Source organism: Ectobacillus funiculus, from assembly GCF_004138295.1.
In the GTDB taxonomy this organism is placed as follows: Bacteria; Bacillota; Bacilli; order Bacillales; family Bacillaceae_G; genus Ectobacillus; species Ectobacillus funiculus.
Genome location: NZ_SCFM01000009.1, coordinates 1 through 57,671 on the forward strand (window position 1 = coordinate 1; position 57,671 = coordinate 57,671).

The 57,671-nt window shown below is 43.4% G+C and carries 62 protein-coding genes (1 of these 62 running past the window's edge); 49 read left to right on the forward strand and 13 right to left on the reverse strand.

Annotation, left to right across the window (positions count from 1 at the left end):
- Positions 1-1,041, reverse strand: a 1,041-nt coding sequence (locus EP737_RS08240) for a transposase (protein WP_129727494.1), incomplete at its 3' end; no start/stop codon positions are given.
- Between the two features lie 213 nt (positions 1,042-1,254).
- On the opposite strand from EP737_RS08240, the gene EP737_RS08245 reads away from it, so the two are divergent.
- The 3 genes from EP737_RS08245 (at position 1,255) to EP737_RS08255 (ending at position 3,801) form a co-directional block, all read left to right on the forward strand.
- Complete coding sequence (locus EP737_RS08245; RefSeq protein WP_129727495.1) at positions 1,255-1,926, forward strand: response regulator transcription factor; 672 nt, start codon at positions 1,255-1,257, stop codon at positions 1,924-1,926.
- On the forward strand, positions 1,923-3,269 hold the full coding sequence (locus EP737_RS08250; RefSeq protein WP_129727496.1) for a HAMP domain-containing sensor histidine kinase: 1,347 nt from the start codon (positions 1,923-1,925) through the stop codon (positions 3,267-3,269). Before EP737_RS08245 ends, EP737_RS08250 begins: the two co-directional genes overlap by 4 nt.
- 199 nt (positions 3,270-3,468) lie before the next feature.
- Entirely contained in the window at positions 3,469-3,801 is a 333-nt protein-coding gene (locus tag EP737_RS08255; RefSeq protein WP_129727497.1) for a hypothetical protein, read from the forward strand.
- A gap of 685 nt (positions 3,802-4,486) precedes the next feature.
- On the opposite strand, the gene EP737_RS08260 is transcribed toward EP737_RS08255, so the two are convergent.
- Positions 4,487-4,690, reverse strand: a complete 204-nt coding sequence (locus EP737_RS08260; RefSeq protein WP_129727498.1) for a hypothetical protein — start codon at positions 4,688-4,690, stop codon at positions 4,487-4,489.
- Between the two features lie 335 nt (positions 4,691-5,025).
- Here EP737_RS08260 and EP737_RS08265 point away from each other — a divergent pair, with 335 nt between their 5' ends.
- The 4 genes from EP737_RS08265 to EP737_RS08280 all read left to right on the forward strand — a co-directional run bounded on the left by EP737_RS08265 (position 5,026) and on the right by EP737_RS08280 (position 8,898).
- Positions 5,026-6,366, forward strand: a complete 1,341-nt coding sequence (locus EP737_RS08265; RefSeq protein WP_129727499.1) for a TrkH family potassium uptake protein — start codon at positions 5,026-5,028, stop codon at positions 6,364-6,366.
- Between the two features lie 159 nt (positions 6,367-6,525).
- Positions 6,526-7,488 (forward strand): ABC transporter ATP-binding protein, encoded by a 963-nt coding sequence (locus tag EP737_RS08270; protein ID WP_246040203.1) that lies wholly within the window; start codon positions 6,526-6,528, stop codon positions 7,486-7,488.
- The gene (locus EP737_RS08275; RefSeq protein WP_129727500.1) at positions 7,466-8,170 is read left to right on the forward strand and encodes an ABC transporter permease; all 705 of its coding nucleotides are present in this window, start codon (positions 7,466-7,468) and stop codon (positions 8,168-8,170) included. The genes EP737_RS08270 and EP737_RS08275 overlap by 23 nt, the downstream gene beginning before the upstream one ends.
- A complete protein-coding gene (locus EP737_RS08280; RefSeq protein ID WP_129727501.1) occupies positions 8,170-8,898 on the forward strand; it encodes an ABC transporter permease in 729 nt (242 codons plus the stop codon). Before EP737_RS08275 ends, EP737_RS08280 begins: the two co-directional genes overlap by 1 nt.
- 153 nt (positions 8,899-9,051) lie before the next feature.
- Here EP737_RS08280 and EP737_RS08285 read toward each other — a convergent pair whose 3' ends face one another.
- Together EP737_RS08285 and EP737_RS08290 are read right to left on the reverse strand one after the other, a co-directional pair.
- Positions 9,052-9,651 (reverse strand): alpha/beta hydrolase, encoded by a 600-nt coding sequence (locus EP737_RS08285; protein ID WP_129727502.1) that lies wholly within the window; start codon positions 9,649-9,651, stop codon positions 9,052-9,054.
- Between the two features lie 28 nt (positions 9,652-9,679).
- Positions 9,680-10,066 (reverse strand): DoxX family protein, encoded by a 387-nt coding sequence (locus tag EP737_RS08290; protein ID WP_129727503.1) that lies wholly within the window; start codon positions 10,064-10,066, stop codon positions 9,680-9,682.
- Between the two features lie 365 nt (positions 10,067-10,431).
- Between EP737_RS08290 and EP737_RS08295 the strand changes: the two genes are divergently transcribed.
- From EP737_RS08295 to EP737_RS08370, 16 genes are all read left to right on the forward strand, one after another.
- A complete protein-coding gene (locus EP737_RS08295) occupies positions 10,432-10,887 on the forward strand; it encodes a low molecular weight protein arginine phosphatase (RefSeq protein ID WP_129727504.1) in 456 nt (151 codons plus the stop codon).
- Between the two features lie 37 nt (positions 10,888-10,924).
- A complete protein-coding gene (gene rpiB / locus EP737_RS08300; protein WP_129727505.1) occupies positions 10,925-11,371 on the forward strand; it encodes a ribose 5-phosphate isomerase B in 447 nt (148 codons plus the stop codon).
- A 108-nt stretch (positions 11,372-11,479) separates the two neighbouring features.
- Entirely contained in the window at positions 11,480-12,055 is a 576-nt protein-coding gene (locus tag EP737_RS08305) for a TIGR01440 family protein (protein WP_129727506.1), read from the forward strand.
- Between the two features lie 448 nt (positions 12,056-12,503).
- Positions 12,504-13,745 (forward strand): serine hydroxymethyltransferase, encoded by a 1,242-nt coding sequence (gene glyA / locus EP737_RS08310; RefSeq protein ID WP_129727507.1) that lies wholly within the window; start codon positions 12,504-12,506, stop codon positions 13,743-13,745.
- A gap of 335 nt (positions 13,746-14,080) precedes the next feature.
- Positions 14,081-14,710, forward strand: coding sequence for a uracil phosphoribosyltransferase (gene upp, locus EP737_RS08315; RefSeq protein WP_129727508.1), 630 nt, complete (start codon positions 14,081-14,083; stop codon positions 14,708-14,710).
- A 396-nt stretch (positions 14,711-15,106) separates the two neighbouring features.
- Complete coding sequence (locus tag EP737_RS08320) at positions 15,107-17,284, forward strand: S8 family serine peptidase (protein ID WP_129727509.1); 2,178 nt, start codon at positions 15,107-15,109, stop codon at positions 17,282-17,284.
- Positions 17,285-17,565: 281 nt separating this feature from the next.
- A complete protein-coding gene (locus tag EP737_RS08325; RefSeq protein WP_129727510.1) occupies positions 17,566-17,793 on the forward strand; it encodes an AtpZ/AtpI family protein in 228 nt (75 codons plus the stop codon).
- Positions 17,790-18,185, forward strand: a complete 396-nt coding sequence (locus EP737_RS08330; RefSeq protein ID WP_129727511.1) for an ATP synthase subunit I — start codon at positions 17,790-17,792, stop codon at positions 18,183-18,185. Before EP737_RS08325 ends, EP737_RS08330 begins: the two co-directional genes overlap by 4 nt.
- Positions 18,175-18,912, forward strand: coding sequence for a F0F1 ATP synthase subunit A (gene atpB / locus EP737_RS08335; RefSeq protein WP_129727512.1), 738 nt, complete (start codon positions 18,175-18,177; stop codon positions 18,910-18,912). The genes EP737_RS08330 and atpB overlap by 11 nt, the downstream gene beginning before the upstream one ends.
- Before the next feature lie 52 nt (positions 18,913-18,964).
- Positions 18,965-19,183 carry a F0F1 ATP synthase subunit C gene (gene atpE, locus EP737_RS08340; RefSeq protein WP_129727513.1) on the forward strand — a complete coding sequence of 73 codons (219 nt, stop codon included), beginning with the start codon at positions 18,965-18,967 and terminating at the stop codon, positions 19,181-19,183.
- 144 nt (positions 19,184-19,327) lie between these two features.
- Positions 19,328-19,834 carry a F0F1 ATP synthase subunit B gene (gene atpF, locus EP737_RS08345; RefSeq protein ID WP_129727640.1) on the forward strand — a complete coding sequence of 169 codons (507 nt, stop codon included), beginning with the start codon at positions 19,328-19,330 and terminating at the stop codon, positions 19,832-19,834.
- Positions 19,831-20,373 (forward strand): F0F1 ATP synthase subunit delta, encoded by a 543-nt coding sequence (locus tag EP737_RS08350; RefSeq protein ID WP_129727514.1) that lies wholly within the window; start codon positions 19,831-19,833, stop codon positions 20,371-20,373. The genes atpF and EP737_RS08350 overlap by 4 nt, the downstream gene beginning before the upstream one ends.
- A gap of 11 nt (positions 20,374-20,384) precedes the next feature.
- Positions 20,385-21,893: a F0F1 ATP synthase subunit alpha gene (gene atpA, locus EP737_RS08355; protein ID WP_129727515.1), complete on the forward strand. Its 1,509-nt coding sequence runs from the start codon at positions 20,385-20,387 to the stop codon at positions 21,891-21,893.
- Between the two features lie 105 nt (positions 21,894-21,998).
- Positions 21,999-22,859, forward strand: a complete 861-nt coding sequence (gene atpG / locus EP737_RS08360; RefSeq protein ID WP_129727516.1) for an ATP synthase F1 subunit gamma — start codon at positions 21,999-22,001, stop codon at positions 22,857-22,859.
- A gap of 95 nt (positions 22,860-22,954) precedes the next feature.
- Complete coding sequence (gene atpD, locus EP737_RS08365) at positions 22,955-24,367, forward strand: F0F1 ATP synthase subunit beta (RefSeq protein ID WP_129727517.1); 1,413 nt, start codon at positions 22,955-22,957, stop codon at positions 24,365-24,367.
- 23 nt (positions 24,368-24,390) lie between these two features.
- A complete protein-coding gene (locus tag EP737_RS08370; protein ID WP_129727518.1) occupies positions 24,391-24,789 on the forward strand; it encodes a F0F1 ATP synthase subunit epsilon in 399 nt (132 codons plus the stop codon).
- A gap of 64 nt (positions 24,790-24,853) precedes the next feature.
- Here the strand turns inward: EP737_RS08370 and EP737_RS08375 are convergent, their stop codons facing one another.
- Together EP737_RS08375 and EP737_RS08380 are read right to left on the reverse strand one after the other, a co-directional pair.
- Positions 24,854-25,531, reverse strand: coding sequence for a DUF1796 family putative cysteine peptidase (locus EP737_RS08375; protein ID WP_342772896.1), 678 nt, complete (start codon positions 25,529-25,531; stop codon positions 24,854-24,856).
- Between the two features lie 338 nt (positions 25,532-25,869).
- Positions 25,870-26,067: a hypothetical protein gene (locus EP737_RS08380; protein ID WP_129727520.1), complete on the reverse strand. Its 198-nt coding sequence runs from the start codon at positions 26,065-26,067 to the stop codon at positions 25,870-25,872.
- Positions 26,068-26,218: 151 nt separating this feature from the next.
- Between EP737_RS08380 and EP737_RS08385 the strand changes: the two genes are divergently transcribed.
- The 17 genes from EP737_RS08385 to EP737_RS08465 all read left to right on the forward strand — a co-directional run bounded on the left by EP737_RS08385 (position 26,219) and on the right by EP737_RS08465 (position 44,312).
- Complete coding sequence (locus EP737_RS08385) at positions 26,219-26,902, forward strand: DUF975 family protein (RefSeq protein ID WP_165350725.1); 684 nt, start codon at positions 26,219-26,221, stop codon at positions 26,900-26,902.
- Between the two features lie 306 nt (positions 26,903-27,208).
- The gene (locus EP737_RS08390; protein ID WP_129727522.1) at positions 27,209-27,577 is read left to right on the forward strand and encodes an NADH-quinone oxidoreductase subunit A; all 369 of its coding nucleotides are present in this window, start codon (positions 27,209-27,211) and stop codon (positions 27,575-27,577) included.
- Positions 27,568-28,086 carry an NADH-quinone oxidoreductase subunit NuoB gene (gene nuoB / locus EP737_RS08395; RefSeq protein ID WP_129727523.1) on the forward strand — a complete coding sequence of 173 codons (519 nt, stop codon included), beginning with the start codon at positions 27,568-27,570 and terminating at the stop codon, positions 28,084-28,086. The genes EP737_RS08390 and nuoB overlap by 10 nt, the downstream gene beginning before the upstream one ends.
- Complete coding sequence (locus tag EP737_RS08400; protein ID WP_129727524.1) at positions 28,083-29,756, forward strand: NADH-quinone oxidoreductase subunit C; 1,674 nt, start codon at positions 28,083-28,085, stop codon at positions 29,754-29,756. The genes nuoB and EP737_RS08400 overlap by 4 nt, the downstream gene beginning before the upstream one ends.
- Positions 29,757-29,761: 5 nt before the next feature.
- Positions 29,762-30,862, forward strand: a complete 1,101-nt coding sequence (locus EP737_RS08405) for an NADH-quinone oxidoreductase subunit D (RefSeq protein ID WP_129727525.1) — start codon at positions 29,762-29,764, stop codon at positions 30,860-30,862.
- Positions 30,862-31,863, forward strand: coding sequence for an NADH-quinone oxidoreductase subunit NuoH (nuoH, locus tag EP737_RS08410; protein ID WP_129727526.1), 1,002 nt, complete (start codon positions 30,862-30,864; stop codon positions 31,861-31,863). The genes EP737_RS08405 and nuoH overlap by 1 nt, the downstream gene beginning before the upstream one ends.
- 135 nt (positions 31,864-31,998) lie before the next feature.
- Positions 31,999-32,418 (forward strand): NADH-quinone oxidoreductase subunit NuoI, encoded by a 420-nt coding sequence (gene nuoI / locus EP737_RS08415; RefSeq protein WP_129727527.1) that lies wholly within the window; start codon positions 31,999-32,001, stop codon positions 32,416-32,418.
- Entirely contained in the window at positions 32,415-32,936 is a 522-nt protein-coding gene (locus tag EP737_RS08420) for an NADH-quinone oxidoreductase subunit J (protein ID WP_129727528.1), read from the forward strand. Before nuoI ends, EP737_RS08420 begins: the two co-directional genes overlap by 4 nt.
- The gene (gene nuoK, locus EP737_RS08425; RefSeq protein ID WP_129727529.1) at positions 32,929-33,243 is read left to right on the forward strand and encodes an NADH-quinone oxidoreductase subunit NuoK; all 315 of its coding nucleotides are present in this window, start codon (positions 32,929-32,931) and stop codon (positions 33,241-33,243) included. Before EP737_RS08420 ends, nuoK begins: the two co-directional genes overlap by 8 nt.
- Before the next feature lie 21 nt (positions 33,244-33,264).
- Entirely contained in the window at positions 33,265-35,124 is a 1,860-nt protein-coding gene (gene nuoL, locus EP737_RS08430; protein WP_129727530.1) for an NADH-quinone oxidoreductase subunit L, read from the forward strand.
- Positions 35,124-36,626 carry an NADH-quinone oxidoreductase subunit M gene (locus tag EP737_RS08435; protein WP_129727531.1) on the forward strand — a complete coding sequence of 501 codons (1,503 nt, stop codon included), beginning with the start codon at positions 35,124-35,126 and terminating at the stop codon, positions 36,624-36,626. The genes nuoL and EP737_RS08435 overlap by 1 nt, the downstream gene beginning before the upstream one ends.
- A gap of 12 nt (positions 36,627-36,638) precedes the next feature.
- A complete protein-coding gene (nuoN, locus tag EP737_RS08440) occupies positions 36,639-38,153 on the forward strand; it encodes an NADH-quinone oxidoreductase subunit NuoN (protein WP_281278883.1) in 1,515 nt (504 codons plus the stop codon).
- Between the two features lie 321 nt (positions 38,154-38,474).
- Positions 38,475-38,711 (forward strand): DUF1146 family protein, encoded by a 237-nt coding sequence (locus EP737_RS08445; RefSeq protein ID WP_129727641.1) that lies wholly within the window; start codon positions 38,475-38,477, stop codon positions 38,709-38,711.
- Positions 38,712-38,809: 98 nt separating this feature from the next.
- Positions 38,810-39,523 carry a YwmB family TATA-box binding protein gene (locus EP737_RS08450; protein ID WP_129727533.1) on the forward strand — a complete coding sequence of 238 codons (714 nt, stop codon included), beginning with the start codon at positions 38,810-38,812 and terminating at the stop codon, positions 39,521-39,523.
- A 41-nt stretch (positions 39,524-39,564) separates the two neighbouring features.
- On the forward strand, positions 39,565-40,872 hold the full coding sequence (murA, locus tag EP737_RS08455) for a UDP-N-acetylglucosamine 1-carboxyvinyltransferase (protein WP_129727534.1): 1,308 nt from the start codon (positions 39,565-39,567) through the stop codon (positions 40,870-40,872).
- Positions 40,873-41,316: 444 nt separating this feature from the next.
- Positions 41,317-42,342, forward strand: a complete 1,026-nt coding sequence (gene spoIID / locus EP737_RS08460) for a stage II sporulation protein D (RefSeq protein WP_129727535.1) — start codon at positions 41,317-41,319, stop codon at positions 42,340-42,342.
- A gap of 383 nt (positions 42,343-42,725) precedes the next feature.
- Positions 42,726-44,312: a sensor domain-containing diguanylate cyclase gene (locus EP737_RS08465; RefSeq protein ID WP_129727536.1), complete on the forward strand. Its 1,587-nt coding sequence runs from the start codon at positions 42,726-42,728 to the stop codon at positions 44,310-44,312.
- 519 nt (positions 44,313-44,831) lie between these two features.
- Here the strand turns inward: EP737_RS08465 and modB are convergent.
- The 5 genes from modB to EP737_RS08490 all read right to left on the reverse strand — a co-directional run bounded on the left by modB (position 44,832) and on the right by EP737_RS08490 (position 48,297).
- Positions 44,832-45,488, reverse strand: coding sequence for a molybdate ABC transporter permease subunit (modB, locus tag EP737_RS08470; protein ID WP_129727537.1), 657 nt, complete (start codon positions 45,486-45,488; stop codon positions 44,832-44,834).
- Between the two features lie 9 nt (positions 45,489-45,497).
- Positions 45,498-46,304 carry a molybdate ABC transporter substrate-binding protein gene (gene modA / locus EP737_RS08475; protein ID WP_129727538.1) on the reverse strand — a complete coding sequence of 269 codons (807 nt, stop codon included), beginning with the start codon at positions 46,302-46,304 and terminating at the stop codon, positions 45,498-45,500.
- A gap of 235 nt (positions 46,305-46,539) precedes the next feature.
- Entirely contained in the window at positions 46,540-47,088 is a 549-nt protein-coding gene (locus EP737_RS08480) for a flavodoxin domain-containing protein (RefSeq protein WP_425455872.1), read from the reverse strand.
- Between the two features lie 19 nt (positions 47,089-47,107).
- Positions 47,108-47,518, reverse strand: a complete 411-nt coding sequence (locus EP737_RS25975) for a flavodoxin domain-containing protein (protein WP_205650902.1) — start codon at positions 47,516-47,518, stop codon at positions 47,108-47,110.
- Positions 47,519-47,670: 152 nt separating this feature from the next.
- On the reverse strand, positions 47,671-48,297 hold the full coding sequence (locus EP737_RS08490; RefSeq protein WP_205650903.1) for a molybdopterin-dependent oxidoreductase: 627 nt from the start codon (positions 48,295-48,297) through the stop codon (positions 47,671-47,673).
- Positions 48,298-48,522: 225 nt separating this feature from the next.
- On the opposite strand from EP737_RS08490, the gene EP737_RS08495 reads away from it, so the two are divergent.
- From EP737_RS08495 to EP737_RS08505, 3 genes are all read left to right on the forward strand, one after another.
- A complete protein-coding gene (locus EP737_RS08495; protein WP_129727539.1) occupies positions 48,523-48,909 on the forward strand; it encodes a MarR family winged helix-turn-helix transcriptional regulator in 387 nt (128 codons plus the stop codon).
- Positions 48,910-48,968: 59 nt separating this feature from the next.
- Positions 48,969-49,394, forward strand: a complete 426-nt coding sequence (locus EP737_RS08500; RefSeq protein ID WP_129727540.1) for a GNAT family N-acetyltransferase — start codon at positions 48,969-48,971, stop codon at positions 49,392-49,394.
- A 232-nt stretch (positions 49,395-49,626) separates the two neighbouring features.
- Positions 49,627-50,586 carry a substrate-binding domain-containing protein gene (locus EP737_RS08505; RefSeq protein ID WP_205650912.1) on the forward strand — a complete coding sequence of 320 codons (960 nt, stop codon included), beginning with the start codon at positions 49,627-49,629 and terminating at the stop codon, positions 50,584-50,586.
- A 254-nt stretch (positions 50,587-50,840) separates the two neighbouring features.
- Here the strand turns inward: EP737_RS08505 and EP737_RS08510 are convergent, their stop codons facing one another.
- On the reverse strand, positions 50,841-51,554 hold the full coding sequence (locus tag EP737_RS08510) for an SIR2 family NAD-dependent protein deacylase (protein ID WP_246040205.1): 714 nt from the start codon (positions 51,552-51,554) through the stop codon (positions 50,841-50,843).
- A 337-nt stretch (positions 51,555-51,891) separates the two neighbouring features.
- Here EP737_RS08510 and spoIIQ point away from each other — a divergent pair, with 337 nt between their 5' ends.
- The 5 genes from spoIIQ (at position 51,892) to mreB (ending at position 55,807) form a co-directional block, all read left to right on the forward strand.
- A complete protein-coding gene (gene spoIIQ / locus EP737_RS08515) occupies positions 51,892-52,755 on the forward strand; it encodes a stage II sporulation protein SpoIIQ (protein WP_129727542.1) in 864 nt (287 codons plus the stop codon).
- Between the two features lie 251 nt (positions 52,756-53,006).
- Positions 53,007-53,162: an ABC transporter ATP-binding protein gene (locus EP737_RS08520; RefSeq protein WP_129727543.1), complete on the forward strand. Its 156-nt coding sequence runs from the start codon at positions 53,007-53,009 to the stop codon at positions 53,160-53,162.
- 152 nt (positions 53,163-53,314) lie between these two features.
- The gene (locus tag EP737_RS08525) at positions 53,315-53,803 is read left to right on the forward strand and encodes a hypothetical protein (protein ID WP_129727544.1); all 489 of its coding nucleotides are present in this window, start codon (positions 53,315-53,317) and stop codon (positions 53,801-53,803) included.
- A 569-nt stretch (positions 53,804-54,372) separates the two neighbouring features.
- Positions 54,373-54,645: a sporulation transcriptional regulator SpoIIID gene (gene spoIIID, locus EP737_RS08530; RefSeq protein ID WP_129727545.1), complete on the forward strand. Its 273-nt coding sequence runs from the start codon at positions 54,373-54,375 to the stop codon at positions 54,643-54,645.
- A 160-nt stretch (positions 54,646-54,805) separates the two neighbouring features.
- Positions 54,806-55,807 (forward strand): rod shape-determining protein, encoded by a 1,002-nt coding sequence (gene mreB, locus EP737_RS08535; protein WP_129727546.1) that lies wholly within the window; start codon positions 54,806-54,808, stop codon positions 55,805-55,807.
- Positions 55,808-55,905: 98 nt separating this feature from the next.
- Here the strand turns inward: mreB and EP737_RS08540 are convergent, their stop codons facing one another.
- Positions 55,906-56,985: a phosphodiester glycosidase family protein gene (locus EP737_RS08540; RefSeq protein ID WP_129727547.1), complete on the reverse strand. Its 1,080-nt coding sequence runs from the start codon at positions 56,983-56,985 to the stop codon at positions 55,906-55,908.
- A 343-nt stretch (positions 56,986-57,328) separates the two neighbouring features.
- Between EP737_RS08540 and EP737_RS08545 the strand changes: the two genes are divergently transcribed.
- Positions 57,329-57,671, forward strand: partial view of a serine O-acetyltransferase gene (locus tag EP737_RS08545; RefSeq protein ID WP_246040206.1) — the 5' portion only. 269 nt of this gene lie beyond the right edge of the window; only the first 343 of its 612 coding nucleotides appear in the window; the start codon lies at positions 57,329-57,331; the stop codon falls past the right edge of the window.

The window sequence follows — 57,671 nt, forward strand, 5'->3', positions numbered from 1 at the left end:
GAGATCTACACCAATGACACCGTCTGCTTTTGAATAATTGATATGAGGATGTTCTGGCTCTTCTACGATACATTTGATGATGTAGTACGTACCATGGTCTTCAATCGACCAACCGATTGGCTTGCCATACTTCTTTTTGTTCCGACAGGAAAGCTGTGTAGCAATAGATTCTTGCACCTGATCTTGTCCATAAGTAAAATACACATAGGGAAGTATAAGCGCTTGTCCCGTAATACTTCTGATATGTAAGGTTTGGCTTTGGGTATCATATTGGAACACAAAGTTGCCATACTTCGCATCCTTCCGTCCAGAGATGGTCAGCTTGGCATTTCTTTTGTAACGGAATGCATGTCTCCACGCTGCATGACTCTTTTGATCCTTACACATTGTATACTGCTTACGAAAGAAGGAACGGGAGCCGAACAAAGCCGAAGGAAACTCTCGCCGGAGTTTCTCCTTTTTCTGCTCCTGCCGAAAAAGACGATGCTGGAGCTGTCCGATTTTTGCCTTGAGGTGTTTGATTTCTTTATCTATATGCCGATGTTCAAACAGATAGAGGGAGAACCAAACCTGTGTCTCGTTCTTACGATGAAACGCATATACCGCACCGGAAGAGGTTTGATGCACCCGATACCTCATTCTTTTGTGCAATTTCGGTTTTCCCGTTACAACTGATTGCTTCATCTTCCGTAATGCTGTGAGCTTGCTGCGTTCATTTTTTAGTTTCTTTTGAATCGAATGAATGGTACCATCTACCTGTTTCATATATAGTGCTTGTAGTTCCTTTTGAGATGTACGAAGAGTATTTGCTTGTTGGACTGCGCTATTCGCATAATAGTCATCCAGTTGAAATCGTTTCTTGATTGCTAGATGAAGACTGCCTTCATACGGTTTGTTCCCCGTGCGTAGATGTTTTGTCTGCCAAGCATAAGCCGTGCGAATTGCCTTATTATAGAGACGGAGAGAATGAAAGAGTTCCTGATTCAAATCGTGGGGGATCGTTTGTTTATAGATTCGATTGGAAAAATAGCACTTCTTCATTCTCTCCCTCTCCCTTTTGGTTCATTTTGGTAATTTTATATTATCAAAAGAACGTATGTTTGTCCAGTGGAGTTTTCCTATTCGCCAAACATGCTAGGCGAATCGCCTAGCCGACATTCATCCCCCACTTACCACTGTGCTACGCCCATCACGGGCTTGAAGTGGAGGTCTTCTGTCGGAAAATGATAAAGGAAAAAACGAAGGGGTGTTGTTATCATGAATATTCTATATTTAGAGGACGATACGGAAATAGGGAGATGGGTAAAGAGTGATTTGGAGTCTAGAGGCTATACGATCGAGTGGTACACCTCAGGCTTAGAACTTCCCCATCATTTGGAACAGTATGATTTAATGATTTTGGACATAATGCTGCCGGGCTTGGATGGTTTTTCCTTGGGCAGGCGACTAAAAAGTAAATATCCTCAAGTTCCAATTCTTATGCTATCAGCAAGAGGGTCTATTGAAGATAAGTTAGAAGGCTTGGAATTTGCTGATGATTATTTGACAAAACCATTTCACCCAGATGAACTGGCAAAGCGCGTTGAAGTACAGTTGCGAAGATATGATAGGTTATTATCACCAGTACTGCAATTGCGTCACTTAGAGGTAGATCAAACAAAGAATAGTATTATCAATACGTTAACGAATGAAGAGGTTATGTTGACCGGCAAGCAATTTCAAATTTTTAATTATTTCTTGCGCCATTTGAATCAAATTTTAACGAAGGAACAGCTATTTGAAGGGGTATGGGGAGAACCGTATATCGAAGGCGATAAAACTTTAATGGTACATATTCGTTTTTTGCGTGAAAAGATTGAAAAGGATCCTTCAAAGCCTGAGATTATTGAAACAATTCGCGGGATTGGTTATCGGGTAAAGCAATGAAATGGTATAATTCACTGCTCTTTAAATTCAGTTTAATTGTACTAGCAGCTATTTTGTTTATGCCGATTGCAATCCCATTTGCGTCCATTATTACATATGTCCCTACTATTCTATTGAAAAGTAAGGATGAGCAGACACCCTACAAAGGCTACAATGAACTGGAAAGCATGTGGCATGCTGAGGCTAAAAAGCTGGCGGGAAAAACAGATGAGGAAATACGCGGTAAGCTAGAGAGCCTGCATGAAACGTATCGTGATTCGCAAGTATTTTGGGTTGACCGTACGGGAAAAACACGTGACACATTTTCGTATAAGGATAAGCTTCCTGCAGAGTGGTCTGTCCCTTATACCATTCAATTTATGAAGGATAGTGTAGATGCAGATCCATTTACTGTACTCGCATTTTTAGGGGAGGACCCATCTGCTGGTTTTATGGTTATTAAAGTAGATCGTATTTTGCTGGATCCGCCGATTCAGCGTCTTTCAAATGGGTATAACTATCTGTTTGTTTCCTTTGTCTGTATCATTTTCATTTTATTTATTTTGTTTTCATCGCTATTTTTCAATAACCTCCGTAAACGGTTAATCCGTTTGCGGAATGCGATGCAGAACAGGCATCAATCAGGCATTCCGCTGCCAATTGCAATTTCAAAATATGATGAGATCGGCCAGCTTGAAGAGAGCTTTAACCTGATGGTAAAAGAATTGGGAGAAAGCCGCGAACGTGAGAAGCAGGAAGAAAAGTTGCGGCGGGAATTGATTTCTAACTTATCTCATGACCTGAGAACGCCGCTTACGATTATTCGCGGGCACCTGGCTTCTATGAGACAGGAAGCTCTGACGGCCAGGGGTAAAGAAGCCTTGGCGAGCATTGACCAAAGGATTGATTTCTTGAGCAGCCTTATTGAAAATTTATTGTCATATACGCTGTTATCTAGCGGCAAATATCCTTTCCGGCCTGCCGATACGGAGATAAATCGTTTCATTCGAAGCAGCATTGCCAGTTGGTATCCGGCCCTCGAACAACACGGGATAGAGGTAGTGGCAGATATAACAGCTGAAGTGTTTCACTGGTCAATTGACCGCAGCTGGATGGAGCGAATTATCGATAATCTGCTTCAAAATGTAATTCGTCACGCAGGCGAAGGGAAATATGTTAAGATAACCGTCAGAAAAAATCAAATTACCATTCAGGACAAAGGAAAAGGCTTCTCCGCAGAGAGCTCCCAAAAAGGCATTGGAATAGGTATGGTTATTGTTGATGTAATGGTACGTGAGATGGGATTATCTTTAGAGGTTGATTCTAATAGTGCAGGAACAAGTATTACGATAAAAAGCAGTTAAAAAGTTGTGATCTTAATCCCATCCCCTGTGAAATCTGATGATGCACCTATAAACATTAATCTCATCAGATAGACCTAAGGATTTAGTATGAATTGGCTTATCAACAGGGAAGACTTAACAGCCTTCACTGTAATGAGATTGCTTATAGTTTCTTTTTCTTATCACATACTAAAGTAAAATAATCTGGGGGATGGGTAGTATGCATAATCGTATTCAAAATTTAAAAAATCGGTTACCCGAAGAACATCAAGATATGGCGATTTTAACCCAACATATTTTTGACGCTTTAGATCAATTAAGAGAAAAACATAGAAAACTTGTCGGTACTAGTGCTAGTGTTAAAATTAAGCCAAGTGGACAGTATGAAAAATGCTTTTATGAGACGATTACCGAAATTCAACAACTCATTATGACTACATTAGAACATACAACCGAAGACGTTGAACATAGAGGAGATAAATATTGGGACAAGTGGTATCCGCAAGGAGTTGATGCAACAACTGAATATCTTCATGAAAGGGGTAAATATTGATATTTATGATTGTTGCCTTATCATTTTTTACACTTTAAGAAAGGATAAATTTCTAGCTGGATGCCAATTCGACGTAGCGAGAAATTTTAGGAATAAAGTATAAGTAGGGCTACGCCTCTGTCTTCGCCCAAGAACGGGGCTCGCCAATCGGCGAGTTTTCTTTAAAAGTAAGTAATAAACGAAATTTCTCAAAACATCTCTAAAATATACAAATCATTTAGGGGTGTTTTGAGTTTTTTTGCACTTTAAGAAAGTATAAATTTCTAGCTGGAGGCCAACTCGACGTAGTGAGAAATTTTAGGAATACAGTATAAGTAGGGCTATGCCTCTGTCTTCGCCTAAAGGAGGGCCTCGCCAATCGGCGAATTTTCTTTTTCATAAAAACCAATCTTTTCATGAAGTCATGTTGCTGCCCTTCTTTTTATGAACCACAACACGAGAAAAGTAGCGATAAGGAAAGCTGGTAAGCAGTTCAAAAAATAGCTTGTATACAAGGTGACCTGATATTCAGTTAGGTAAGAGGCCACTTTCAAACTAATCAGCCAGAACACAACAACAAACAGATAGGGCGTAAGGTTACGCTCTTTCCATTTGAACCGTTCCAACCAAATCATCTTTTTTAAGAGCTCGATCACTACATGCCAATGAATTAAAATGCTTAAGAATGAAACAGCTAGATATAACACTAGAAAAATGAATAAAACGCGTTCAACAAAGCCGAACTCCAGCCGCAGGGAATCACTCGTGAAAACCCAAGGGTAAACGATTCTATCGAGATGATAAAATCCAATATATCCAATGTTCTAGCTTCTAATAAAATTCTCGGAACGCATGCCACAATATTTGCTACCATGTTTACGATGATCAAATAATAAAAATACCGATTCATTTCTACATCCCTCTATTTTCATTAGCCTTTTCTGAACAGCCAGTTTGCGATATATGCTTCCTCCAACCTATTAAGATGTGTAATATACACAATGAAAAAGATTTTATTCTTACTTTAATCGGGTCATACAGTAATTTTTTAATCTTCCCGTCCGTGTCTATACTTATTTTTAAGTCATTAATTAAATTTAGTATTTCCTAAAATTAGTAATTGAATGTATCTTTAATAGATAAGAAGGGTAAGTATGTTGAATGTTTTGATGGAGTGAGGAGACCATTAGAGTAAACGGTTCGTTTGTTTGAGATGAAGCTTATCTTAAGTAAGGAGGAATTAGAATGAAAAAAAGATCGATATATTCTCTAGATCCTCCCAAGGTATTGGTGGCTGGGTTTGCCCTCATTATTATATTAGGTGCGTTTCTTCTAACCCTTCCTATAGCCACTACGAGTGGGAAGGGTCTGCTATGGTTAGATGCATTATTTACCTCTACATCTGCTACATGTGTGACAGGGCTTGTGGTGGTGGATACAGGAACGACATTCACGATGTTCGGACAATTGGTAATTTTGTCTCTCATTCAAATAGGTGGTTTAGGATTTATGACATTTGCGACTTTGTTTGCGTTTCTTTTAGGGAAGAGGATTTCTCTGAAAGAACGGTTATTATTACAAGAAGCCCTAAACAATTTATCTGTTGAAGGTATTGTCCGCTTAGTAAAAAGAATTCTTATTTTTACGATTGTAATTGAATTGATTGGCGCGATTTTATTGGCAACTCGTTTCGCATTTGATATGCCACTCCCAAGAGCTATTTATTATGGAATATTCCATTCCGTTTCAAATTTTAATAACGCAGGATTTGATTTAATGGGGGAATTTAGAAGTTTGACCGGTTATGTAGAAGATCCCCTTGTTACATTAGTAGTATGTATGCTAATCACACTAGGGGGAATTGGATTTATCGTGATGAATGAGGTATATGAATACAGACAAACCCGCCGTTTCTCTTTACATACGAAGGTTGTTTTTCTTACCAGCTCCCTGTTAGTGGTGTTAGGAACGGTGCTTATTTTCTTGTTTGAATTTAATAATCCAAAAACGTTACAACCGTTATCGATGTCTGGTAAATTTCTAGGGTCTTTGTTCCAAGCTGTTACGCCGAGAACAGCAGGGGCCAACACTCTCAATATCCCTGACTTAACACAGCCAACCCTGTTCCTTATTATTATTCTTATGTTTATTGGAGCTTCTTCCGGATCTACAGGCGGGGGAATTAAAACAACAACATTGGCCACTTTATTAGGAGCAGTATGGTCACAGATAAAAGGGAAAGAAGATGTAGTGCTTTTCAAAAGAAGAATTCCATATGATACGATTTATAAGGCACTTACTGTTACATTAAGCGGTCTTCTCCTTGTTATGACGGTTACCATGCTATTAACGATCACAGAACCAGGAAAAGAGTTTTTAATGATTCTGTTTGAAGCAACTTCCGCTTTCGCAACGGTCGGGCTCTCTATGGGGCTAACACCTGAATTATCTCCATTTGGAAAAATTCTGATTATATTAACGATGTTTGCGGGAAGGGTAGGTCCATTGACCATTGCTTTTGCTGTTACACTTCGAAGAAAGCCAGATCCGTTCAAGCATCCAAAAGGAAAAATCATGATTGGGTAATCGCCCCGTCATACAATCTTAGAGGAGCGATGTACATATGAACAAGCAATACGCAGTGATTGGGTTGGGAAGATTCGGTTCGGGCATTGTGAGGTCAGTCCCATTGTTTTTAAACTATTTTTAAACAAACGAGTACCTTTGTTTTAACTGTAGCGCTCTATGATAACTATAGAGGTGATTGAAATGAAGGAACACATGATTATTCAAACGACCGATTTAGTAAAAAGCTTTAAAGGAAAAGCAGCTGTGAATGGAATCAACTTATCTATTCAAAAAGGTGAGATTTATGGGTTTTTAGGACCGAATGGATCAGGCAAAACAACAACAATCCGCATGCTGCTTGGTTTGATGAAGCCAACCTCTGGAGCCATTGAATTGTTTGGCAATGATGTGAAGAGGAATCATTTGCATGCGTTGCAGAGGATTGGTTCCTTGGTTGAATCCCCCTCTTACTATGCCCATTTGACGGGGCGGGAGAATTTAGAAGCCATCCGGAAAATTGTTAGAGTTCAAAAAAGCAGGATTGATGAAGTGCTTAGCATTGTAGGATTAACAGCAGATGCGAATCGAGGGGTAAAGGAGTATTCTCTCGGAATGAAGCAGCGGCTTGGGATTGCAGCTGCATTGTTAGGGAATCCTGAACTGCTGATCCTTGATGAGCCGACAAATGGCTTAGATCCTTCTGGAATTCATGAAATTCGCGATTTAATTAAAAATATGCCTGCTCGCTATGGAATAACGGTTTTAGTTTCAAGTCATTTGCTCTCAGAAATTGATCAAATGGCTTCGAAGGTTGGTATCATTTTAAAAGGAAATCTTATTTTTCAGGATAAGATTGAAATCCTGAGAAATAGGGCGAAATCTCAAATCAAGCTTCGTGTACAAGATACTGACAGAGCAAAAGCGCTTCTCTTAACAAAAGGGATTGCTGTTAGCCAAGAAAATGGGGCACTTTACCTGGAAGAAAACAAGGATGAGCATGTTACGAATGTAATCCGTATGCTCATTCATAACGATATTTCTGTCTATCGTGTAGAAGAGGAACGAAAATCATTAGAAGAGATTTTCCTTGAATTGACGAGTGGAGGGGATCTGCACCATGTTGGACATTCTGCAAGCTGATTTGCTGAAGCTGAAGCGAAAATGGTTTTGGCTGCTTGTTTTTCTAGGTCCCTTCGGTGTCGTTTCGCTGCAAATAGTAAATTACGGGGTAAGGTATGACTGGTTGATTCAGCAGCAGCCAGATGTTTGGCTAGGACTCATCCAAAATATCAATATGTTTGTCGCACCTGCTTTATTGCTGGGCATGACGATTCTTGCCTCACAAATTGCAAATATTGAACATCAACAAAGTTCCTGGAAACAGCTGTTGAGTTTGCCGGTTAGACGAAGAGATGTATTTTCATCCAAATTTGTTATTGTATTTTTCATGCTGCTGCTATCTTGTGCTCTATTATTTGTCGGAACGATTATCTTAGGCGTTTATTTGCATTTTGGTGATAATATTCCGCTGCTTCTCATTTTTAAAAACAGCTTCTATCCCCTGCTAGCGGGAATCCCAATCCTTGCAATCCAGCTCTGGCTTTCAATTACGATTCAAAACCAAGCATATTCGCTTTCCGTCGGCATTCTGGGCAGCGTCTGCTCGATGTACGCCTATTCTGCACCAGATTGGTTCATTTGGAAATGGCCGCTATTGCAAGCGGGGCAAGGTCAGGAAAAATTTCTTTTAGCTGGAGTTTTGGCAGGAAGCGTTATTCTTCTGGGCGGCATCATTGATTTTCAAAGGAAGGACGTGAAGTAATGCTTTGGGCTCTTATTACGACAGAGTATTTTAAAATTAGAAAAACAAGGATTTTATCGCTTCTTTTTATCAGTCCTGTCTTTGCCGGAGTTGTTGGCTTTGCGACGAGTGATTTGTTATCAGGCCCGAAGTGGCTTGCGTCTTTATTAGCTATGTCGGTAACACATTCTCTTTTACTGCTGCCGCTCATTATCGGAGTGCTAGCGAGCTTTATTTGCAGATATGAGCATCTTCACGGCGGCTGGAAACAGCTGCTGAGTCTTCCTGTCCGTCGCGAGCATGTCTATTTAGCCAAATTTATTATGATTGCTGTGCTAATTGCTGTTAATCAGCTGCTTTTCGGAATCAGCTGGATCCTAGTTGGAGCAGTGAAAGGATTTACCGACCCCATTCCGCTGGAAGCCCTGTGGAAGAGCTTGGCTGGAGGATGGATTTCCACACTTCCTCTCGCTGCCCTCTTGCTTTTCGTATCTATGGCATGGTCGAGCTTTGCCGCACCGCTTGCTTTAAATGTAGTGTTTACGCTTCCTAATATCCTAGTAGCTAACTCGAAGCAATATGCTCCATATTATCCGTGGGTACAGCCGTTTTTAACGATGCTTCCTAATGGGGATGGGCCGTGGGGAGGCTTTTTTACATCATTTGAGTCACTTATCTTTGCAATTTGCGGGAGCCTTCTTCTTTTCTTCGCTGCCGGGTTATTGTACATTCGTCAAAAAGCAATTTGAAGAACATAAAAAAGTCCGGCCTGCACCGGACTTTTCTCCATTTGGATAAGTTACGAATTTCCAGCTAAGAGCGAATTTGCGTAGCGAGAAATTTTAGGAATAAAGTATAAGAGCAACGATGCCGCTGTCTTCGCCCAAGGGCGGGCTCGCTAATCACAGCTTTTCTTCAAACCAAGTCTTTGCCGCAGCTACTTCGTCGCGTGTTAGCTGATGGCCAAAGGAGTGCCAATATAGCTGTACATCTGCACCGGCATCCTGCAGCAATGCTGCTAAATCATTGGTCTCCTGCGGCGGGCAAATTGGGTCATTGTTTCCTGCCCCGATGAAAACCGGTATTTCAGTTAAAGAAGGAAGGGCAACGCCGCGTCTTGGCACCATCGGATGAAATAAGATAGCTGCCTGCAGAGCATTCTTATAATGGAATAATAAACTGCCGGCAAGGTTAGCGCCATTTGAGTAACCAATGGCGATAACCTTGCTTCGGTCAAATTTATAGTTTCTCGCTGCCTCATCTAGAAACTCCTGTAATTCCTTCGTGCGAAATACTAAATCCTCTATATCAAAGATGCCCTCCGCCATTCTGCGGAAAAAGCGGGGCATCCCATTTTCCAATACATTTCCGCGTACGCTTAAGACGTTAGCGGAAGGGGAAATCATTTCAGCGAGTGGAAGCAAATCCTCTTCTGTTCCTCCGGTGCCGTGAAGTAAAAGTAAGGTTGTATCTGTCGTTCCCTTTTGAAAAATATGCTGCATGATTGATCTCCCTTCAAAAGATAATTACTTAAAACAAAGTATAAGCGCCTGGACCGCTAAGTGCTACTCCGATGGCTGCGGCAATTAGCACGAGATTATATTCAAAGCCGTTTTGTGTGCTCCATAATCCATTTTTCCCATGAACTGTAAATATTGCAACTAGCATTGTAATCGTAATCAGAGCAGCACCCGCCCATGTAAAGACACCAGCCGCAAATAATAAACCACCGACAAGCTCGCCTGCCCCTGCTAAAAATGCCATGAACACGCCTGGCTTCACTCCGATTGATTCCAGCCAGCCGCCTGTTCCTTTTAAGCCATAGCCGCCAAACCAGCCGAACAGCTTTTGGGCGCCGTGCCCGATAAATAGAATTCCCACAACTAAACGAATAATTAAAAGACCTGTGTCCATCATGTTGTAAACCTCCTGAAAGTTATTAACTTACATTACGTAAGTATAATACGATATCTCACTTACTTTTGTCAATTAACTTCTTTAAAGTATATTTGTTATCTTCTTGTCTCATGCAAAAAAATATAGAAATAGAACGAGTTTGTTGTGGGGTGAAAAATGCTGAAGGGAAATAAGAAAACCGTATGGGTACAAAAAATCTTTCAAACAAGCTGTTCGAGCAAATAGATAGCTTTCTGCTTAACAACATACCTTTCTGTACTGTATGATGAAGATAACAAGAACTATATGGCCAATTTTATCGGCAGGAAAAGATTATAATGATTGAGACAAAGGGAAACAACGAAACCTAGGAAAGGGGAAACGGGATGAAACGCATATTGTTTGTATGTACGGGAAATACATGCCGTAGTCCGATGGCAGAAGCGGTGCTTCGTCATCATGGCAAAGAGGTCTTTGAAGTGAAGTCGGCTGGTGTATTTGCAGATGCAGGAAGCGATGCCTCTGCGCATGCCAAAACGGCACTTCAGGAACAAGGGATAGAAATCAATCATACTTCCCAGCAGTTAACAGAGGAATTGCTGCAATGGGCAGATGTTGTGTTGACGATGACGAGAGGCCATAAGCAGACGATTGCCCAATATTATCCGGGGTTAGGGGATAAGGTGCATACGTTGTACGGATATACAGAGCGTATCGATCGTGATATTTCTGATCCGTACGGCGGCTCACTCGAAGTGTATAGAAGGACTTTACATGAATTAAATGCACTGCTGCAGCGCTTTGCGAAAAATCAAGCCGCTGAAGGCGGCGGACATGTATAATTAGGCTGTAGGGAGATTATATTTGGAGGGACCGAACATGAAGGTAGTAGTAGCATCTGATCACGGCGGCGTGAATATCCGTAAAGAAATTATACATTTATTAGAAGAACTTGGAATGGAATATGTAGATCTTGGCTGTGAATGTGCAGTTGGGTCGTCTGTCGATTATCCTGATTTTGCATTTCCGGCAGCTGAAATGGTTGCAAAAGGGGAGGCTGACAGAGGTATTTTAATTTGTGGTACAGGCATTGGGATGTCTATTGCCGCTAATAAGGTAAAAGGCATTCGTTGTGCACTTATACACGATACCTTTAGTGCGAAGGCAACGCGTGAGCATAATGATTCCAATATGATGGCAATGGGAGAGCGCGTGATTGGACCAGGTTTGGCACGAGATGTTGCTGAAATTTGGCTAACAACTGAGTTTCTAGGCGGACGCCATGCAAATCGTGTAGGCAAAATTAACACGTACGAAGCAGAATAAACAGCAGGTTTCCTTAGCATAAAAGAAATGAAGACGCTTCTTTCTTCTATGTATCCAACAAGCATAACGTAATTTTGGGAACCAATTTCCACGAAAGGAAGAGTCGCGATGGATGACTTAGAACAATTACGACAGCAAATGCACGCGGTGCTTTCCGATTTTCAAGAGCAAGCTTCCCTAGAGGCTGGACAATTGTTTGTTATCGGCTGCAGTACGAGTGAAGTAATCGGATCGAGGATTGGGACATCAGGTACAATAGAGGTCGCGCAAATCCTGTTTGAAGAGCTGAGAGCGTTTCAAGACAAAACTGGAATCTCCCTTGTGTTTCAATGCTGTGAGCATCTAAATCGCGCACTTGTTGTAGAACGAGAAGTTGCGCAGAAGTATAACCTAGAGATGGTTACAGTAATTCCAGTTCGTTCCGCAGGAGGGGCGCTGCCGACATATGCCTACCACAATATGAAGGATCCAGTTGTAGTAGAGTTTATCAAGGCAGATGCTGGTATAGATATCGGTGATACATTTATTGGCATGCACATCAAGCATGTGGCAGTTCCGGTACGTACCGCGTTAAAGCAAATCGGCAGTGCACATATTACGCTGGCGAAAACCCGTCCGAAACTTATCGGCGGCGCCCGCGCAGTCTACCCGGCAGCACAAAGGGAAAGTGTAAGCTGTCACTAATAGGCCATCCCTAGGGATGGCCTTTCCTGTTTTTGGCGGAGAGTCTTTTCTGTGAGAATGGAAAACTAAAAAGGCGGTGTTCCTTGAAGTGGGCGTCTGCAGAGGAACTTTTGCGTCCGATTAAGAAAAGACAGAATAAATTCATAAAGTGATGCAAAATACGCAGTTGGAAACGATATCATTTTTAAATCGACAAGAAACGCCAGGATATTTTATTTTTTCTTTTGACGCCACCTAAAATCATGGTAGAATGAAATTGAAAATGTGAATGTTAAAAATGAATTACGCGTATAATTTTCGTATTTTTTCAAGAAAATCCGAAAATACATTGCCTTTGCTGCTTATTGCCGTCCGTTTTGGCTACAAATGCTTCAGAGAACAATGAAGATATACTACAAGCAGCAAGATGGCATTGTAATTCGTTTGAGGGAAAAAAAGGGGGATTCTTATGGAGCATTTAAAGCAGCAGGATCAAAAAGTATTTCAAGCGATTCAAGCGGAATTAGGAAGACAACGTTCTAACATCGAGTTGATTGCTTCAGAAAACTTTGTTAGCCAAGCAGTAATGGAGGCACAAGGCTCTGTTTTAACAAACAAGTACGCAGAAGGCTATCCTGGGAAACGTTACTACGGTGGTTGTGAGCATGTAGACGTAGCAGAAGATATCGCAAGAGACCGCGCGAAGGAAATCTTCGGAGCAGAGCATGTAAACGTACAGCCTCACTCTGGTGCGCAAGCAAACATGGCTGTATACTTTACGATTCTTCAGCACGGCGATACAGTTCTTGGTATGAACCTAGCGCACGGCGGTCACTTAACGCACGGAAGCCCAGTTAACTTCAGTGGTGTGCAATACAACTTCGTAGACTACGGTGTAGATCCAGAAACTCAATACATTGATTACAACGATGTTCTTGAGAAAGCACGTACACATAAGCCAAAGCTTATCGTTGCAGGTGCAAGTGCATATCCACGTGTAATTGACTTCGCAAAGTTCCGTGAAATCGCGGATGAAGTTGGCGCATATTTAATGGTAGATATGGCTCATATCGCAGGATTGGTTGCAGCAGGACTACATCCAAATCCAGTTCCTTATTGTGATTTCGTAACAACAACAACTCACAAAACATTGCGCGGACCTCGCGGCGGTATGATTTTATGTAAAGAAGAGTTCGCAAAGCAAATCGATAAATCAATTTTCCCTGGCATTCAAGGCGGACCATTAATGCACGTAATCGCTGCAAAAGCAGTAGCATTTGGCGAAGCATTGCAAGATAGCTTCAAAACATATGCACAAAATGTTGTTAATAACGCGCAGCGTTTAGCAGAAGGATTACAAAAAGACGGTTTGACGCTTATCTCTGGCGGTACGGACAACCACTTAATTCTAGTTGATGTTCGTAACCTAGATATTACAGGAAAAGTGGCCGAGCACGTTCTAGATGAAGTTGGTATTACTGTAAACAAAAATGCTATCCCATTCGATCCTGCAAGCCCGTTTGTAACAAGCGGTATTCGACTTGGTACAGCGGCAGCAACTTCCCGTGGCTTCGGCTTAGAGGAAATGGATGAGATTGCATCTGTTATTGCTTACACATTGAAAAACCATGACAATGAGCAAGCATTAGAGGAAGCAAGAAAACGCGTTAACGCACTTACTGCAAAATTCCCAATGTATCCAGAATTGTAATTCTATACATCAATTATTCAAGACACCTTGTATCAATACGCAAGGTGTCTTTTTGCCTCTTTAAGTATAAATTTCTAGCTGGATGCTAATTCGACATGGCGAGAAATTTTAGGAATAAAGTATAAGTAGGGCTATGCCGCTGTCTTCGCCCAAAGGCAGGGCTCGCCAATCAGCGAGTTTTCTTTACCTATATGGTTACATGGTCCTTTCCACAAATATGTAAAGAAAAGGAGATAAGCTATACTTGAATATTGAACAGGTTTTTTATACAATCGTAAATAGTGTTCAAAAGGGCAGACCAACGAACGCCACATCCCAAAAAAGGAGAGATGCAAATGGGAAAGCTATATGTTTTCGATCATCCACTTATTCAACACAAGCTTACATATATTCGTGATAAAAAAACAGGTACGAAGGAATTTCGTGAGCTAGTCGATGAAGTAGCCAGCTTAATGGCCTTCGAGGCAACGCGCGATCTTCCATTACAGGAAATAGAAATTGAGACGCCGGTAAGCGTAACGAAGACAAAGGTGCTCGCAGGGAAGAAGCTTGGCCTAATACCAATTTTGCGTGCGGGGCTTGGAATGGTAGATGGTATTTTAAAAATGATTCCAGCGGCAAAGGTAGGGCATGTTGGTTTATACCGCGACCCGAAAACATTGCAGCCAGTTGAGTACTATGTGAAGCTCCCAAGTGATGTGGAGGAGCGTGACTTTATCGTGCTTGATCCAATGCTTGCGACAGGCGGTTCAGCTGCTGAAGCGATCAATTCCTTGAAAAAGCGCGGTGCGAAGAGCATTAAGCTGATGTGCATCATCGCTGCCCCAGAGGGAGTAAAGATTGTACAGGAAGCGCATCCGGATGTAGATATTTATATTGCGGCTTTGGATGAAAAATTGAACGACCATGGTTATATCGTCCCTGGCTTAGGGGATGCGGGAGACCGTTTATTTGGTACAAAATAAGATAAAAGACGAGAAGGCATGCCCTTCTCGTCTTTTTTACATTTTGGGAAAGTATAAATTTTCAGCTGGAAGACCATACCTTGTAGTAGATTACTTTTTGGAAGTATCTTCACTAGCAGACCATTTTCAGTTGATAAAAAGAACCGTTTTTGAAATAGTCCGTAGTGCAATCCCGATAAATGTTGACCTGTCAGCCACACTTAATGGTGATGAACTGCGAATTTGATACATTCGAAAAGCTTAGGAATACAGGATAAGGGCAGCTATGCCGCTGTCTTCGCCTAACGGCTCGTCAATCAGCGCGAGTTCTTTATTATAGGAGTAAAATTATTTCCCTCTTTCTTATACATGGAATAGCTGGAAAAGGAGAAGCATATAGGAAAAGGGAGGTTCGTTATGCTTCGGGTTTTACTTCTAGGATGTCTTCTTTTGTTTGCGACAAAAGCAGAGGCGACTGTGTTTCCGAATCGTCCGCCTGTGCCGTCTTCTTATGAAAATGAGCAGGAAATTGCCATTGTTGAGACTGCGCCTGAACGAATGGAGAAGGTGCAGCAAATGCTTCGGCGTGAATACCCGAATATACGGGTACGCTGTGTGTATCAAACAGCACTGTCCGGCTTAAGTGTACAAGGAAGCAGGAAGGAGCTGCGCAATCTGGCCAAGATCCCGGGCATCGCTCGCGTTACCCCTGTATCTGTGTATAAAGCTGATATAACAGAGAGCGTCCCGTTTATTGGCGGGGCTAAGGTGCGCGGCTATTTTGATGCATCGGGCAGGCGTTTAAGCGGGGCTGGGGTCCGCGTCGGGGTTATTGACACAGGATTAGATTACCGCCACCCAGATTTGCGGCGCAGCTATGCAGGCGGCTATGACACGGTAGATAACGATTCTGACCCGATGGAATCGAAAACGAAGGAGCCAACGCAGCACGGCTCCCATGTAGCGGGTATCATTGCAGCAAATGGGAAGCTCAGGGGCATCGCACCGGATGCAAAAATCTTCGCGTACCGCGCACTTGGGCCTGGCGGTGTTGGCTCGACCGAAACGGTACTCAACGCAATTGAGAGAGCAATCAAGGATCGGGTGGATGTTCTTAATCTTTCGCTCGGCAATGATGTCAACGGCCCAGATTGGCCGACGAGCATTGCCTTAAACTATGCTGCTAGAGCAGGGATTATTGCTGTAACGGCATCAGGTAACTCAGGTCCCTCTATTTGGACGATCGGATCCCCGGGAACGGCGGCGCAGGCTATTACGGTCGGGGCATCCACACCGCGTCTTCGCATTCCTTACCTGCGTGTTGCAGGGAGGGAGTTTCGGCTGGCGCAGCTTGGCGGGGCAAAGGAGTGGAATCTAGAGCGTACATATGAATGGGTGGATGCCGGTCTTGGGAAGACTGCTGATATGAAGAATGCTCGGAACAAAATCGTTCTTGTAAAGCGAGGCGAGCTTTCGTTTGCGGAAAAGGTGCAGAATGCACAGAGGGCAGGGGCAAAGGCCATTATTATTTATAACAATATGCCGGGCTCCTTTGCCGGGATGGCTGAAGGAGCGGCTATTCCCGCTGCTGCTATGTCCGGCCGTGACGGTGCATGGCTTAGAAAGCAGAGGGGCTCGCTTGCCGGTACGGTGTTTCATACAGAGCAAGATCGTCTCGCTGGTTTTAGCTCGCGCGGTCCTGTTACGGTAACATGGGGGATTAAGCCCGATGTCGTTGCTCCAGGCGTGGGTATTACCAGCACGGTTCCCAAAGGGTATATGTCGCTGCAGGGCACGAGTATGGCGGCGCCCCATGTGGCGGGCGCCGCTGCGCTGCTGAAGCAGGCGCACCCGAACTGGACACCGGAGCAGGTGAAGGCAGCGCTCATGAATACAGCGAAGCTACTATATAAAGGAAAGCAGCCATATCATGTGTATGAGCAGGGAGCTGGGCGCGTTCAGCTCGAACAAGCGCTGCATCCGCCTTTTCTTATTTATCCTTCTTCTCTATCATTCGGGCTCATTCGGTCATCGCAGGGACATACGATACGTAAGGTTGCTGTGACGCTCGACAATCAAACGGAGAAGGTGCAAAAATATGTTTTCGAGACGCCGCAGGCTAGGCCTGGTATACAATGGAGGCTACCGCATACAGTATATGTAAAGCCGCATGAAAAACAGCGTGTTGTCATTGGTACAGAATTAAGCGCTTTCACCTTGCGGGAAGGGGTACATGAAGGCTATTTGCGCGTCCGAAGCGGTAGTACCGCTGCCGAGCTTCCTTATTTATTCTTCGTAGAGGAGCCCGATTATCCGCGAATTATGGGGTTTCGATTTGTGAAAGGGGACGCTCCTGAATTGTACCGTTATGAAATGTATCTGCCTGGGGGAGCAGATGAACTAGGAATTGTTTTGTATGATCCAGCCACATTTCGATATGTAGATTACATTATGTATCGTCAAAATGTGACAAGCGGAAGAGTGAGGGAAGTTATATCAGTAAAACAATCTATCAAAGGGACATATAAGGCGCTTATATTTGCAAAGAAAGGAAAAAAGGAGGATATCATAGAAAAAACTCTTCAATTCCAATAGGAAAATGCTTAAAATGTGAACATTTATTGACAAATTCAAGATTGAGTTGGAATTTTTCGATTTTTTTCGATTTGGCATTGACACTATTTAACACACTATTGTATGCTAACAAAGTGAGTGGATGATAAGGTTTTCAGCGATAGTTTTCGTCTATCTTTTGACAAAATACTCGCTTTTCAACAACTCAAAAAATGATTCTCGTATAAAAAAGGGTAATCATAAAAACATCTCACACCTCATTTTGCACCAAACTCCTTATACCCATTTGGAGGGATGAACGCTTGCATGGGAATAAACGAAATCCAATGAAAGCTGCGGCTTTGATGACGACAATTACGTCCCAATTAGTAGGCTTTATTCTTATAGGAATTTTTGGAGGAATGTGGCTAGATGAAAGATCACATCTTTCCCCTTTATTTTTAGTTATCGGGCTGCTATTAGGGTTATTTGTTGGGGTATATACTACCATTTCTCTTATTAAACGTTATTTCAAGGAGAATCAGCTATGATGGAAATAGCAGTTAAAAGTTTCAAAAAACAAATGTTATATTTGTTAGCTTTACTAGTCTTAGGCTGGGGATTTACTTCGTATTCTTCACAATTTTTAGGTTTGATAATGGGAATATCCTTTAGCCTTTTCTCCATTAACTACTTAGCAAAAAAAGTAACCAATTTTGGAGAAAAGGTAGTTAAGAATATTCGTGTGAAATCCTTAGGGATGCTCTCGCGTTTTTCAGGAGCAGCCTTGATTGCGCTTGTCGCCGCTAAGTATGAAACCCACATTTCATCTATGGCATTATTATTGGGTATAGTGATAGGCTATTCTATCATTGTCATAAATTTGTTTTATTATAATTTTATTCATAGCAGTGAAAGCGAGGTGAATAAAGATGGAACATAACTTTTATATGTTTAAGTTTTTAGGACTGACGTTCAATCTATCCAACATTATCATGATTCCCGTCGTAATGGCGATTGTGCTATTAATAGTGACACTTGGCACCCGTAAGCTAGCCATGAAGCCAACTGGTATGCAAAACTTCGTGGAGTGGATACTAGATTTTGTTAAAGGAATCATTGGTAGTACAATGGATTGGGAGACAGGAAAGAAGTTCTGGTCATTGGGTACTACATTAATCTTATTCCTTTTCGTATCAAATATGTTAGGGTTATTCTTCTCCCTTTCATATCATGAGAATTTAATCTGGAGATCGCCAACATCTGATCCTATTGTTACATTAACGTTGGCTGTTATGATTGTAGTGCTAACGCATTTCTATGGAGTAAAGCAAAAAGGCAGCAAAAACTACATAAAAGAAAGTTTTTTCGCGCCTCTTTGGTGGTTGTTCCCTATTAAGATCATTGAGGAATTTGCTAATACTTTAACGTTAGGCTTACGTCTATACGGAAACATCTTTGCAGGTGAAATTTTATTAAGCATGTTAGCAAAATTGGCTACACATGGACCTGCATCGAGTGCAGCTGGGAATGTAGTTATTACGATCCTTACGTTCATTCCGACAGTTGTATGGCAAGGATTCAGTGTGTTTATCGGAAGCATCCAATCGTTTGTTTTCGTTATGTTAACAATGGTTTATATGTCTCACAAAGTGAGCAGCGACCATTAATTTATTTCATAAAAAATTAATTAAGGAAACATTTAAAGGAGGATATATCATTATGAGTTTAGGAATTATTGCAGCTGCTATCGCAACTGGTTTAGCAGCAGTTGGCGCTGGTATTGGTAACGGTCTTGTTGCATCTCGTACAGTTGAAGGAATTGCTCGTCAACCAGAATTAAGAGGTTTATTACAAACTCAAATGTTCATCGGTATTGCGTTAGTAGAAGCACTTCCAATTATCGCAGTCGTTATTGGTTTCTTAACATTAAACCGCTAAGAACACAATATGATGTATACAATGGCGAAGTTAGCTCTGAATGGAGGGCCTTCGCCATTCCTTTAGTTAAGTAATTTTGACATTAAACAGTTTCATAAATATAAGCTGAATAACCCTTGAAGGGAGTGAATCGTTGTGTTTCAAGTGAATACGTTCGTGTTAGGGTCAGCTATGGCTAACGGAGATGTGCTCTTTACTCTAGTAAGTTTTATTATCCTTTTGTTCTTAGTGCGAAAGGTTGCATTTGGCCCCTTAATGAACATGATGAAGCAGCGTGAACAACACATTGCAGGTGAAATTGAGGCTGCTGAAAAGAACAATGCAGAAACTAAGAAATTATTAGAAGAGCAACGTGCAGCTGTAAAGCAATCCCGTGTAGAAGCGCAAGAATTGATTGAGAGAGCGAAAAAGCAAGCAGAAGAGCAAAAAGATGGTATTTTAGTTGCTGCGAAGGCAGAAGCAGAGTCCATTAAAGAAGCTGCGGTGAAAGAAATCCAGCGTGAGAAAGATCAAGCGATTGCTGCATTACAAGCACAAGTTGCTGTTTTATCTGTTCAAATCGCTTCCAAAGTCATTCAAAAGGAATTGAAGGAAGAGGATCAAGCATCGCTTATCCGCGACTACATTAAAGAGGTAGGCGAAGTGCGATGAGTAAGGACATTGTAGCAAAGCGTTACGCAGTTGCTCTTTTCAAGCTTGCCAAAGAAAAGCATATGCTCGAAACTTTTGAAGAAGAGCTGCGCACTGTAAAGGAAGTATTCCTTACAAGCAAAGAATTAAGCACATTCTTAACTCAACCAAACATTTCCGCTGAAAAGAAGAAAGAAGTAATTCGCCAAGCGTTTTCTTCTTTGTCTTCCTATGTACTAAATACGCTTTTTCTTTTAATTGACAAGCATCGTGAGGACATCATTGCAAACATCGCAGACGTATATTTTACTTTAGCGAATGAAGAGCGCAATGTAGCGGATGCTATCGTCTACTCTGTTCGCCCGCTTACTGAGGACGAGCAAGTGGGAATTGCTGAAGTGTTTGCCAAGAAGATAGAAAAAGATGCGGTCCGCATTAAAAATATTGTAGATACTGATTTATTAGGCGGCATTAAAGTCCGTATCGGCAACCGTATTTATGACGGAAGCCTACAAGGAAAATTAGCACGTATTCAGCGTGAACTTTTGAACAATAGATAGGGGTGAAACGCATGAGCATCAGAGCTGAAGAAATTAGCGCACTGTTAAAGCAACAAATCGAAAACTATCAGTCCGAAATCGAAGTTAGCGATGTTGGTACAGTTATCCGTGTTGGTGACGGTATCGCACTTGTTCATGGTCTTGATAATGTAATGGCCGGAGAACTTGTAGAATTTGCTAACGGAGTTATGGGACTAGCGCAAAACTTAGAAGAAAACAATGTAGGTATCATTATTTTAGGACCTTACACAGGTATCCGTGAAGGTGACGAAGTGCGTCGTACAGGACGTATCATGCAGGTACCAGTAGGTCCGGAACTTGTTGGTCGTGTCGTAAACTCTCTTGGACAACCTGTAGATGGATTAGGTCCAATCAATACAACTAAAACTCGTCCAATCGAAAGCCCGGCTCCTGGCGTAATGGATCGTAAATCTGTTCATGAGCCGCTTCAAACGGGTATTAAAGCGATTGATGCGCTTGTACCAATCGGCCGTGGACAACGTGAGTTAATCATCGGTGACCGCCAAACTGGTAAAACATCAGTAGCGATCGATACAATTCTTAACCAAAAAGATCAAGATATGATCTGTATTTACGTTGCAATCGGACAAAAGGAGTCCACTGTACGTAACGTAGTTGAAACATTGCGTAAATTCGGCGCATTAGATTATACAATCGTTGTAACGGCGTCTGCTTCCCAGCCGGCTCCATTACTATACTTGGCTCCTTACACAGGCGTAACGATGGGTGAAGAGTTCATGTACAACGGCAAGCACGTTCTTGTTGTATACGATGATCTTACTAAGCAAGCAGCAGCATACCGCGAGCTTTCCTTGTTGCTTCGCCGTCCTCCAGGTCGTGAAGCGTATCCAGGGGATGTATTCTACTTGCACTCCCGTTTATTAGAGCGCGCTGCGAAATTAAGCGATGCAAAGGGCGCAGGTTCCTTAACGGCACTTCCGTTCATTGAAACACAAGCAGGGGACGTTTCTGCTTACATTCCGACAAACGTAATTTCGATTACAGACGGACAAATTTTCTTACAATCTGACTTATTCTTCTCCGGTGTACGTCCTGCGATTGATGCAGGTACATCCGTATCCCGCGTAGGGGGAGCTGCTCAGATTAAAGCAATGAGCAAGGTTTCTGGTACACTTCGTCTGGATTTAGCATCCTTCCGTGAGCTAGAAGCATTCGCAGCATTCGGTTCTGACCTTGATAAAGCGACACAAGCGAAACTAAATCGTGGTTCGCGTACAGTAGAAGTATTGAAACAAGGCTTGCACAAACCTCTTAAGGTAGAAAAGCAAGTTATGATTCTTTATGCACTAACACGCGGATTCCTTGATGATATTCCAGTTGTGGACGTTCAACGCTTTGAAGAAGAGCTGCTTGCATGGATGGATTCCAACCGTGCAGAAGTACTTGAACAAATCCGTACAACTCGTCAGCTTCAACCTGACGATGTAATGGGCGGCGCAATCGAGGAGTTCAAAAAGACGTTTGTTGTTTCTGAATAATAACGAAAAGCGGAGCCGGCTTGGCTCCTTATAAATAGTAATAAGAGAGTAGGCTTGTCCTATTCTCTTTCCATGCCTACTTTCGACAAAAGGTGGTGAAACCCTGTGGCATCTTTACGCGAGATTAAAACGAAAATTACGTCCACGAAGAAAACGAGTCAAATTACGAAGGCGATGGAGATGGTGTCTGCATCCAAATTGAACCGTGCGGAGCAAAATGCGAAAGCATTCGTTCCATACATGGAGAAAATTCAGGAGGTAGTAGCTAGCATCGCAGGCGGTGGTAGAAAGTTTAATCACCCAATGATGACGGCTCGTCCTGTGAAACGCACAGGATATATCGTAATTACATCCGACCGTGGACTTGCAGGTGCATATAACAGTAACGTACTACGTGCTCTAAGTAAGGAAATTCAAGATCGTCACAAGTTGGATTCCAGCCAGTATGCTATCGTTGTAATTGGTCGTACAGGCCGTGACTACTTAAAACGCCGCGGCTTTAACATTATTGATCAAATTACAGGATTATCTGACCAACCGGTATTTTCTGACATTAGAGACATCGCATCTCGTGCGGTTTCCATGTTTGCAGATGAAGCATACGACGAGCTATATATTTACTACAATCATTACGTAAGCAAAATACAGCAAGAGGTAGCAGCTACAAAAGTATTGCCTCTTACGGATATTCAATCCAATAAGCCGAGCAGATACTATGAGTTCGAGCCTTCTGAAGAAGACATTTTGAAGGTACTATTGCCGCAATACGCAGAAAGCTTAATTTACGGTGCCTTGCTGGACGGTAAAGCAAGTGAGCATGCAGCGCGTATGACAGCAATGAAAAATGCAACTGACAATGCAAAAGACGTTATCGATACGCTTACACTTTCCTACAACCGTGCACGTCAAGCAGCGATTACGCAAGAAATTACGGAAATCGTCGGCGGTGCGGCTGCACTGGAATAGAAAGCTTTCATTAACATGTCTATTAGCCTTTCATCAGAGAGAATTTGCTCTGCTGATGTAAGCTGGACGGCAACAAACAATTAGGAGGGAAACCGATGAATAAAGGACGCGTTACAGCGATAATGGGTCCGGTTGTAGACGTGAAGTTTGAAGACGGCAAGCTTCCTGCTCTCTACAACGCCCTTAAAGTCACAAACGAAGCAAGCGGTAAAGGCGAAGCTTCCATTAACCTTACATTAGAGGTTGCTCTTCACCTTGGCGACGATACAGTTCGTACAGTTGCGATGGCTTCTACAGACGGACTTGTTCGTGGCATGAATGTAACAGACACTGGCAGCCCGATTTCCGTTCCAGTAGGGGACGCAACTCTTGGCCGCGTATTTAACGTACTTGGCGATGCAATCGACTTAGACGGCGAGGTTTCTGCAGATGTTCGCCGCGACCCGATTCACCGTCAAGCTCCTGCGTTTGAAGAGCTTTCTACAAAAGTAGAAATTCTTGAAACTGGTATTAAAGTAGTAGACTTGCTTGCTCCTTACATCAAGGGTGGTAAAATCGGTCTATTCGGTGGTGCCGGCGTAGGTAAAACGGTATTAATTCAGGAATTGATCAACAACATCGCACAAGAGCACGGCGGTATTTCCGTATTCGCAGGTGTAGGTGAGCGTACTCGTGAAGGTAATGACCTATACCATGAGATGAGCGATTCCGGCGTTATTAAGAAAACAGCAATGGTATTCGGACAAATGAATGAGCCGCCTGGAGCACGTCAACGCGTAGCCCTAACTGGTTTGACAATGGCTGAATATTTCCGTGATGAGCAAGGACAAGACGTACTATTGTTCATCGATAATATCTTCCGTTTCACGCAAGCAGGTTCTGAGGTATCCGCGCTTCTTGGCCGTATGCCATCTGCCGTAGGTTACCAACCAACGCTAGCTACAGAAATGGGTCAATTGCAAGAGCGTATCACATCCACTAACAAAGGTTCTATCACTTCCATTCAGGCAGTATACGTACCAGCGGATGACTACACTGACCCGGCTCCTGCAACAACGTTCGCTCACTTAGATGCAACAACAAACCTTGAGCGTCGTTTAACACAGATTGGTATTTACCCAGCGGTAGATCCATTGGCGTCTACATCTCGTGCATTATCTCCTGAAATCGTAGGAGAAGAGCATTATGGAGTAGCTCGTCAAGTACAGCAAACATTGCAACGCTACAAAGAGCTTCAAGATATCATTGCGATCCTTGGTATGGACGAGTTGTCTGAAGATGACAAGCTAGTTGTACAACGTGCGCGCCGCATTCAGTTCTTCTTGTCTCAAAACTTCCACGTAGCAGAGCAATTTACAGGCCAACCTGGTTCTTACGTACCTGTAAAAGAAACTGTACGCGGATTTAAAGAAATTCTAGAAGGCAAATATGACGATCTTCCAGAGGAATCTTTCCGTCTTGTAGGTCGTATTGAAGAAGCTATCGAGAAAGCTGCAACGTTAGCATAATAAGGCCTTAGGAGGGAAAAACCATGAAGACAGTTCCAGTCAGTATCGTGACTCCTAACGGACCGGTATATGAAAATGATGTTGAAATGGTTAGCGTGAAAGCGGAAAGCGGAGAAATGGGGATCCTGCCGGGTCACATTTCTACAGTGGCACCGCTGCGAATCAGTGCTGTTCGCCTGAAAATAGGTAACAGAACTGATAAAGTAGCAGTGGCTGGCGGCTTCATTGAAGTTCGTCCTGATAAGGTGACAATTTTGTCCCCTTCCGCTGAGGAGGCATCTCATATTGATGTGCACCGCGCGAATGAAGCGAAGCGCCGTGCTGAGCGTCGCTTAGAAGATAAGCAAGCCAACATCGATTTCAAACGTGCCGAACTTGCTTTAAAACGAGCAGCTAACCGTATAGACGTTTCTAGTAAATAACAATAAAAAAGCTGCAAGGGGGACGCCTCTTGCAGCTTTTTTGCACTAGTCTGGCCTAGAAAAATTATGGAGTTAACGTGACTCCATTTAGAATATAATCCCAAATTGTAGTGTCATGGATACGATTAGGGACTTGAACACTACACACTCTATCCAGTCCCCAATCCACTTCTGAGACATTGGGTAAACCTTCTACAGGATTTATGATGACTATATGAAATAAACCATTTGTTATTTTATACAAAGCGGACTGTAGTTCGGCAGCTTGGTTATAATTCGCAAACCATCTTACAAAGAGAATAGATTGACTGGTATTCATTAGGTCAAGAAAACGATTAACCCGTTTATTTAGTTTTTCTTTAAAAGAAGGGTATGTGGCAGTCCAATCTTGATTCGGGAGTATTGGGAAATCATGAACTGAAATAATATTGTAAAAGGTATCTTCTACAAAATATGATTGAACTGGCTTAGCAAATCTATCATCAGAAAAAATGGGAGATCCATCATCAAGATAAAAAGCAGACCCATCTTTTAAACGCATATTTTCAAGTTCCATATAGCCAGTGAATTTATTTTCCAATAATCTGCTTACATTAGAAAGAGATAAGGATGCTACCCAATCAAGAGGTAGTGAAGCTTTTCTGAGATTAAGTCTTTTTATGTGAATTGTTGGATCGCATGCACTGCCTATTCCGATTACTGTATCATAAGGTCGTTTAATGTCTTGTAGTTTTATTTTAATCCCTCATTTCAATAACAATATATGAGAATTAAATAAGAATGATTGGACTAAATGCTAGGGGGATTTTTACATAGAAAGTATAAATTTCCCGCTAGAAGCAAACTCGACGTAGCGGGAAATGCTAGGAACAAAGTGTAAGTGTAACTACGCCTCTGTCTTCACCCAAGGACAGGACTCGCTAATCAGCGAGTTCTCTTTACAATTTAAGAAAGTATAAATTTCTAGCAGGAAGACCATTCGACGCAGTTGGAAATTTTAGGAATAAAGTATAAGTGCAACTACGCCTCTGTCTTCGCCCAAGGGCAGTGCTTGCCAATCGGCGAGTTTTCTTTACAAGTTTAACATCCCCAAAATAAGTCCTTGCTTCTCAGCCATTGTACAATAAGAGGGTTTTCATGAAGCTCCGATTCTAGCACAAGCCAGGCTCCAGTCTCATTCTGCAGAGCACGAATTTCCCCTGTTTGACATTTTGCTTCAATCCAGCGAACAGATACCTGTGTAAGATTAGATAATTCCTGCGTTGTAATGGTCTTCATACAAAGCCTCCATTTCCTGCAGTTTTCTACCTATTGTATCCGAATTTTGCAATGCAAGCGAGTATGTCCTTCTGTCATTCATATCTTTTCTCTCTCCTGAATACATATGGCAAGAGGAGAACATGTCCAGAGAATAGGGGGAGGAAATAGAATGATGACAGGTGAGTGCAAACGGCTGGCGGCAGCAACCTTAAGGGGGAAATGGCACTTTGGAGCGGGTGTCACCTTTTTGAGCCAGCTCATTCTTTCCATTGGCTCCGGTGCCTTATATCTTCCATTTATGATTGCAGCTTTGTATGCTGTACATACATTTTTAGAGGAGGTTACGGTTGGGCTGCTGTATGGTATATATGTAGCAGTTTCCTTGATTTTTTCGGGAATTATTATAATGGGGCGCCGGAAGCTCTTCCTCTGTCTAGCACGGCAGGAGCCGGTGACAGCCGATTTGCTATTTGATTATTTTGGAAGCTGGAGAAAGATGATGCAGGCATGCAAGATCGCATTTTTTATTTCCTTTTATACATTTTTATGGAGCCTGCTGCTTGTTGTACCTGGCATTATCAAATCATTTTCTTATTCAATGACTCCCTTCATTTTAATCGATCATCCTGAGTATACGGTGCACGAAGCGCTGGATATAAGCAGGGAAATGATGAAGGGATATAAATGGCAGCTGTTTTTGCTATGTCTCCGCTTTTTTGGCTGGCTGCTGCTAACCATTATTACTTTTGGGATTGCAAGCTTTTGGGTTGTTCCGTATGTTTCCACCTCGGTTGCTCATTTTTATCTTCGTCTGTCAGAGAGGGACGAGCTGGAAGAAGTGTCTTACAGCTAATTAATCTGAGAGAATATCGGAAAGCAGGGGATTTAGGTTTCTAGATAGGAAAAGTAAAGTGTCAGTTTATACAGAGCTATAGCTAGCATCCATACCATTCTAGATCATAACGTAAAAAACATTTGAGATATGTAAAAAATGGAACAACATTCCTTTCATTACCTTAATTGGTCGACATAGGAAATATAAATTTGATATAATAATTAAGATTACATTATTTAGAAAATTAAGAAAAAATAAGGTGCTTTAGCAGATTTAGAGCTTGTTGATTGGACAAATTCAAGCAAACGGAAGGGGGTTTTGAAGATGTTCAACCTGTATCAAAACAACTATTTAATTGTAGTTGTCTTTTTGCTTTTGGGTATCCTGCTGCCTGTCGTTGCATTAACTGCCGGCAAGCTGCTTCGTCCGAATCGTCCGAGTGCTGCAAAGCAGACTACGTATGAAAGCGGCATTGAACCATTTCATGAAGCAAACGTACGGTTTCATGCCCGCTATTACATTTTTGCGTTACTGTTTGTCATTTTTGATGTGGAAACAGTCTTTTTGTATCCATGGGCAGTTGCCTATAATGAGCTTGGAGTGTTTGCGCTCATTGAAATGCTGATTTTTGTTGTTATGCTTCTTATCGGACTTGTGTATGCTTGGAAAAAGAAGGTGTTAAGATGGCTATAAACTTTGAGGAGCTTCACCCAGATGAAAGGGCAGAGCTAGAGCGCAATATTTTTTTCGCAACGCTAGAGCAGGTAAAGGGGTGGGCGCGAAGCAATTCACTTTGGCCCATGACATTTGGGCTTGCCTGCTGTGCTATTGAAATGATGGGGGTTGGGTCATCCCACTATGACCTGGATCGCTTTGGTTCTTTCTTTCGTACCTCTCCGCGTCAGTCGGACGTGATGATTGTATCCGGTACTGTAACAAAGAAAATGGCACCAATCGTGCGTCGATTATATGATCAAATGCCGGAGCCAAAGTGGGTTATTGCAATGGGTTCATGTGCAACAGCTGGAGGGCCGTATGTGAATTCGTATGCGGTTGTCAAAGGTGTGGACCAAGTTGTTCCGGTTGATGTATATATACCGGGATGCCCGCCAAACCCGGCAGCTTTAATTTACGGTATTAATAAGCTGAAGGAGAAAATTCGTTACGAAGCGCGGACTGGGAAGCAGGTGACGAATCGATGAGCGAGAACGAGAAGAGTAAGGAAGAGCTAAAACGCGAGGCGGCAGCACGAGCGAAGGAAGAAGCCCTGCGAAAGCTGGCAGAGCGAAAAGCTATGCAACAAAGTTCGACACCAGCAGCACAGCAAGCTGCAGCGAATGAAGGGGAGAAAGCGCTACCAGAAGAAGGTGAAACTTTGGAGAATAAAATCGATATACCAGAGGATCCGGCAGAGGCCAAGAAGCGCGCAGCAGCGGAAGCGAAGGCAAGAGCGCAGGAGCTGGCAAAGCAAAGAGCGGCTGAGAAGGCAGCAGGTGAGTCAGCAGCGCCGGAGGATCCGGCAGAGGCCAAGAAGCGCGCGGCAGCGGAAGCGAAGGCGAGGGCGCAGGAGCTGGTAAAGCAAAGAGCGGCTGAGAAAGCGGCAGGTGAGTCAACGCCGCTGGAGGATCCGGCAGAGGCCAAGAAGCGTGCAGCAGCGGAAGCGAAGGCGAGGGCGCAGGAGCTGGCGAAGCAGAGAGCGGCTGAGAAAGCAGCAGGTGAGTCAGCGGCGCCGGAGGATCCGGCAGAAGCCAAGAAGCGCGCAGCGGCGGAAGCGAAGGCAAGAGCACAGGAGCTGGCGAAGCAGAGGGCGGCTGAGAAAGCGGCAGGTGAGTCAGCGGCGCCGGAGGATCCGGCAGAGGCCAAGAAGCGCGCGGCAGCGGAAGCGAAGGCGAGGGCGCTGGAGCTGGCAAAGCAAAGAGCGGCTGAGAAAGCGGCAGGTGAGTCAGCGGCGCCGGAGGATCCGGCAGAGGCCAAGAAGCGCGCGGCAGCGGAAGCGAAGGCGAGGGCACTGGAGTTGGCGAAGCAGAGAGCAGCGGAGAAGTCCGCTGGGGAAGCCCCTCCTTCAGATGATGCGAAGGCGAAGGCTGCAGCAGCAGCGAAGGCAAAGGCGGCGGCAGCGGCGAAGGCGAAAGCAGCCCGCGCTATGCAGCAGGACGCAGGTAATGGCTCTGCTGAGGACGACGAAAAGGCAAAAGCTATTGCGGCAGCGAAGGCGAAGGCAAAGGCAGCGGCGGCAGCAAAAGCGAAGGCAGCCGCAAAGGCAGAGGGAGCTGGCGGGGATGATGCAAAGGCAAAGGCGATTGCAGCCGCAAAAGCCAAAGCTGCAGCGGCAGCTGCTGCTAAGAGAGGAGCAGTCTCTGAACCGAAGGAGGAACCGATCGAAGAGCAGCCCTCACCAAATCAGCCTTACCTCGATAAATATATCAATGTTTTGCAGCAGCATCTTAGCGAGGAGGCTTTAGAAGAGTCTTACATTAATAGACTATCCAAGGATGTTCCAACGCTTGTTTTGCACAAGGATTATTATTATAAGGCTATGGAGTTTCTAAAATATAATGAGCAGCTGGCATTTAATTATGTATCCGAGCTGCATGCCACAGATTTTGTGACGCATATGGAAGTGTATATTCACTTGTATTCTTATAACAATCGGCAGTCAGTTGCCGTCAAGGTAAAGGTGGACCGCGATGAGCCGAGGGTTCCGTCCATTACACCGCTTTGGCAGGGGGCAAATTGGCCTGAGCGCGAGGCATACGATTTGCTCGGCATTACATTCGAGGGGCATCCAAACCTAAAGCGCATCCTCTTGCCTGATGATTGGGTCGGATATCCGTTACGAAAAGATTATGAGCCTTTTGATGTGGAGGTGTAACGAGCATGATTCGCACAGAGGAGATGTTATTGAACGTCGGACCTCAGCATCCGAGTACACACGGCGTATTCCGCCTTGTTTTAAAAATTGACGGGGAAGTAATTAAAGAGGCAACACCTGTCATCGGCTATCTGCACCGAGGGACGGAAAAGCTCGCGGAGAATCTGCAGTATACACAAATCATTCCCTATACGGACCGCATGGACTACTTGTCCGCGATGACCAATAACTATGTCATTTGCCATGCGGTAGAAACGATGATGGGACTTGAGATACCGGAACGGGCCGAATACTTGCGGGTGCTTGCTATGGAGCTTGGACGCATTGCCAGCCATCTTGTGTGGTGGGGCACAAACTTGCTTGATATTGGAGCGGTAAGTCCATTTTTATATGCGTTCCGTGAGCGAGAGATGATTATTAATTTTTTAAATGAACTGTGCGGCGCACGTTTAACCTTCAATTACATGCGTGTAGGCGGGGTGAAGTGGGATGCCCCGGAAGGCTGGGTTGATAAGGTGCGGGAGTTCGTTCCCTATATGAGGGAGCAGCTGCAGGGCTATCACGACCTGGTAAGCGGCAATGAAATTTTTGTAAACCGCGTTAAGGGCGTCGGGATCTATACGGCGGAAGAGGCGATTGAATACTCACTCAGTGGCGCAAACCTGCGTTGTACAGGCGTGAATTGGGATCTTCGCAAGGATGAGCCATATTCGATTTATAATCGCTTTACCTTCGATGTGCCTGTTGGAAATGTTGGCGATGCTTGGGATCGTTACGTATGCCGGATGCAGGAAATCGAGGAATCCTTGAAAATTATTGAACAAGCTGTGGAGCAATTTCCAGCGGACGGACCGACCTTGGCGAAGGTGCCGAAAATCATTAAAGCACCGAAGGGTGAGGCGTTTGTACGGATTGAGTCACCGCGCGGCGAAATTGGCTGCTATATTGCGAGCGACGGGAAAAAGGAGCCGTATCGTTTGAAGTTCCGCCGGCCGTCCTTCTATAACCTGCAAATTTTGCCGAAATTGCTAAAAGGTGAAAATATCGCAAACTTGATTACAATTTTAGGCGGCATTGATATTGTACTCGGGGAGGTAGATGGCTGATGGTGGAACACCTCTTGCAATCGACGCCTGGCTGGACGAACTTTTTCATTTTTTTCGGGCTGGCGGTCATTCTGCTGTTCGTTGTGCTCGGCTTTGTTACATATGGAATTCTCGCTGAACGTAAGCTGATGGGCTTTATGCAAGGCCGGATTGGGCCGAATCATTTAGGCGGCCGCTTCGGTCTGCTGCAAACAGTAGCTGACGTACTCAAGCTATTGCTGAAGGAGGATACGATTCCCAAGGCTGCGGACAGACCGCTGTTTATTTTAGGGCCGGTGATCGCCTTTGCGCCCGCGTTCATGGTGCTGGCGACAATTCCTTTTACAGAGAATCTTCAGTTTGCCGATTTAGGAGTCGGCCTTTTATACTACATTGCTATTTCAGGTATTTCAACTATTGGCATTGTAACAGGGGCGTGGGGGTCTAATAATAAATATTCCCTGCTCGGGGGCATGCGTGCTGCGGCACAGATGATTTCCTACGAGATTCCGCTTGTCATGAGTGTAATCGGCGTTGTTCTTCTAACAGGAAGCTTAAATTTAAATGAGATTGTGCAGGCGCAGGAGCATCTATGGTACATATTTGTGCAGCCGATTGGCTTTATCGTTTTTTTCATTGCAGCTATTTCTGAGTTAAACCGTACACCATTTGACTTGCCAGAGGCTGAATCTGAGCTTGTTTCCGGTTTTCATACAGAATACTCGGGCTTTCGCTGGGCGTTCTTTATGCTTGCGGAGTACGTCTATTTATTCGGGATGTCGGCGCTGATCACGGTGCTATTCCTTGGGGGCTGGCAGCCGGTCTTCTTCCTCGGCTTTATTCCAGGGGCGGTATGGTTTGCGCTGAAATTCATGTTCGTCGTCTTTCTGCTCATGTGGATTCGCTATACGTTTCCCCGCATGCGGGCCGATCAGCTTATGGAATTTGGCTGGAAGGTGCTTCTGCCAATCGCGCTCGCAAATATCTTCTTAACAGCACTTGTAAAAGAATTATTTTTCTAGTGAAGAATGGGCGCGGCTCGTTTAGTCCTCAGAGGAGGGCTGGCCGCGGGAGCTGGAAACACGAAAAGCGTTCGCGGCTTGCTTGGCTCTCAGAGGCGAGCAAGCCGCGAAGGTTAGACAAAGGGGCGAAAACCAATGATAGGACTATTTAAAGGTTTGAAGTATACCCTGAAAAATTTAACGAGGGAAAAGGTTACGTATGATTATCCGAATCAGCCGCTTCCGCTTCCCGATCGGTTTCGAGGGATTCAAAAGTTCTACCCTGAAAAATGTATTGTTTGTAATCAGTGCGCACAAATTTGCCCGACAAACTGCATTCAGCTAACAGGCAAAAAACACCCGGATCCAACGAAAAAAGGGAAAATCATCGACACATATGATATTAACTTCGAGATTTGCATTTTATGCGACCTCTGCACAGAGGTTTGTCCGACCGAGGCGATTGTAATGACAAATAACTTTGAGCTGGCAGAGTATACACGAGATGATTTGTTCAAAAATCTCCAGTGGCTGGATGAGAACGATACGAATGTGAGAAAGGAGAATAAAGTATGAGCGGTGAGCTGCTGGCGTTTCTGGCGCTGTCCCTGATTGCGATTATGGGCGGTGTGCTCATGCTGAACTTTACGAAGGTTATGCATATGATGCTCGCCCTCGTCTTTACTTTTCTTAGCATAGCAGGCTTGTATATTACGCTGTCAGCAGAGTTTGTCGGTGTTGTGCAGGTGCTCATCTATTCTGGTGCTGTGACGATCATTATGATTTTTGGCATCATGCTGACAAAGCAGGATGATGAAAGCGAAGGAAAGAGCAAGCTTCGTTCCTTGCTTGTTTTTATCGGCGTTGTTGCTTTTGGAGCAGTCATGTATTATGCCGTAAATAATACGGAGTTTACACCAGCAACCGATGCGCCTGCCCTCCATGAGGAGAATACGAAGCAAATCGGGGAAATGCTGTATACGAAGTATATTATTCCATTTGAACTAGTGTCCGTTCTTCTGCTGGTTGCTCTTGTTGGAGCGATTATTTTAGCGAAAGGGGACGGAAAAGAGGAGGGACGCTCTCATGAGTGATGTTCCAGCATCCGCGTATTTGGCGCTTGCGATTATTTTGTTTTGCATCGGGCTTTATGGGGCGCTGACAAAGCGCAATACTGTCATTGTCTTGATTTGTATCGAGCTCATGCTGAACGCGGCCAATCTAAATCTGATTGCCTTTAGCAAGCTTGGTGCATTCCCAAGCCTGACGGGGCAAATTTTCGCATTGTTTACGATTGCAGTGGCTGCGGCAGAAGCAGCGGTCGGCTTGGCAATTTTGATTTCGTTATATAGAAACCGCTCAACAGTCAATACAGATGAAATGGATTCCTTAAAGCACTAGGGCAAGAAGGGAGAAAAGACAATGATGGAATATGCATGGCTTATACCGCTTTTTCCGCTCGCCTCATTTGTTCTCTTGCTGATTGCTGGTAAGAAGATGGGGGAAGCGAGCAGCGTAATTGGCATAGCGCTGACGTTTCTTTCATTTGCGGGCTCGGTGCTCGTGCTACTTGAGCGTATATCCTCTTCTACGCTGAAGCAGGAATGGACGTGGCTTAGCATTGGCAAAACGAGCGTAACCTTTGGATTTGAAATTAACGCATTAAACGCTTTAATGCTGTTGATTGTAACGCTTGTTAGCTTGTTGGTACATATATATTCTCGGGGATATATGCACGGTGATGAACGGTTTTACATGTTTTATGCCTATCTGGGACTATTCACGTTTGCGATGCTCGGTCTTGTCATCGCTACGAATGTATTGCAGCTTTATATCTTCTGGGAGCTTGTCGGCTTAGGATCCTTCCTATTAATCGGCTTCTACTTCTTTAAAGAGGAAGCGAAGGCAGCGGCGAAGAAGGCGTTTATTATGACGCGGATCGGTGACGTTGGCTTGTTTATCGGCATGATTCTATTATTCTGGCAAACTGGCAGCTTTGAATATGATGAGATTTTCAAGGCTGTGCAGGCGGGTGAAATGTCAGGGACGATGATTACGCTGACGGCAATTTTAATTTTCGTCGGAGCGATCGGGAAGTCTGGTCAGTTTCCGCTTCATACATGGCTTCCAGATGCGATGGAGGGCCCGACGCCTGTGTCAGCTCTCATCCATGCGGCTACGATGGTAGCGGCAGGGGTATATTTAGTGGCAACGATGTTCCCGCTCTTTGAAGCAAGCAAAGCGGCGATGATGACCGTTGCGGTTGTCGGTGGATTTACGGCAATTTTTGCAGCATCCATTGCTCTGGTGCAACGGGACATCAAACGCGTACTGGCATATTCAACGGTAAGCCAGTTAGGCTACATGATGCTTTCCCTCGGCTCTGCTGGTTATGTAGCGGGTGTGTTTCACCTAACCACGCACGCATTTTTCAAAGCGCTGTTGTTCCTTGCTGCAGGAAGCGTCATTCATGCGGTACATACACAGGATATTGAAGAAATGGGCGGCTTGTTCCGGAAGATGAAGGTAACAGGCACTTTGTTTTTAATCGGTACGCTGGCAATCAGCGGAGTTCCGCTGCTTTCCGGGTTTTTCAGCAAGGATGAAATTCTAGTTGCGACGTGGGAGCAGGGCAATTACGTTCTCTTTTGGTTAGCTGTCCTAGCGGCATTTCTTACGGCATTTTATATGTTCCGTTTATTCTTTATGGTCTTTATGGGGAAGCCGCGCGGCAAGCAGCAGGAGGTGCATGAATCTCCAAGTGTCATGACTGTACCGATGCTGGTGCTCGGCGTGCTAGCTATCCTGGCAGGCTATATTAACACACCTTGGTTTGGAACATTTCTCGGAGATTGGTTAACAGAGGATGTTCCGTTTCACGTACATGAGGGACATGGTCCAGCGTGGATTATGATCGTTGCTACGCTTGTATCGTTAGCTGGGATCTTCCTCGCGTACCTGATGTACGGAAAAGGAGCAATCCCTCGCGGCTGGCTGGGCGGCAGCGGCTCCATTCCTTATCGTACCTTAAAAAACAAATATTATATTGATGAGTTATACGGCATAACGATTTTGCCGCTTGTAAAGGGAATCTCGCTTATGCTTGGTGCAATTGAAAAATATGTTATGGAGGGCTTGGCCCAAATCGTCGGTGCTTGTGTACAGGCAATCGGTAAGCTCGGCTCTAGGCTGCAAAGCGGGCAAGTGCAAACATATGGCGCGGTAGCATTTATTGGGCTAGCTGTTCTGCTTGTTATTCTGTTGGTAGGGGGGGATATGTAATGGAAATTCTATTGTCTGTATTCATTTTCTCCCCGCTTTTAGGAATTCTAGTTCTCGCCCTTCTGCCAAAGGGAAGGGAGAAGACAGCGAGGCTGCTCGGCATCGTAACGACACTCATTCCACTTGTCTGTGCGCTTATCTTGTATGGCTCGTATTTGGCAGGAAAGGATTTTGCCTCATTTACAGAAAAAATAACCTGGATTCAGTTTGGTAGATTCGAAGGCTTGCCGGACGGCTCCTTCAGCATTCTATATGAGCTAGGGATTGATGGCTTTTCATTTGTCATGATGCTGCTAACGGCAGTATTGGCAACGCTCGCTGCAGTGACAGCCGCGTCCTTCATTAAAGAAGCGCCTAGAAGCTTTTATATGCTGCTGCTGCTGCTCGAAATTGGGATGCTTGGCGTATTCGCAGCTCAAAACCTACTTCTCTTTTTCGTATTCTTTGAGTTAACATTGCCGGCAATGTTCCTTCTGGTTGGAAAGTGGGGGAAATTCGAGAGTGAAAAGGCAGCGTATAGCTACCTGATTTATAACGGAATCGGCTCTGCGATTTTGTTAATTGTTTTTACCATTTTGTTTGCCAGAACAGGAACAACAGATATCGCATCGCTTCGTACTATTTTGGCGGCAGGCGAAAGCCCGATTGGCCCAATTTCCGGCTCCATGCAAACGGCCCTTTTTGTTGCTATGCTCATTGCCTTTGGGATTAAGCTTCCGGTATTGCCGCTTCACCGCTGGATGGTGAATGTGCACGTTCAGGCTCCGCCGGCTGTTGTTATGCTGCACGCGGGCGTGCTATTGAAAATTGGTGCGTACGGTTTGATCCGTTTTGGAATCGGAATTTTTCCGGAGCAGTTTAAGAAATTTGCTGTGCTGATTGCGATTCTCGGGGTTGTAAACCTGCTGTACGGGGCATTTTTGGCACTTGTACAAACAGATTTCCGAAAGGTTCTTGCATACTCCAGTATTTCCCATATGGGCATTGTACTCATTGGTCTAGCGGCATTGAATGAGGCAGGAATCAAGGGAGCAATTTTTCAGGTTGTATCTCATGGCTTAATTGCAGCGCTACTATTTTTCCTGCTTGGTATTATGGAAGACCGCTTGGGCACATCGGAGCTGCAGCGGATTGGCGGATTGGCAAAATCAGCGCCGCTCTTCAGCGGTTTTCTGTTAGCGAGTGCGATGGCCTCGCTTGGATTACCGGGCATGTCTGGGTTTGTGAGTGAATTCCTGGCATTTCTCGGCTTATTTGAGTCCATGCCAGTTGTGGCGGCAGTCGGAACGCTCGGTATTATTATAACGGCGGCTTATCTGCTGCGTGCTGTGCTTGGCATGACGTTCGGACAAGAGAAGGGGGCAATGAAGGCGGATATACAAGGTGCGGAGTTTATCCCTGTGCTTGTCTTGCTGTTCTTCATTCTTGTTATCGGCGTAATGCCAGATGTACTCGGCGGACCGCTTAGCTCCACATTACAATCATTAGGGATAAGGGGGTAGGATAGAATGGATATGCAGACACTTTTAGGTTATCAGTGGAGCTTAATGACACCAGAGTTTATTGTTGTCATTGCAGCTATCCTTCTATCGATCCTTGATTTGCTGCTAAAGGATTCCTTTAACCGTCAGCATTTCGCATATGGAGCGTTTGGAGCAAGTGTGCTCGCGCTCGTTTCGCTTATTTTGCTATATCATCAAGCAACTGCTGATATTTTGGAGGGCACATTTGTCTTAGACGGATTTGCCAAGGCGTTTAAAACCTTGCTGCTAGTCGGGGCAGCGCTTGTCTTCCTCCTTGCCGCCAGCGGGGAGAAAAAAACACCAATTGAGGATAAGGGCGAGTATTATTACTTGCTGCTAACAGCGCTTCTGGGTGCGATGTTTATGGCATCAAGTGCCGATCTGATTACGCTGTTTGTCGGACTGGAGCTGCTATCACTGTCCTCCTTCATTCTTGTCGGCATCCGTAAGCGCAGCCAGGCATCCAATGAGGCCGCGATGAAATACGTGATTAATGGCGGTATTTCAACCGCAATTACATTGTTTGGCTTTAGCTATCTGTACGGACTTACGGGTTCCACAAATATTATTGCGATGCGAGAGGCGTTGGCCAATCTTTCTGATGGCAGCATGCATCTCCTGCTGGCATTTGCCTTCCTGCTGACGTTTGTTGGCCTATCGTTCAAGCTTGCGACAGCACCGTTTCATATGTGGGCGCCTGATGTATATCAAGGTGCAGCAACCCCAGTTACCGCCTTTTTAGGAACGGTATCGAAGCTTGCCGGCTTTGTTATCATGATGCGCCTGTTCATTATGGTTTTTGCGGTCGTACCAGATGTAACAGGTAAACAGTCACTGTCTGCGAGCATGCAAATGTATATCGCGGTTTTGGCTGCGATTACGATGATTGTCGGCAATACAATTGCCCTAAAGCAGCAAAATGTAAAGCGTTTGTTTGCTTATTCGGGCATTGCACATGCGGGATACTTGCTTGTACCGCTGCTCATGCTTTCACCGTTCACGCTCGACAGCATGTGGTTTTATATGCTTGCTTACCTGCTCATGAATATCGGTGTGTTTGCTATCATCCATGGCTTGCAGCGACAAAATGGCAGTGAAGGCTTTGACCTGTTTGCTGGCTTGTTTCAACGCTCGCCATTTGCAGCGGTGGCGATGACGATTTTCATCCTTTCGCTTGCGGGCATCCCGGGCACGGCTGGTTTTATCGGGAAAATTAACATTTTTATCGGGGCATTTGTTATCGAACCAGGGCATTACGTACTGCCATCCATTATGATGGCAACAACAGTTGTCTCGTTTGTGTATTATTTCCGCATCCTGCAGCAAATGTTCTTCCGCAAGCCGGAAGGTGACCAAAAGCTAAAGATACCATTGAATGTGAATGTTGTTATTACACTTTGTGCGGTGCTGACACTCTTATTTGGGATTCTGCCGGCAATTGGCTATCAATTCTTCTATGAAAACTTCCCGCTGCTGAAAGATTTCTTTTTTACAGGAGCAGAATAGTGGTAAAATAGAGAAAAATAAAGAAAAATCGCTGATTGGCGAGCCGTTAGGCGAAGACAGAGGCGTAGTTGCACTTACACTTTGCTTCTAAATTTTCAACTGCGTCAAATTTGCTGCTAGCTGGAAATTTAGACTTTCTGAAAGTGCAAAAAGGTGTAGAGATAAACTCTACGCTTTTTCTTTGTGTATAACAAACCGATACAATTTTATTACCACGTCTCCCACATGAAAATAACAATTTCATAACTAGGCGAGTTAGTATAAAATAAACAAGGAGGTGAGACCGTTCGCCAAAATTTGGATGTTTTTTGGCAACGGTATATTATGCAAATTTTCGGGCAGCAAGCACTTATTGCCATTGTGCTGCATTTACTGTTTATTGCACTTACCTGGTGGGCGCTGCAGGGCATCCACTTCGAGAATTTGATGAAAAAAGGAAAGATTGCGCAAACGAGGGTGCTTCTAATTTTATTGACCATCGCAATCGGTTCGTCAGTGAGCAGATTCTTTTTGGATTATCTCGGGTACTCTAACAGTCTCACATATCTCTTTAAGTAAAAGCTGGAATACTCTTTAATGTAGTTTTTGTCGAGCTTTTAGTGGTATGTATTGTTTCTTCCTCGTCCAAAATGGAGATAAAGGGGAGTGGGGAAGAGATGAAAAAGGGAATACAACTGCTAGCGGTAATTTTGGTGGGAGTCTTGGCTTGTTTTTTGGGTTATACGCGTATTGAAGCACAAGAGCCGGTGGAGAAGCTTGAGAAGATGATTGCGGTCGTGGAGGCAAATGGAGCGACTGTGGAGCAGTGGTCTTGGCTTGCAAAAGAAGAGCTTGATTCAGTACAAGATGTACATACATTTTATAAACTGTTAGATAGCTTGGCTGAGAAGAAAGTGGCAGCCGATTGGAAAGTCGAGCAGTCACCTGAAGGTTACAAGGCAATAGCGGTAAAAAAATTTACTCATTATCAAGAAAGATTGGTTGTCACGTGGGCAAAAGAGAATACTAAGGACGAAACCTTTATTACATATGAAGTAAAGGGGACAGAGTGGGACGACGCAATTTTAAAAAAAATGCATAAAATTTTTAGACAAAATCCTGCAACTTTCACTTGTGTTCAAGCTGTTTTCAATGATAAGATTGAAGGTGTTTTGCAAAATAAGGCAGCTGAAATATTGAAAGATTTATCTGCTACGCCGATTGAGTCTTTAGAGGAAATAGCATTCGTCTCCGTCTCCGCATATACTGAGGAGTGGAAAGACGCTCTTGCGGTAAATAGAGAGAAAATGAATGTGCAAGTTGCGCTGCGCAACACTGACAACAAGACAACTGTTGTGGTTGGCACACCAATTATTACATCTGAGTATTGAATAGATAGTGTACAAAATTAAGGACACGGAGGGGAATACCTTTGGAAAAGATCATCGTCCGCGGCGGAAATAAGCTAAGCGGTTCTGTACGCGTAGAAGGCGCGAAGAATGCTGTATTGCCAGTTTTAGCCGCAGCTCTATTAGCAAGTGATGGGAAAAATACGATATGCGATGTGCCAGCTCTTTCCGATGTATATACAATCAATGAAGTCTTGCGTTATTTAAATTGTGACGTTGTGTTTGAGAACGGTCAAGTCATCATCGATGCATCAAAAGAGCTGAACATTGAAGCACCATTTGAATATGTACGGAAAATGCGTGCGTCTGTTCTTGTAATGGGACCATTATTGGCCCGGAAGGGTCGCGCGCGCATCGCATTGCCTGGCGGCTGCGCAATTGGCTCTCGTCCGATTGACCAGCATTTAAAGGGCTTTGAAGCAATGGGTGCGAAGGTGAAAGTTGGAAATGGATTTGTTGAGGCATATGTAGACGGAAGATTGCATGGAGCAAAAATTTACTTAGACTTCCCGAGCGTAGGAGCAACAGAAAACATCATGTCTGCTGCTGTATTAGCGAAAGGAACGACAATCATTGAAAATGCCGCAAAAGAACCGGAAATCGTAGACCTTGCAAACTTCCTAAATGCTATGGGTGCTCGTGTACGCGGTGCTGGCACAGGTACGATTCGCATTGAGGGTGTTGAGACACTATTTGGAGCGGTTCATCATGTTATTCCTGACCGTGTAGAGGCTGGTACATTTATGGTAGCGGCAGCTATTACGGGAGGAAATGTTTTAATTGAGAACGCCGTACCAGAGCATCTAAGTCCTATTAGTGCGAAAATGAAAGAAATGGGCGTTATCATTATCGAAGAAGAAGAAGGCTTACGTGTCATTGGACCGGAGAAATTAAAGGCGGTAGACATAAAAACAATGCCTCATCCAGGCTTCCCAACAGATATGCAGTCACAAATGATGGCATTATTATTAAAAGCGGAAGGCACAAGCATGATCACAGAAACGGTGTTCGAAAACCGTTTTATGCATGTAGAGGAATTCCGTCGCATGAATGCCGATATCAAAATTGAAGGACGCTCTGTTATTATGAGCGGACCATGTGAGCTTCAGGGCGCAGAAGTGGCAGCAACAGACTTGCGCGCAGCAGCAGCTCTTATCCTTGCAGGCCTTGCTGCACCAACAGGCTACACGCGGGTAACAGAACTAAAGCATCTTGATCGCGGCTATGTGAATTTCCACGGCAAGTTGGCTGCGCTTGGCGCTAATATTGAGCGCGTGAAAGAGGAAGCGCAGCAAACAGCAGAAAAAACGATCTCTGATCTTCATGCGTAATTGAAGGGCAGCTTTTATACTTTTGGGGGGTCAAAGGTATAGAGGCTGTTTTTCTTTTGCACTTATAAGAAAGTATACATTTCTAGCTGGATGCTAATTCGACGTAGCGAGAAATTTTAGGGATCAAATATTAAGTGCAACTACGCCTTTGTCTTCGCCAATCAGCAAGTAGCATTCCTTTGCAGCTATTGCCCAGCCTGCTCCCTCATTGTGATCTCTTCTTATACGTTCTAAAACTCTCTTAATTCTGTTACTATTGTTATAGTCAAGATGTATACATAATATTCTAACAATGTGAAAAAATCGTGAAAGAATTTCTGACGTTCTAAAAGCTCGTCCTTTTCCATAAGATGAAAGTGACACTTCAGATAGCAGGGGGTTCATCCTGCGCGAAACCGGGTTTCTGAACCTGTGTTGGATCTATTTTCGTGACGGAGGGCCAGTATGAAGCTAACAAAGCCAATTTTTATGTTTGTGTCTGTTCTCGTTCTGTTAGTCATTGTTGTACCGAGCTTGCTGGTGCTTCCCTACCATATGGGAACAAAGCAGCCAGCAACAGGGAAGGAAGCTGCTCCTACTGCCGCTTCTGCCGCTAATGTTCCGCAAACTGTCACAAGCAATGTTGAGGTAGCGGTATATAGAACCAAGCAAAAAACGGTGGAACATGTACCTCTTGAGGACTATGTCGTGGGAGTAGTTGCCGCCGAGATGCCATCAGACTTCGAAATAGAGGCGTTAAAGGCGCAGGCACTCACCGCTCGCACCTTTGTTGTAAAACGGATGGTAAACGGCGCAGTGCTGCCAAACAAGGCGGACGTCACTGACACAGTCGACACACAGGTGTATTACAGCCTGGCCGATTTGAAAAAGCAGTGGGGGCAAAGCTATAACTCAAAAATTGAGCGGATCCAAAAAGCGGTGCGCGCAACGGCAGGACAAGTATTAACCTTTGACGGACAACCGATTACTGCCTCTTTCTTCTCTACAAGCAATGGCTACACAGAAAATGCAGAGGACTATTGGGGCAATCCCGCTCCATATTTAAAAAGTGTAGATAGTCCTTGGGATAAGGATACCCCGAAATTCTTGAGCGAACAAAAAGTCAATGTAGCTGACTTTGAAAAGAAGCTTGGTGTGCAGGTGCTTACAAATGGGAAGGTCGGAAATATTACAGAACGAACATCCGGCCAACGCGTAAAAACCGTCAGCTTTAGCGGGAAGCAGCTGAGCGGAAGAGAGGTAAGGGAAAAGCTCGGGCTTCGCTCCTCGGACTTTACGTGGAAGCAGGAGGGCAGCCAAATTGTCATTACGACAAAGGGCTACGGACATGGCGTCGGTATGAGCCAATATGGCGCAAACGGTATGGCGAAGGAGGGTAAGTCATACACGGATATTGTGCAGCATTATTACAAAGGAATTGAGATTAAAGGTGTAAATGAATATGAGCAGAAGCTTACCGCAAAAAAGTAGTCATGAGACTACTTTTTTTCCGTTTTTATCCTGTTCACATTCATAAGAGACCCCCTAGATTTCCCCAATTGTTTTCGGTAATATGGTATAGACAGTTCAATTTGAGGCATCTGCATGGATAAGCTGTTTGGTGTTTCGATAGATTACGCTGATCGGCGAGTTTTCTTTACGAATAAACAGTGTCCATTATTCATTATGTTAATTATTTTTATGTTAAATTAGTATGGCTTTTGTGCCGCTTTAAGAGAGTATAAATTTCTAACTGGAAGACCATTCGACGTAGCGAGAAATTCGTCAAGAAACTAGATGTTTTCCAAGTGAGAGCAATTCCATTTGTCAGAATCTTCTATCAAAACGTAGATAGATTGAGGAGCACAGGATGCATGAAGGTAAGTAGAAGGTTTAAACTCCAAATTGTTATTAGCGGAATACTTGCGCTATCCATTTTATTCACAGCAGCCATATGGTTATTTGCTTCTTTCCAAGTGAATAAAAAATCTCTAGAAACTAGCTATCTAAAGAATAACTATTGGTACGCCAAAAAGCTAGCCTCTGAGACGAATACGCTATTATCCAGCATGGGTGCAGTATTACAGACCGTTGCAGACCAAGCTGCTTATCATTCTGTAAAGGAAATGCAGGAGGATGTAGCTGCGCTGATGGACAGCAGAGAGCCCTATTTTAACTCCGTATTCATTGTAGACCAAAATAGGGTAGTGCAAGCAGTTAGTCCTTCCGCGACGGGGATTTCTATTGGGCAACAGCTGGATTCGAGTGTCTCCCAGCGCGCGGTGACATTAAAGAAACCGTTTATTTCAACTCCGTATCGAGGGATTACTGAGCGGCTTATTGTCCTAGTTTCCTACCCTATCTTTGATAGATCAGGAGGCTATAAAGGATTTGTAGGCGGTACAATCTACCTTGAAGGAGACAATATATTAAGCAATATGCTGGAGAAGCATTATTATGAGAACGGATCGTATGTGTATGTTGTGGATCGGGCAGGGCATTTGATTTTTCATCCCAATAAACAACGATTAAGTGAAGATGTCTCCGAAAATAAAATAGTAGCTAAAGTGCTAAAGGGTGAGGAAGGCTTTGGCAAGGTAGTAAATACAGAAGGAAAAAGTTTTTTGGCGGGGTATGCGCTTGAAAGTAAAAGCGGGTGGGGGATTGTATCACAAACACCATCGTCGATTACGAATGAACCTATCTGCAATATGATTGTCCGTTCAGTAAAGCTTGCTTTTCCTTTTGTTGTTCTTGTCTGGTTCATTGCCTGGTGGATTTCCCGCCGGATTTCCCGTCCTTTACAGCAGCTGGCCAGTTATACAGAAGAGACGACAAAGACATTGGGACAGCCCCCTGTTCCCATTCCCCGTGTTAGAACGAATATTTATGAAATACAGCAGCTGTTTGAGAGTGTAAAATATTCGAGCCAGCATGTGCATTCTTATTTGAGCCAATTGCAGGAAGAGATTCAGACAGACGGATTAACGGGGATTGCAAATCGGAAAACATTTGATTTTGTCATGAAGGATCTCATGCATAACGACATCCCATTTTCCCTCATTCTTCTTGATATTGACCATTTCAAAAAGATAAATGATACGTATGGGCATCCAACGGGAGATGAAGTAATTAAATTTCTCGCCACGGTTATGCCAGATATAATCCGGGAAGGTGACATGTGCTTCAGATATGGCGGAGAGGAATTTTGTATCATCGTCCTCTATAGTGACGAAGAGGTAGCTGGAAATATTGCAGAGCGTTTGCGGCAAACGATGGAGCAATCAATCAGTCCTGCTGGGATGGCTGTTACCCTATCCTTGGGCATTTCTGCATTTCCAAAGCATGCCGTTTCTCCAAATGAATTGGTGAAGCTTGCGGACAAAGCATTGTACCAATCTAAGCAAGAAGGAAGAAACCGGGTAACGATCTTTTCTCAGAGCTTTTCAGGACATGTATAATGCAGCTCCTTTTGATAAAGTTTCGGAAAAAATATCTGCAAAACAACAGTAAGCGACCTTGCTTATCCTCTTAGGAATTACAAGGTCGCTTACACTATTTCTTCGTTCATTTTATCAAAGCCCTTTCAATTATTTTGTATTGGAGAGAACCGCCTCCTAGAGAAAATTCCTTTGCCTTATCATCAGCTTATTAGCATCACCTATTCTTTCGCTCGCTTTGTTTTTTTACATTTCATCCTTCGTTACTTTAACGGCCTCCTTTCTTTTTAGGTAGTATGTATTGCTTGTACTTATCATACAAGGAAAAGAGCGACTTGTAAATACTAAATATTATAAATTTTCTGAATATTATTAATAATTGTAAAAAAGTGGAAAATGTTTGTCGCTGTTAGGTGAGATGGGAGAGTAGAAGCATAAAGCCATGCAAGAAACCCCATAGGATTTTCCTATGAGGTTCTAGGGCAGAGACGAAGATGGGACTAACAGGAAAACGGCCTGATTGCTTCAAATTCGTTCTGCCTATCTACTTTTAAGCTGTACTGTTAGCAGCATCAGGAACGAGATGAACACTGTGGCGGCCACCCATAGCCAAGCCATCGTCATATTTCCAGAATCAATCGCAACATAAATAGCCGTTGGAACTGTTTGTGTTTTTCCGGGAATGTTGCCGGCAAACATTAAGGTAGCGCCAAATTCCCCTAAAGCTCGAGCAAAACTCAGGATACCGCCAGTCAGCAACGATCTGGATGCTAAAGGCAGAGAGATATACAAAAAAACCTTTAGTGTATTAGCGCCATCTACTGCGGCTGCTTCTTCTATATCAGAATCTACATTTTGAAATCCAGTCTTTGCAGACATATACATGAGCGGAAAGGCAACCACTGTGGAAGCGATCATAGCTGCCCACCATGTAAATATAATCGGCTGTTTAAATAGAAATACAATCGCTTCGCCTAACCAGCTATTCTTCCCAAATATGATAATCAGCAGGAATCCTATCACGGATGGCGGAAGTACTAAAGGCAACATGATCATCGTTTCGATGATTATTTTACCTCTAAAAGGAAACTTCACCATGAGCCAGCTTATAAAGGTTCCTAATATAAAAACAGTTATGCCAGATACAAGGGAAATCTCTAATGATAGTTGAATTGGCTCCCAAAATTCTTTAAACATCCCTTTTCCCTATTCAGCTACAAATCCATACTGTTCTAGTACTTTTAATGCTGCTTTGCTTTGTAAGTATTGATAGAACTCTTCGGCTTCTTTCGGGTGCTTTGTGTCTTTTACAATGCCAACTGGATAGATAATCGGATCATGCGTCTTTGGATCAGCTGTTGCGACTACTTTGACTTTGTCTGAAATTAAAGCATCTGTTTTGTATACAATCCCCGCATCCACATTTCCTGTTTCTACATAACTAAGAACCTGGCGTACATCTTTTGCATATACCACTTTGCTGCTTACTTGATTCCAAAGATTTAATTTTTCTAGCGTTTGTTGTGCATACTGTCCAGCTGGTACTGCTTCTGGTGTGCCTAAAGCAATTTTATCTGCTTGTGTTGATAAATCTGAAAAGTTTTTGATTGATTTCGTTGTGTCCTTCGGTACAATGAGCACTAATTCGTTTCCGACTAAATCAACGCCTTGTTTTTGGTCAATTTGGCCTTCTTTAACGAGCTCGTCAAACTTGTCCTCTGCTGCTGAAAAGAACAAATCTACTGGAGCACCCTGTTTAATCTGTTGTTGTAAAGCACCTGAAGCCCCAAAGTTAAACTTCAGATCAATGTTAGTGTGATCTTTTTCGTAGTTTTTTTCAATATCAGTGAGTGCATTTTGCAAGCTGGCTGCTGCTGAAATAGTCAACTCTACCTTTTCTTTTGAAGCTGCCTCCTTTTTGTTTGTTTGATCGCTCGTGGAACTTCCATTGGAGCAGCCAAACAACAAAGCTGCCATCATAGTACTTACTACTAGATTTAACTTCTTAAACATAAGATACCTCCTAATAATCCTCACTTTAATATTAAGATAAAATTGATTATAACTTATTATAAATAGATATAAAATGAAATTTTTCGCAATTTTAAAAAATTATGAAAAGAGTAGTAAAGAAAACTCGCCGATTAGCGAGCCCTGCCTTTGGGCGAAGACAGAGGTGTAGTTGCCCTTATATTTTGCAATCTCATCTCATTTATAATAGTTCCTCTTTACGCAATGAATCTTGATCCTAGTAAACATCCCTTGCGTATCTCTTAGACTTTGCCATTTCCTTCACATATGCTTCTGCTTCAGCGCTCCACATCCCGCCGTGCTGCTGGATAATGCGCTTCAACATGGATTCCACTTCTTTCGCCATCCTACTTGCATCGCCACAGATGTAGAAGTGCGCACCTTCCTGAAGCCATGCCCAAAGCTCTGCTCCATGCTCCAGCATCCGATCTTGAACATAGATCTTCTCAGCTTGATCACGCGAGAATGCAGTATCTAGCCGCGTAAGAAGTCCGTTTTTTTTGCATGGCCTCCAATTCCTCTTTAAAGTAGAAATCGTATTCAGCGCATTGTCTTGCAGCGCCTGCCAGAAGCCTTCTCCGTTATCAGGGGGATCCCCAGCGCCGAATGTGCTGGCGACCATCAGAACTAACCGCTCCTTAGATAGGTCTGTGATGGAATAGGAATCCATACAGGCAAGGCGAACATCATAACCCACCGCATGCAATTTCTTGGCGCAGCTGTTTGCGGCGCCTTCTGCATTTCCTGTTTGCGAGGCCCACAGAATCGTGGCGAGCGCTTTAGTCTCAACTGTAGCCGTCGCTTCCGCTGCGTGTGTTGATAGGGAAGTCGTTGCTGATGGGGAGCCATTCCCTGCGTGCGGTTAATGCCTTCTCAATTGAGTGAATCCACTCATTGGCTTGTTCTTCAAAATCGGTATCACAATCGACGCGACCTCTAAGGCGCTGAGCCCCAAGCTGCTCTAAACGGATGTCCAGATTGCGTGCAAATCCGCAAAACAGATCGTAGCTAGAATCGCCGAACCCTAGGACGGCGTAGCGAAGATCAGGTAAGCGGGGTGCATTGTCAGCTTGCAGCGCCTGCCAGAAGCTTTCGCCGTTATCAGGGGGATCCCCAGCGCCGAATGTGCTTGCGACCGGATTGGTACAAATGATCCAGCACGCCTTGATGTCTCCAGCGGTCATGCTTTGGAACATAGAAATCGTGCCCGTTCCTACCTCGGTGCGGAGCGATTCCCTAGGGATGCCCTACATATCCTTGATAAAATGGCGGTCATCCTCAACAAGCACGGAGCGCTGCCCGGGTAAGCCGGGCCCCATATAACCTATCTCTCGGCCGCCCATCGTATTCAGCTAACCAGTGAGTGAGAAGGGACCGCTGCCGGGGCGGCATATTTTGCCGGTACCAGATGCAGATAGCAGATCGCGTTGGTATGCCATGTGCCATGCGTGCTTTGATTCAGTCCCATTGTCCAGCAACTCATCCATTCGGGCGACTCGCCAATCCATAATGCCGCTTGACGGATAGCGACTTCGGGGATCCCCGTTATTCCGGCAACCTTATCTGGAGGGTAATCCTCCAGAAATTCGGGCATGGCTTCCCAGCCGGAGGTAAACTCCTCAATAAAGTCTGGATCTGTATGACCATTTTTGACAAGCAAATGTAAAAGACCGTTAAGCAGAGCGAGGTCGGTGCCAGGTCTGATTTGCATAAAGAGCGAGGCCTTATCTGCGGTAGTATTGCGGCGCGGATCCACCACAATCAGTTTGGCTCCCGCCTTGACCCTATCCATGACGCGAAGGAACAGGATCGGATGACAGTCGGTCATGTTTGCGCCAATGACAAAAAACAAGTTCGTACGGTCCATATCCTGATATGAGCCTGGCGGACCGTCCGCTCCGAGCGACAGCTTATAGCCGCTACCGGCGCTGGCCATGCATAAGCGTGAATTGGATTCAATATTGTTGGTGCGCACAAAGCCTTCGCCAGCTTGTTGATGAGATATTGCGCCTCTAATGACATTTGGCCCGATACATAAAAATCAGTACATCTATTTACAATTTAGTTAAAACGAGTTAGAAAATAGATCATAATGGCTTAGAAGCATTGTATTTCAGTTGTTCCAAAATAAGGAATAAAGTACATTAGAGGTTAGAGGTATTGTGTTACGTGAAAGGAGCTGGACATGAAATAGGGACGATTGCCTAAGGAAATTTATGAGCAGCTTGCTCTATTTCGTTATCGAATTCGCAAATTCATTCGATTCAGTGAGGAAGCCGCAAGGGCAAAAGGGCTTACACCTCAGCATCATCAGCTTATGCTGTCGATTATGGGATTTCCCGATCGTGAGTACGCCACGCCAAAAGAGCTGGCAGAGCGCTTGCAAATTACCCCTCATGCATGTGTAGAACTCATTAGGCGGTGTGAGGATTTGAACTTAGTGCAGCGTTTCCCAAATCCAGAGGATAAACGCAGTATTTTCATACAGCTGACGGAATACGGAATGAGGCTGCTAGACGAGTTGTCTGAAATTCATCTAGATGAGTTAACGAGAGCTGGTTTGCTTGTTTTGCATCATGGTAATTAACGTTCGGGAGAATGAAAATTGGCTCCTTCAATTATGAATTGGTTTTTAGGGGGAGAACTATGGGAAGCCAGTATGAAATTTTAAGGGAGACTCCAACGCTAGCTGAATACAAATATTTATGCTTAGTTGCCGGCTTGGATAATGAGATAAATTTTAACGTTGCCGAGAGATCACTAAAGAACTCCATTTTTGCTGTTACAGTTAAGAGTCGTGATAAGGTCATAGGAATGGGAAGAATTGTAGGGGATGGGGCGATGTACTTTTATATTCAAGATGTAATCGTTCATCCGGGTTATCGAAGACTGGGGATGGGTAAAGAAATTATGAATACATTAGTCGAGTATCTAAAAGAAAATGCGCCAGATAAGGCATCTGTCGGGTTATTTATCTCAAAAGGGAAAGAAAATTTCTATGAAAAATGCGATTTTAAGGATGCCACACCTCATACAAAAGGGATATTTACGGTAATAAAGAGATGTGATTAGAAGGGAATCATATCTTTTCAATATGCATTTCATTCCCGCTCCCATGAATGATGTGGATGAGCCGAAAAAACAAGCTAATCGTCTGTTGTATATAGATGATTAGCTTGTTTCATGAAAAGATAACTTTTATGTTAATACTAGGATAAATTATTATATAAATTAATAAATAAATATAAAAACAATATTTTCGCAGTTTTAAAAAATTATGAAAAGTGTAATAAAAAAGGATAAAATGAAAGAAAGGAGGCAGCTTGTTTTGGAAGAAAATCGTTCATATACAACCGAAGAGGTTTCAAAATTACTAAGGGTTTCTAAATTGACTGTTTACGATTTAATTAACAAAGGTGAATTGCCTGCCTACCAGGTTGGTCGGCAAAAACGGATCGATGCGGTGGATTTAGAACAGTATATTAATCGCTCGAAAAATGTTAAGAGTCATAAACCATTAAACAGAGAAAATCGTCAAGATCATCAGTTAGAGCCTTCATTACAGCATGCTGTTATTATAAGTGGACAAGATGTAACCTTAGATATGCTAGCTAACTCCCTTCAAAAGGAAGGCTTTAAATCCTTACGTGATTATAACGGAAGCCTAAATAGCTTAATTTCCATGTACAATGGCAAATGCACGATTGTCAGTACTCACTTGTTTGATGGGGATACAAATGAATACAATCTGCCTTTTATTAAAAAAATTCTCACAGGACGCTCCTATATCGTGATTCGTTTAGTATCAAGATGGGCAGGTTTTTATGTGCAGTCTGGCAATCCGAAGAATATTAAAACTTGGGAAGATCTATTGAGACCTGATATCAAGATTGTCAATCGTGAAAAGGGAGCAGGTGCACGAGTTTTATTGGATGAACAAATTCGGATTCGTAATATGTCTCCAAAAGAGATTCAGGGCTATCATAACGAGGAAAGTAATCATCTCAGTGTAGCAACGGCGGTTGCTCAAGGGCTTGCGGATGTAGGAGTTGGAATTGAAAAAGAGGCAAAGATTGTTGCTGTTGATTTTATTCCCCTCATTCAAGAACACTACGATTTGGTTATCTTAAAGTCTGATGAACAGGAATCCTTAATTCAAACTATGCATAAGATTCTAAACTCCACTGAATTTAAAAATAAAATTAGCTGTATTGAAGGATATGATACAGCTAGAACAGGTTCCGTGATTTTTGAGACTCTTTAGGTTCAAAAAGGGTATTGAAATGTTATCACTCAAGATAAAATTCAATGGCTATAGCTGCATCACTTTGCCGATCAGAAGCGAACTATTTGTTTCTATACTAAGTAAAATAAGAGAGCATAAGACCGCAAAGCAACCTTCCAATAAAAGCTTTGCGGTTTTTTGTGTTTTAAGGATAAAATATCAGTGCAATTTTTGCCTAACGGCGAGATTTCTTTTTCATAACAAAAAGAAGGTGCTGAATACAGCCTCTACTTCTACAATAACGACTCAACTTCACGCAACACTTCAGCTGCTTTTTCACGAATGACAAGATCAAATTTGTCATCAAATGGTGTTTCATCCATATTGATAATCGCAATCTTGCCTCTTGCCTCAAGCGGTAATTGATTAACCGGTGATACGCGCAGGCTTGTCCCGATGATAAGCAATAAATCAGAGCGAGCAATTTCTGTAAATGCTTGGCTCCAGACGTCCTGAGGCAGCATTTCCCCAAATAGTACGATGTTAGGCCGCAGCCTTCCACCGCATGATGAGCATGGCTCCTTTTCTAAGAAGGTCTCTAGCGTGGATGGTGTCCCGCAATGATGGCAGTAAATATGATCTAGGCCGCCATGCAGCTGGGCAACATTCTTGCTTCCGGCTCTTTGATGTAAATTTTCCACATTTTGCGTAGCGAGAAATTTCACTATACCTGCTTCTTCCCAGCGCGCTAGTATGTTATGACCCTCATTAGGCGAAATATTCTGGAGCTGCTGTGCGATCCGTTGTCCGTAAAAGCTATGAAAGGCGTCATAGTCGTTATCGATTGTATCAACATGCGAAATGGTAAACGGATCATACTTCTTCCATAAGCCCTCAGATGAACGAAAATCAGGAATGCCGCTCTCCGTACTCATGCCTGCTCCCGTTAATACAACCATATGCTTTGCATTTCGCACGAGTGAAGCTAATTGTTCTGCCTTACTCAAGGAAAAACCCCCTTCAATTCCTAATAGATTGCTGCTAGCATTTGTTACTCTTCCAATCTGGTCACTATAGGTGAAACCTTTTCTTGCTGTCTAATTCCATTGTAACAGATATATTCATGTGAAAAAAAAGAGAAAATCCTTGTAAAAACAACAGATTTTTTGGCTTTTTTATGTGTAAATCTGTCTAAAATCCAAAGCCCACAGCAGCTTTCATGTATTTCCTCGGAAATTCTACACATTTTTATGTATATTTATCTGAAAAAGTCGAAAAATACTTGGTTAGGCGTGTATAGTTTGTTGGAAATTTGTTCAAAATGATTGCTGAGGTGATGATAGAATGAGAGATGGAGAAAAAAAGCAATCTTCTCGAAAGGTAGTGCGCTTATTCCAAAAGCGCTGGGTATTTCCAACCCTTTATATCGCGTGTGCAGCAATTATTTTGACGGCAGCCCTTTGGTATCAAGCAGCAAAGGATCCAAAGCAGCTTAGTCAAAAGCCATCTGCACCATACAGCAGCCAGCAGGAAAATCCGACTATCTCGGTAACAAGCCCGTCGGAAATCGTGAAAATGCCGGTAGCTGATGCAGATCAGGTTGTAGTGAAAACGAAATTCTATGACGACAAAGCGAAAGCAAAAGAGCAAGAAGAAGCACTTGTATTCTATAACAACACGTACTCTGCTAACACTGGTATTGATCTTGCAGCGAAGGACGGTTCAGCGTTTGACGTAACAGCTGCAGTCAGCGGTACAGTGACAAAGGCAGAAAAGGACGCATTGCTCGGTTATGTTGTAACAGTTGAAAGCGGAAATGGTATTTCAACATTCTACCAAAGCTTAAGCAAGCTGCAAGTAGCGCAAGGTGATACAGTATCACAAGGCGATGTACTTGGTAAAGCTGGTATGAATGAATTGAACAAAGACGCAGGTAACCATGTTCACTTTGAAATTCGCAAGGACAATGTTGCAGTAAATCCAGAAAGCTACTTTGAAAAATCAGTTGCTGATATTAAAGTAGAGCAAGCAAGCACAGAAGCGAAGGAAAACAGCACTCAGCCAGCTGAAGAAAAGCAGCCCGCTAAGGACGAAAAGAAACAAACAGAAGGGGACAGCACATCCTCTGATAATAGCAAGAAGCAAACGACTGAAGAAGATGCATCTAGCGACACATCTTCTGAAGCTGGAGACAGTACAACACCATAAAAAGGGAGCTCCTGAGAACGATCTCAGGAGCTTCTTTTTTATACTTTAAGAAAGTATAAATTTCTAGCTGGAAGACCATTCGACGTAGTGAGAAATTCTAGGAACAAAGTATAAGTGCAACTACGCCTCTGTCTTCGCCCAAGAGCAGGGCTCGCCAATCGGCGAGTTTTCTTTATTTTATCTGCTTGGACACATCCTTGGTAATCTGAATCCTCTACCTACATATATATAGAAAAAGGGGGTGTATAGACATGTCTCTTATATTTGCTATTGCGGTAGGAATTGTATTTTGGTTTATGATGTTTACGCTCTATTGGCTGATCACAAGCAATCGCAAGGAGAGCTCCAAGCATTTACCGCAGTACTTAGTAGAAGAATACGATGAAGCGGTAGAACGAAACCGTTAACGGCACTCTCCGGCAGTGTCTTTTTTTTGAAGAGATATCATTTGATTTCAGCAACCGTTCTTCAGGGGCAAGTGAAGCTATATTTCATTTTTAGAATAACATACAGAAACGCAGCTACTTTCCTTGTATAATGAAGGTAAGGGGGGAAAGATATGGCAGATTTGCTAGATGGAGAAGTTCGATATTATCCAAAGCAACCAGGATCAGACCTTGAGATCACGAATGTTCGTATTATCTCAAAGGGAAGTGTGTATTCCACAAACTATATTGCCAACATAGGGCAAAGCCAAACCGAAAGCAAGGAGCGAAAGCCCTGGGAGCTTCTTTGGATAATAGGAGCTGTCATCTTTATCATGCTGTTTCTAAGGGATCTGATTGAACCGGAACTCAATCTTTTGATGCTTAGTCTTGCTGTCATTTGTGGTTTCGTTGCTTTTTCTTTATATAAAAGTGCTAAAAATGATGTTCCGCTCTATTTCATCCACGTAAAGATGACAACAGGAGACGAGATTTCGCTTTCGTTCAAGGAGCCTAAAGATCGTGAGGAGGCCTTTGACGCACTTAGCAAAGCACTCGCCTTTTGGCGCATTCACCAAACACCGACAACAAAAACAAGAATGGAACGGTTTCATTCATCATGAAGCAAGAGCTTCATTCGTATATTAGGCAAGCCTCAGCTTTGAAGTGATGTCCCGCACCTAAACCCAATAATTTAATATCCCTTCCTACAGAAAGACAAAAGGCAGCCCTGCTTTTTTGTATCATTTTGCAAAATCCATGTGAAGGAGAGAAGAGCTTGTATAAGGGTGTAGATTCCCAGTTTAACAGGCTCTTTTTATTGCTAGTGAGACTGTCCTTCCCAACATTCCTCTAAGTTTTCAAGAAAAATTCACTTTTTCTCATAAAAACTTGTAATTTTTGTCATCTTAGTCCGCAAAAATGCGCTCATTGTAGCATATAACCCGAACACGCACAATACAATGTTATAAAGTGAGACGGCTATCCAATGGCCGTCGAGCAAACCGGGCTGCTGGTAATGAGCGCGGAATAAACTTAACAGAGAGAGTGTTTGAGGTGAGAAATCGTGGAACATTTCATGATAAACAGCAAGGATTCTAAGACTTATGACCCACACTCGAACTTACTTCCATGTACAGTGCAGCGAGTCTCATTTCACGCTTCTCACATCCATTTTAGGGAGGCGAGTGGTGTGCACGATTACATCAAAGAGAGAACTATCAAGATTGGAAAGTATATCGTGGAGACAAGAAAAACAGTTCGCGTGATCGCAAAGGAATTTGGTGTATCAAAGAGTACCGTTCACAAGGACCTAACGGAACGGCTGCCCGAAATCAATCCTGAGCTCGCGAATGAAGTGAAGGAGATTTTAGACTATCATAAATCAATTCGTCACCTTCGCGGCGGAGAAGCAACCAAGCAGAAGTATCGCAAGGAAGAAACGGAAAAAACGGTACGGCAATAGGGAGATTCCCGCAAACCTCCGGTCCACCTTAAGGAACTTTGAATCGAAAAATCTTAATACACTTGTTACGTTTACGTAAAACTTGTGATAAAATTTTAAATTAGGTGTGAAAGAATTCGGCGCTCAGCATGAGTGAAGAATCAAGGAGGATTTGACTGGGATGTTTGCAAGAGATATTGGAATCGACCTTGGCACGGCCAATGTATTGATTCATGTAAAAGGTAAAGGAATTGTATTGAATGAACCGTCTGTTGTCGCAATCGACCGCAATACAGGAAAAGTATTGGCGGTAGGGGAAGAAGCAAGACGTATGGTAGGACGTACACCTGGTAATATTGTGGCGATTCGTCCGCTAAAAGACGGAGTAATTGCAGACTTTGATGTTACAGAAGCAATGTTGAAGCATTTCATTAATAAATTAAATGTGAAAGGCTTCTTATCTAAGCCTCGTATCTTAATCTGTTGCCCAACGAACATTACATCGGTTGAACAAAAAGCCATTCGTGAAGCAGCTGAGAAATCAGGCGGCAAGAAGGTGTATCTAGAAGAGGAGCCAAAGGTAGCTGCGATTGGAGCTGGGATGGACATTTTTCAGCCGAGCGGGAACATGGTTGTGGACATCGGAGGAGGTACAACGGATGTCGCGGTGCTTTCTATGGGCGATATCGTAACCTCCTCCTCCATAAAAATGGCGGGCGATAAGTTTGATTCGGAAATTCTAAGCTATGTTAAGCGTAAATACAAGCTTTTAATCGGAGAACGAACTGCTGAGGATGTTAAGATTAAGGTCGGCACAGTATTCCCAGGTGCACGTAAGGAAGAAATCGATATTCGCGGACGTGACATGGTATCAGGCTTACCGCGTACAATTACAATTGGCTCTGAAGAAATCCAACAAGCGCTTAAGGAAAATGCAGATGTCATTGTACAAGCTGCTAAGGGTGTGCTAGAACGTACGCCTCCTGAATTATCCGCCGATATTATCGACCGCGGTGTTATCCTGACGGGCGGCGGTGCACTGCTGCACGGTATTGACATGCTGCTTGCGGAAGAACTAAAAGTACCAGTATTGATCGCAGAAGATCCTATGCAATGTGTTGGCATTGGAACAGGGATCATGCTGGATAATATTGATAGGCTGCCAAAACGGAGTCTTGTCTAAGTGATAAAAATGACCTAACAGGCATATTATGTGCTTGTTAGGTCATTTTTCTTTCAAAGCAATCAGTTTTTTACTCCACAAAAAGAAACAACCTGCAATTATTGATTTGTTTGTACTGGAAGTCCGGTGATTTCAGCAATCTTTTCCGGTGCTGCAGATTTTCCATCTATAGTAACACTAACCTTTTGTCCCTCCATTGCCGTCACAACCCAACTATTGGGAAGGTATCGAGTTTGATGAGAAGATGTAGAAGGGATGTTTAATATATCACCTAATGCATAGATAGTAGCAGAAGATCCTCCATCCATTGCCATAGCTTGAACGGCTCCTAAATCATATAGAAGCTCCTGGCAATCTTTCAAAGAAGCACCGATGCTGTGAGACTGTCTTCCATCCACAACAAGAAAGAGCATTGTTCCATCCTTTTTTTGCGCGATAATGGTTCGCGGACCATATCCCCAGCCGCCGTTTCCGCTTGTAATCATTTTTTTTCCATCAACAATGAGCTGTGGCTTAAAGCTTGCCGCAGAAACAACCTGTTGTTGCAGCATCTGTGCTGCTGTGTAGTCACCTGTAATTAATTGTCCATCCTTGGTTAACCCAGCTGTAATAGCTGGTTTGTCATTCTCGGATGTATGAATGACCTGCCCATCTGCAATGACAACCCCGAGTCCAATCTTCCCGCCTCCATGTCCAGTCGAGTCAGAAAAGCCGCTTGCATTTACAGCTACCAGCGCATGAGCGCGACGAGCCATCACGTCCAGTTTCTCCCCTACATCCGAACCTTGCGAGCCTTGCTGGACGACAAGCTTCACATTTAAAGGATTGTTTATGGTCATGAGCTTTCCTTGAAAGTAGTGATCTGCGTATCTGCGATTAATGGTTTCTATCGTGATGGTAAGGGGAGTATTCGCTTTTTTCTTCAATTCTGTATCACTTAAAGCATTGGCTGCTTTACTATTTTGGAATTTTGGATTTTCGATATCGTCCATAATGCGATTCAGCTCTTCATTTGATAAGAAGGTATACTTTGCAAATTGTCGATGCTGAGAAGTAAGAATGCTTTCAGCAGCAATGATTCGCAAATTGTGCCCAAAGGGTGTAGCGAATAAGATAAATAAAGCAATGATAATCCCGCCTGCCAGGAGGAGGGATAAAATTTTTAGAGCTTTTTTCATATAGTATAGGTCTCCTTGATCCGTATAGTGTAATGTAAAAGAGTAAGATAGTTAAGGCAACACTGATCCTAACTCTAAAATGCCGTACAATACACAGTTTAACAAGAAAAGTCCTAGTATGTATATAAGGCTTAGGTCTTCTTTCATCACACATATACAAACGTACAACTTTAAAAAGAGAGAAAAGTAGTTCAACAGGTTGGAGCGTAAGTGCGTTGTACAATTCTGTACTCCATTGTTCTTTAGAAATGGTTGATTTGGATTGGTTTTGCTCTTGAAATATACATAGGATTAAGGTAAAAATAATGAATAACGAACAATTGGATATCAAGGGGAGAGAATTTTGCCGATAAAGACTCGAGAAGACTATTATATATATTTAGAATCTGATTTAGATGCAAGGAAATTAGATCAATGGAAACGCAGTTATAAGGTTTTGCATCCAGAACTATACTTCCAACGTTTATTAAGGAAGGCAGAATATTTAAAGACAAAGAAGTTAAAGAACTCTTTCTGGCTGTGGAGATACAACAGATCATTAATCCAGCTTAAAAAGGTAGGAGCCAGATTAGGTATCTCTATACATCCAGGGTCATTTGGTCCGGGATTAAAAATCCCACATTTTGGCTCAGTTACAGTTAATAAGAAAGCTCGTATAGGAAAAAATTGTGAAATTCACTCTGGAG

Coding starts and splice junctions, on each gene's coding strand:
- EP737_RS08505 (WP_205650912.1), top strand. CDS start 49,627: ATGAAAGAAAGGAGGCAGCTTGTTTTGGAAGAAAATCGTTCATATACA.
- EP737_RS08330 (WP_129727511.1), top strand. CDS start 17,790: ATGATGGAAATAGCAGTTAAAAGTTTCAAAAAACAAATGTTATATTTG.
- nuoB (WP_129727523.1), top strand. CDS start 27,568: ATGGCTATAAACTTTGAGGAGCTTCACCCAGATGAAAGGGCAGAGCTA.
- nuoK (WP_129727529.1), top strand. CDS start 32,929: ATGAGTGATGTTCCAGCATCCGCGTATTTGGCGCTTGCGATTATTTTG.
- EP737_RS08435 (WP_129727531.1), top strand. CDS start 35,124: ATGGAAATTCTATTGTCTGTATTCATTTTCTCCCCGCTTTTAGGAATT.
- EP737_RS08400 (WP_129727524.1), top strand. CDS start 28,083: ATGAGCGAGAACGAGAAGAGTAAGGAAGAGCTAAAACGCGAGGCGGCA.
- EP737_RS08270 (WP_246040203.1), top strand. CDS start 6,526: ATGATAACTATAGAGGTGATTGAAATGAAGGAACACATGATTATTCAA.
- EP737_RS08370 (WP_129727518.1), top strand. CDS start 24,391: ATGAAGACAGTTCCAGTCAGTATCGTGACTCCTAACGGACCGGTATAT.
- EP737_RS08305 (WP_129727506.1), top strand. CDS start 11,480: ATGGATGACTTAGAACAATTACGACAGCAAATGCACGCGGTGCTTTCC.
- EP737_RS08285 (WP_129727502.1), bottom strand. CDS start 9,651: ATGCAGCATATTTTTCAAAAGGGAACGACAGATACAACCTTACTTTTA.
- EP737_RS08390 (WP_129727522.1), top strand. CDS start 27,209: ATGTTCAACCTGTATCAAAACAACTATTTAATTGTAGTTGTCTTTTTG.
- modB (WP_129727537.1), bottom strand. CDS start 45,488: ATGTTTAAAGAATTTTGGGAGCCAATTCAACTATCATTAGAGATTTCC.
- EP737_RS08450 (WP_129727533.1), top strand. CDS start 38,810: ATGAAAAAGGGAATACAACTGCTAGCGGTAATTTTGGTGGGAGTCTTG.
- spoIIQ (WP_129727542.1), top strand. CDS start 51,892: ATGAGAGATGGAGAAAAAAAGCAATCTTCTCGAAAGGTAGTGCGCTTA.
- EP737_RS08250 (WP_129727496.1), top strand. CDS start 1,923: ATGAAATGGTATAATTCACTGCTCTTTAAATTCAGTTTAATTGTACTA.
- modA (WP_129727538.1), bottom strand. CDS start 46,304: ATGTTTAAGAAGTTAAATCTAGTAGTAAGTACTATGATGGCAGCTTTG.
- EP737_RS08465 (WP_129727536.1), top strand. CDS start 42,726: ATGAAGGTAAGTAGAAGGTTTAAACTCCAAATTGTTATTAGCGGAATA.
- EP737_RS08350 (WP_129727514.1), top strand. CDS start 19,831: ATGAGTAAGGACATTGTAGCAAAGCGTTACGCAGTTGCTCTTTTCAAG.
- EP737_RS08255 (WP_129727497.1), top strand. CDS start 3,469: ATGCATAATCGTATTCAAAATTTAAAAAATCGGTTACCCGAAGAACAT.
- EP737_RS08265 (WP_129727499.1), top strand. CDS start 5,026: ATGAAAAAAAGATCGATATATTCTCTAGATCCTCCCAAGGTATTGGTG.
- nuoN (WP_281278883.1), top strand. CDS start 36,639: ATGCAGACACTTTTAGGTTATCAGTGGAGCTTAATGACACCAGAGTTT.
- EP737_RS08385 (WP_165350725.1), top strand. CDS start 26,219: ATGATGACAGGTGAGTGCAAACGGCTGGCGGCAGCAACCTTAAGGGGG.
- EP737_RS25975 (WP_205650902.1), bottom strand. CDS start 47,518: ATGTTCCAAAGCATGACCGCTGGAGACATCAAGGCGTGCTGGATCATT.
- EP737_RS08275 (WP_129727500.1), top strand. CDS start 7,466: ATGTTGGACATTCTGCAAGCTGATTTGCTGAAGCTGAAGCGAAAATGG.
- nuoH (WP_129727526.1), top strand. CDS start 30,862: ATGGTGGAACACCTCTTGCAATCGACGCCTGGCTGGACGAACTTTTTC.
- EP737_RS08320 (WP_129727509.1), top strand. CDS start 15,107: ATGCTTCGGGTTTTACTTCTAGGATGTCTTCTTTTGTTTGCGACAAAA.
- EP737_RS08295 (WP_129727504.1), top strand. CDS start 10,432: ATGAAACGCATATTGTTTGTATGTACGGGAAATACATGCCGTAGTCCG.
- EP737_RS08540 (WP_129727547.1), bottom strand. CDS start 56,985: ATGAAAAAAGCTCTAAAAATTTTATCCCTCCTCCTGGCAGGCGGGATT.
- atpE (WP_129727513.1), top strand. CDS start 18,965: ATGAGTTTAGGAATTATTGCAGCTGCTATCGCAACTGGTTTAGCAGCA.
- EP737_RS08520 (WP_129727543.1), top strand. CDS start 53,007: ATGTCTCTTATATTTGCTATTGCGGTAGGAATTGTATTTTGGTTTATG.
- EP737_RS08260 (WP_129727498.1), bottom strand. CDS start 4,690: ATGAATCGGTATTTTTATTATTTGATCATCGTAAACATGGTAGCAAAT.
- EP737_RS08420 (WP_129727528.1), top strand. CDS start 32,415: ATGAGCGGTGAGCTGCTGGCGTTTCTGGCGCTGTCCCTGATTGCGATT.
- rpiB (WP_129727505.1), top strand. CDS start 10,925: ATGAAGGTAGTAGTAGCATCTGATCACGGCGGCGTGAATATCCGTAAA.
- glyA (WP_129727507.1), top strand. CDS start 12,504: ATGGAGCATTTAAAGCAGCAGGATCAAAAAGTATTTCAAGCGATTCAA.
- atpA (WP_129727515.1), top strand. CDS start 20,385: ATGAGCATCAGAGCTGAAGAAATTAGCGCACTGTTAAAGCAACAAATC.
- mreB (WP_129727546.1), top strand. CDS start 54,806: ATGTTTGCAAGAGATATTGGAATCGACCTTGGCACGGCCAATGTATTG.
- EP737_RS08280 (WP_129727501.1), top strand. CDS start 8,170: ATGCTTTGGGCTCTTATTACGACAGAGTATTTTAAAATTAGAAAAACA.
- EP737_RS08500 (WP_129727540.1), top strand. CDS start 48,969: ATGGGAAGCCAGTATGAAATTTTAAGGGAGACTCCAACGCTAGCTGAA.
- EP737_RS08380 (WP_129727520.1), bottom strand. CDS start 26,067: ATGAAGACCATTACAACGCAGGAATTATCTAATCTTACACAGGTATCT.
- spoIID (WP_129727535.1), top strand. CDS start 41,317: ATGAAGCTAACAAAGCCAATTTTTATGTTTGTGTCTGTTCTCGTTCTG.
- nuoL (WP_129727530.1), top strand. CDS start 33,265: ATGATGGAATATGCATGGCTTATACCGCTTTTTCCGCTCGCCTCATTT.
- EP737_RS08290 (WP_129727503.1), bottom strand. CDS start 10,066: ATGATGGACACAGGTCTTTTAATTATTCGTTTAGTTGTGGGAATTCTA.
- upp (WP_129727508.1), top strand. CDS start 14,081: ATGGGAAAGCTATATGTTTTCGATCATCCACTTATTCAACACAAGCTT.
- nuoI (WP_129727527.1), top strand. CDS start 31,999: ATGATAGGACTATTTAAAGGTTTGAAGTATACCCTGAAAAATTTAACG.
- EP737_RS08405 (WP_129727525.1), top strand. CDS start 29,762: ATGATTCGCACAGAGGAGATGTTATTGAACGTCGGACCTCAGCATCCG.
- EP737_RS08525 (WP_129727544.1), top strand. CDS start 53,315: ATGGCAGATTTGCTAGATGGAGAAGTTCGATATTATCCAAAGCAACCA.
- atpD (WP_129727517.1), top strand. CDS start 22,955: ATGAATAAAGGACGCGTTACAGCGATAATGGGTCCGGTTGTAGACGTG.
- atpB (WP_129727512.1), top strand. CDS start 18,175: ATGGAACATAACTTTTATATGTTTAAGTTTTTAGGACTGACGTTCAAT.